This window comes from Pseudomonas sp. Q11 (assembly GCF_024494355.1).
GTDB lineage: Bacteria > Pseudomonadota > Gammaproteobacteria > Pseudomonadales > Pseudomonadaceae > Aquipseudomonas > Aquipseudomonas hefeiensis.
Window position 1 is genome coordinate 329,304 of the sequence record NZ_JAKNQY010000002.1, and the last position, 40,651, is coordinate 369,954.

General features: G+C 59.7%; 38 protein-coding genes and 1 pseudogene. 20 read left to right on the top strand and 19 right to left on the bottom strand.

Translation table 11 applies throughout. The features are described 5' to 3' along the window. Positions 1 to 449 precede the first annotated feature (449 nt). Complete coding sequence (locus tag MA884_RS03660) at positions 450 to 1,517, bottom strand: nitronate monooxygenase family protein (protein WP_256229081.1); 1,068 nt, start codon at positions 1,515 to 1,517, stop codon at positions 450 to 452. Positions 1,518 to 1,665: 148 nt separating this feature from the next. On the opposite strand from MA884_RS03660, the gene MA884_RS03665 reads away from it, so the two are divergent. Continuing rightward, positions 1,666 to 2,154, top strand: a complete 489-nt coding sequence (locus tag MA884_RS03665) for a GyrI-like domain-containing protein (RefSeq protein ID WP_256229082.1) — start codon at positions 1,666 to 1,668, stop codon at positions 2,152 to 2,154. On the opposite strand, the gene ada is transcribed toward MA884_RS03665, so the two are convergent. From ada to MA884_RS03690, 5 genes are all read right to left on the bottom strand, one after another. Further along, entirely contained in the window at positions 2,118 to 3,191 is a 1,074-nt protein-coding gene (gene ada, locus MA884_RS03670) for a bifunctional DNA-binding transcriptional regulator/O6-methylguanine-DNA methyltransferase Ada (protein WP_256229083.1), read from the bottom strand. The two genes, MA884_RS03665 and ada, sit on opposite strands and share 37 nt — an antisense overlap. Before the next feature lie 88 nt (positions 3,192 to 3,279). Next, entirely contained in the window at positions 3,280 to 3,960 is a 681-nt protein-coding gene (alkB, locus tag MA884_RS03675) for a DNA oxidative demethylase AlkB (RefSeq protein WP_371134723.1), read from the bottom strand. Next, a complete protein-coding gene (locus tag MA884_RS03680) occupies positions 3,947 to 4,675 on the bottom strand; it encodes a 2OG-Fe(II) oxygenase (RefSeq protein WP_256229084.1) in 729 nt (242 codons plus the stop codon). Before MA884_RS03680 ends, alkB begins: the two co-directional genes overlap by 14 nt. A 234-nt stretch (positions 4,676 to 4,909) precedes the next feature. Next, complete coding sequence (locus MA884_RS03685) at positions 4,910 to 5,080, bottom strand: hypothetical protein (protein ID WP_171061392.1); 171 nt, start codon at positions 5,078 to 5,080, stop codon at positions 4,910 to 4,912. A 28-nt stretch (positions 5,081 to 5,108) separates the two neighbouring features. Continuing rightward, positions 5,109 to 5,411, bottom strand: coding sequence for a DUF1883 domain-containing protein (locus MA884_RS03690; RefSeq protein WP_003182962.1), 303 nt, complete (start codon positions 5,409 to 5,411; stop codon positions 5,109 to 5,111). A 201-nt stretch (positions 5,412 to 5,612) separates the two neighbouring features. Here MA884_RS03690 and MA884_RS03695 point away from each other — a divergent pair, with 201 nt between their 5' ends. Together MA884_RS03695 and MA884_RS03700 are read left to right on the top strand one after the other, a co-directional pair. Beyond that, complete coding sequence (locus MA884_RS03695; protein WP_139050581.1) at positions 5,613 to 5,963, top strand: hypothetical protein; 351 nt, start codon at positions 5,613 to 5,615, stop codon at positions 5,961 to 5,963. 108 nt (positions 5,964 to 6,071) lie between these two features. Further along, on the top strand, positions 6,072 to 6,302 hold the full coding sequence (locus tag MA884_RS03700) for a hypothetical protein (RefSeq protein ID WP_256229085.1): 231 nt from the start codon (positions 6,072 to 6,074) through the stop codon (positions 6,300 to 6,302). 16 nt (positions 6,303 to 6,318) lie between these two features. On the opposite strand, the gene MA884_RS03705 is transcribed toward MA884_RS03700, so the two are convergent. Both MA884_RS03705 and MA884_RS03710 read right to left on the bottom strand, forming a co-directional pair. Continuing rightward, positions 6,319 to 6,600, bottom strand: a complete 282-nt coding sequence (locus MA884_RS03705) for a hypothetical protein (RefSeq protein ID WP_256229086.1) — start codon at positions 6,598 to 6,600, stop codon at positions 6,319 to 6,321. A gap of 116 nt (positions 6,601 to 6,716) precedes the next feature. Further along, entirely contained in the window at positions 6,717 to 6,932 is a 216-nt protein-coding gene (locus tag MA884_RS03710) for a hypothetical protein (protein ID WP_256229087.1), read from the bottom strand. 233 nt (positions 6,933 to 7,165) lie between these two features. Here MA884_RS03710 and galU point away from each other — a divergent pair, with 233 nt between their 5' ends. From galU to ahpF, 4 genes are all read left to right on the top strand, one after another. Beyond that, positions 7,166 to 8,005 (top strand): UTP--glucose-1-phosphate uridylyltransferase GalU, encoded by an 840-nt coding sequence (gene galU, locus MA884_RS03715; RefSeq protein WP_047227638.1) that lies wholly within the window; start codon positions 7,166 to 7,168, stop codon positions 8,003 to 8,005. A gap of 286 nt (positions 8,006 to 8,291) precedes the next feature. Beyond that, positions 8,292 to 9,647 carry a glutathione-disulfide reductase gene (gene gorA / locus MA884_RS03720; RefSeq protein WP_256229088.1) on the top strand — a complete coding sequence of 452 codons (1,356 nt, stop codon included), beginning with the start codon at positions 8,292 to 8,294 and terminating at the stop codon, positions 9,645 to 9,647. A 299-nt stretch (positions 9,648 to 9,946) separates the two neighbouring features. Further along, positions 9,947 to 10,510 (top strand): alkyl hydroperoxide reductase subunit C, encoded by a 564-nt coding sequence (ahpC, locus tag MA884_RS03725; RefSeq protein ID WP_047227636.1) that lies wholly within the window; start codon positions 9,947 to 9,949, stop codon positions 10,508 to 10,510. Positions 10,511 to 10,634: 124 nt separating this feature from the next. Continuing rightward, entirely contained in the window at positions 10,635 to 12,197 is a 1,563-nt protein-coding gene (gene ahpF / locus MA884_RS03730; protein ID WP_256229089.1) for an alkyl hydroperoxide reductase subunit F, read from the top strand. A gap of 220 nt (positions 12,198 to 12,417) precedes the next feature. Here the strand turns inward: ahpF and gloA are convergent, their stop codons facing one another. Next, positions 12,418 to 12,939: a lactoylglutathione lyase gene (gloA, locus tag MA884_RS03735; protein WP_256229090.1), complete on the bottom strand. Its 522-nt coding sequence runs from the start codon at positions 12,937 to 12,939 to the stop codon at positions 12,418 to 12,420. A 191-nt stretch (positions 12,940 to 13,130) separates the two neighbouring features. Between gloA and MA884_RS03740 the strand changes: the two genes are divergently transcribed. Continuing rightward, the gene (locus tag MA884_RS03740) at positions 13,131 to 13,667 is read left to right on the top strand and encodes a DUF4946 domain-containing protein (protein WP_256229091.1); all 537 of its coding nucleotides are present in this window, start codon (positions 13,131 to 13,133) and stop codon (positions 13,665 to 13,667) included. Positions 13,668 to 13,754: 87 nt separating this feature from the next. Here MA884_RS03740 and MA884_RS03745 read toward each other — a convergent pair whose 3' ends face one another. The 3 genes from MA884_RS03745 to MA884_RS03755 all read right to left on the bottom strand — a co-directional run bounded on the left by MA884_RS03745 (position 13,755) and on the right by MA884_RS03755 (position 16,810). After that, positions 13,755 to 14,120, bottom strand: a complete 366-nt coding sequence (locus MA884_RS03745) for a histone-like nucleoid-structuring protein, MvaT/MvaU family (RefSeq protein ID WP_256229092.1) — start codon at positions 14,118 to 14,120, stop codon at positions 13,755 to 13,757. A 187-nt stretch (positions 14,121 to 14,307) separates the two neighbouring features. Beyond that, complete coding sequence (locus tag MA884_RS03750; RefSeq protein WP_256229093.1) at positions 14,308 to 15,885, bottom strand: EAL domain-containing protein; 1,578 nt, start codon at positions 15,883 to 15,885, stop codon at positions 14,308 to 14,310. A 58-nt stretch (positions 15,886 to 15,943) separates the two neighbouring features. Further along, complete coding sequence (locus MA884_RS03755; protein ID WP_256229094.1) at positions 15,944 to 16,810, bottom strand: LysR family transcriptional regulator; 867 nt, start codon at positions 16,808 to 16,810, stop codon at positions 15,944 to 15,946. Between the two features lie 189 nt (positions 16,811 to 16,999). Between MA884_RS03755 and MA884_RS03760 the strand changes: the two genes are divergently transcribed. Both MA884_RS03760 and hppD read left to right on the top strand, forming a co-directional pair. Continuing rightward, positions 17,000 to 17,944: a DMT family transporter gene (locus MA884_RS03760; RefSeq protein ID WP_256229095.1), complete on the top strand. Its 945-nt coding sequence runs from the start codon at positions 17,000 to 17,002 to the stop codon at positions 17,942 to 17,944. Positions 17,945 to 18,193: 249 nt separating this feature from the next. Further along, positions 18,194 to 19,270 carry a 4-hydroxyphenylpyruvate dioxygenase gene (gene hppD / locus MA884_RS03765; RefSeq protein ID WP_256229096.1) on the top strand — a complete coding sequence of 359 codons (1,077 nt, stop codon included), beginning with the start codon at positions 18,194 to 18,196 and terminating at the stop codon, positions 19,268 to 19,270. A gap of 176 nt (positions 19,271 to 19,446) precedes the next feature. On the opposite strand, the gene rarD is transcribed toward hppD, so the two are convergent. Both rarD and MA884_RS03775 read right to left on the bottom strand, forming a co-directional pair. Then, positions 19,447 to 20,331 carry an EamA family transporter RarD gene (rarD, locus tag MA884_RS03770; protein WP_256229097.1) on the bottom strand — a complete coding sequence of 295 codons (885 nt, stop codon included), beginning with the start codon at positions 20,329 to 20,331 and terminating at the stop codon, positions 19,447 to 19,449. A gap of 205 nt (positions 20,332 to 20,536) precedes the next feature. Further along, positions 20,537 to 21,547 carry an aldo/keto reductase gene (locus tag MA884_RS03775; protein WP_256229098.1) on the bottom strand — a complete coding sequence of 337 codons (1,011 nt, stop codon included), beginning with the start codon at positions 21,545 to 21,547 and terminating at the stop codon, positions 20,537 to 20,539. A gap of 338 nt (positions 21,548 to 21,885) precedes the next feature. Here MA884_RS03775 and MA884_RS03780 point away from each other — a divergent pair, with 338 nt between their 5' ends. The 6 genes from MA884_RS03780 (at position 21,886) to MA884_RS03805 (ending at position 32,382) form a co-directional block, all read left to right on the top strand. Beyond that, positions 21,886 to 23,022, top strand: coding sequence for a glycerate kinase (locus MA884_RS03780; RefSeq protein WP_256229099.1), 1,137 nt, complete (start codon positions 21,886 to 21,888; stop codon positions 23,020 to 23,022). A 146-nt stretch (positions 23,023 to 23,168) separates the two neighbouring features. Next, positions 23,169 to 24,356, top strand: coding sequence for a pyridoxal phosphate-dependent aminotransferase (locus MA884_RS03785; protein ID WP_256229100.1), 1,188 nt, complete (start codon positions 23,169 to 23,171; stop codon positions 24,354 to 24,356). A 261-nt stretch (positions 24,357 to 24,617) separates the two neighbouring features. After that, a complete protein-coding gene (locus MA884_RS03790) occupies positions 24,618 to 27,443 on the top strand; it encodes a hypothetical protein (RefSeq protein WP_256229101.1) in 2,826 nt (941 codons plus the stop codon). Between the two features lie 221 nt (positions 27,444 to 27,664). Further along, positions 27,665 to 30,196 (top strand): autotransporter outer membrane beta-barrel domain-containing protein, encoded by a 2,532-nt coding sequence (locus tag MA884_RS03795; RefSeq protein WP_371134724.1) that lies wholly within the window; start codon positions 27,665 to 27,667, stop codon positions 30,194 to 30,196. Positions 30,197 to 30,374: 178 nt separating this feature from the next. Next, positions 30,375 to 31,076, top strand: coding sequence for a response regulator transcription factor (locus MA884_RS03800; RefSeq protein ID WP_256229102.1), 702 nt, complete (start codon positions 30,375 to 30,377; stop codon positions 31,074 to 31,076). Positions 31,077 to 31,080: 4 nt separating this feature from the next. Continuing rightward, positions 31,081 to 32,382 carry an ATP-binding protein gene (locus MA884_RS03805; RefSeq protein WP_256229103.1) on the top strand — a complete coding sequence of 434 codons (1,302 nt, stop codon included), beginning with the start codon at positions 31,081 to 31,083 and terminating at the stop codon, positions 32,380 to 32,382. Between the two features lie 34 nt (positions 32,383 to 32,416). Here MA884_RS03805 and pncA read toward each other — a convergent pair. Continuing rightward, positions 32,417 to 33,034: pseudogene (pncA, locus tag MA884_RS03810) on the bottom strand (bifunctional nicotinamidase/pyrazinamidase); the annotation flags it as partial. 187 nt (positions 33,035 to 33,221) lie between these two features. Between pncA and MA884_RS03815 the strand changes: the two are divergent. Further along, the gene (locus MA884_RS03815) at positions 33,222 to 35,300 is read left to right on the top strand and encodes a bifunctional diguanylate cyclase/phosphodiesterase (RefSeq protein ID WP_256229104.1); all 2,079 of its coding nucleotides are present in this window, start codon (positions 33,222 to 33,224) and stop codon (positions 35,298 to 35,300) included. 8 nt (positions 35,301 to 35,308) lie between these two features. On the opposite strand, the gene MA884_RS03820 is transcribed toward MA884_RS03815, so the two are convergent. Both MA884_RS03820 and MA884_RS03825 read right to left on the bottom strand, forming a co-directional pair. Next, the gene (locus tag MA884_RS03820) at positions 35,309 to 36,409 is read right to left on the bottom strand and encodes a DNA alkylation repair protein (RefSeq protein ID WP_256229105.1); all 1,101 of its coding nucleotides are present in this window, start codon (positions 36,407 to 36,409) and stop codon (positions 35,309 to 35,311) included. Positions 36,410 to 36,642: 233 nt separating this feature from the next. Further along, complete coding sequence (locus MA884_RS03825) at positions 36,643 to 37,266, bottom strand: DJ-1/PfpI family protein (RefSeq protein WP_256229106.1); 624 nt, start codon at positions 37,264 to 37,266, stop codon at positions 36,643 to 36,645. A 162-nt stretch (positions 37,267 to 37,428) separates the two neighbouring features. On the opposite strand from MA884_RS03825, the gene MA884_RS03830 reads away from it, so the two are divergent. Next, on the top strand, positions 37,429 to 37,737 hold the full coding sequence (locus MA884_RS03830; RefSeq protein ID WP_256229107.1) for an RcnB family protein: 309 nt from the start codon (positions 37,429 to 37,431) through the stop codon (positions 37,735 to 37,737). A 4-nt stretch (positions 37,738 to 37,741) separates the two neighbouring features. On the opposite strand, the gene MA884_RS03835 is transcribed toward MA884_RS03830, so the two are convergent. Together MA884_RS03835 and MA884_RS03840 are read right to left on the bottom strand one after the other, a co-directional pair. Beyond that, positions 37,742 to 38,065 (bottom strand): protealysin inhibitor emfourin, encoded by a 324-nt coding sequence (locus MA884_RS03835; protein ID WP_256229108.1) that lies wholly within the window; start codon positions 38,063 to 38,065, stop codon positions 37,742 to 37,744. After that, the gene (locus MA884_RS03840; RefSeq protein WP_256229109.1) at positions 38,065 to 39,126 is read right to left on the bottom strand and encodes a M4 family metallopeptidase; all 1,062 of its coding nucleotides are present in this window, start codon (positions 39,124 to 39,126) and stop codon (positions 38,065 to 38,067) included. Before MA884_RS03840 ends, MA884_RS03835 begins: the two co-directional genes overlap by 1 nt. 146 nt (positions 39,127 to 39,272) lie before the next feature. On the opposite strand from MA884_RS03840, the gene MA884_RS03845 reads away from it, so the two are divergent. Together MA884_RS03845 and MA884_RS03850 are read left to right on the top strand one after the other, a co-directional pair. Then, entirely contained in the window at positions 39,273 to 39,614 is a 342-nt protein-coding gene (locus tag MA884_RS03845) for an FKBP-type peptidyl-prolyl cis-trans isomerase (RefSeq protein WP_256229110.1), read from the top strand. 55 nt (positions 39,615 to 39,669) lie between these two features. Further along, positions 39,670 to 40,425 carry a helix-turn-helix transcriptional regulator gene (locus MA884_RS03850; protein WP_256229111.1) on the top strand — a complete coding sequence of 252 codons (756 nt, stop codon included), beginning with the start codon at positions 39,670 to 39,672 and terminating at the stop codon, positions 40,423 to 40,425. Positions 40,426 to 40,651: the final 226 nt, after the last annotated feature.

The window sequence follows — 40,651 nt, forward strand, 5'->3', positions numbered from 1 at the left end:
GCTTGCTCGCGAAGACAGCGGTACATTCAACATGTCTATTGGCTGACCCACCGCCATCGCGAGCAAGCTTTGCTCCCACAGGGATCTGTGGCGAACACATATCTTGCTGCCACACCAGAACCCATGTGGGAGCGAGCTTGCTCGCGAAGACAGCGGTACATTCAACATGTCTATTGGCTGACCCACCGCCATCGCGAGCAAGCTTTGCTCCCACAGGGGGTCTGTGGCGAACACACATCTTGCTGCCACACCAGAACCCATGTGGGAGCGGGCTTGCTCGCGAAGACGGCGGTACATTCAACATGTCTATTGGCTGACCCACCGCCATCGCGAGCAAGCCCGCTCCCACAGGTCCAGCGGTGTGCCCAGATGTTGTGTTCGCCACAGATCCCCTGTGGGAGCGAGCCTGCTCGCGATGGCGTTCCAACAGACCATGATCACCTTCAGGATCAACCGCGGCTGTTGAGTCGGGCCAGTGCCTCTTCGGCCAAGCGCCGGGTCAGCTCGGCGGTCGACAGCTCGCGGCCCAAGGGAAACCCCTGGCCGGCCCAGAGGTTGCTGAAGTCCGCTTCATCCTTGGCCCGCAACGGCATCAACGCGCCGCCAGCCAGGGGGAATGCCGGCGCCATCGGACTCATCGGCCCGATCTCGCGCATCACCCGGTTGACGATGCCCCGGGCCGGGCGGCCACTGAACAGGTTGGTGACGGCAGTTTGACTTTCCTTGGCTGTGCGCAGCGCCCGGTGATGGGACGCGCTGATCTTGGCCTCGGGCGTGAACAGATAAGCGCTGCCCAGTTGCACCGCCGATGCGCCCAGAGCAAACGCCGCGACGATGCCCCGCGCATCGCCAATACCGCCCGCAGCGATCACCGGCACGCTCACCGCATCCACCACCTGTGGCAGCAAGGCAAACAGGCCGACCTGGGTGTTGAGGTCGTCGCTGAGGAACATCCCGCGATGGCCGCCGGCTTCATAGCCCATGGCGATGATCGCGTCGCACCCGTGCTGTTCCAGCCAGATGGCTTCTTCAACAGTGGTGGCTGACGACAGAATTTTAGCGCCGGTGGCTTTCACCCGATCCAGCAGGGACTTTTCCGGCAGGCCAAAATGGAAGCTGACCACTTCAGGACGCATCTGCTCCAGCACCCGGCAGGCCGCATCATCGAACGGCATGCGGTTGGACACCGGCGTCGGCGCGTCGAAGTCGGCGCCCAGTTCCTCGTAGTAGGGCTTGAGGTGTTGCTTCCAGGCCTCGGCGCGTTGTTCATCGAACACAGGTGGCTGGTGACAGAAAAAATTCACGTTGAACGGCTTGTCGGTCTGCTCGCTGATCGTCGTCAGCGCCTGGCGCAATTGCTCGACATCCAGCATCGCCGCCGGCATCGAACCCAGTCCACCGGCATTGCAGGCGGCGATCACCATGGCCGGCCCCGTCACTCCGGCCATCGGCCCCTGGATGATGGGCAGCTCGATGCCGAGCAGGTCAAGAATTCGAGTGTCTGGCCACTGGCTCATGTGCGGGTCTCCGACGGCAGAAGAAAACAGGGGTTTTAGCAGGTGTGACCCGGCCAGGGCCAGTCGAGTTTTTCAATCGGATGCGGCAACTTGATCCCGACAGCAAGCGGGTTACCATGCGGGCTTCATTCATCAAGGAGCCTGACCCATGGACGTCAAACTCAAGGCAGTCGAACCCTTCACCGTGGCCGGCCTGCAGGTACACACGCGCAACGCTGACGAACAGCAGCCTGACACGGCACGGATCGGCCCGATGTGGCAGCAGTTCTTCACCGAAGGGGAGTTCGACAAGATTCCCGCCAGACTGTCGGAATCGTTCGTCTACGGGGTCTATTCCAACTATGAATCCGACGCCACCGGGTACTTTGAGGTGACGGCCGGGGTACAGGTGGATGCGACCAGTGCAGGCTACGCCGCCGTGGACATCGAAGGCGGGGATTACCTGGTGTTTTCGGCCAAGGGGCCGATGCCCGATTGCGTGATCCAGACCTGGGGCCTGATCTGGGCATATTTCGCGGATAACCCGCAAACCCTGCGCCGGTTCGCCACCGATTTCGAGGTCTACAGCGGCCCCGATTCGGTGGCGATCTACATCGGCGTTCAGTCCGCGGACGAGCGTTCCAGCGCCAGCAACTGACGTTTACGCTCCACGCCCCAGCGATAACCCGACAGGTTACCGTCGCTGCGCACCACCCGGTGGCAGGGGATCGCCACCGCCAGGCTGTTGGCGCCGCAGGCCTGGGCCACGGCGCGCACGGCCTTGGGCATGCCGATGCGCTGGGCGATCTCGGCGTAGCTGGCGGTGCTGCCCGGCGGAATATCCCGCAGGGCCTGCCAGACCCGTTCCTGGAACGCCGTGCCTTGCAGATCCAGCGGCAGGTCCAGGCCCAGGGCCGGTGCTTCGATAAAGCCCACCACCTGGGCGATCAACTGCTCGAATTCGCGGTCGGCTCCGATCAGGTTGGCGCGGCGAAACTTGTCTTGCAGGTCTCGCACCAGCGCGTTCGGATCGTCCCCGAGCAGAATCGCGCACACACCGCGTTCGCTTTGCGCCACCAGAATCGCCCCCAGGGAACATTGGCCCACGGCGAAGCGGATATCGGTGTTCTGCCCGGCGGCGCGGTAATCGGCGGGTTTCATGCCCAGCACCTTGTCGGCGGCTTCATAGAAGCGACTGTTGGAATTGAAGCCGGCGTCGTACAGCGCTTCGGTGATCGATCCACCCTCGCTCAGGCGTTCGCGCACCTTGCGCGAGCGGTGGGCGGCGGCATAACCCTTGGGCGTCAGGCCGGTGACGGCCTTGAACACCCGGTGGAAATGGAAGGGGCTCAAGCCTGCGCTTTGTGCCAGTTCATTGAGTCCAGGCAGTTCTTCGGCGGCCTCGATCTGCCGGCAGGCGGCTGCGACCCGGGCCGCTTGTTGGGTGGCGATCTGGGTCTGGTCCCTGGCCACCCGCTTGCTGGGACGATACCCCGCCGCCTGGGCCTGTTCCGGCGTGTCGAAAAATTCCACGTTACGCGGGTTGGGCAGGCGCGACAGGCTGCTGGGGTGGCAATAGATGCCGGTGGTCTTCACGCCATAGACGAATTGCCCGTCGGCGCTTGGATCCCGGGCGAGCACGGCGGCCCAGCGAGGATCCAGTTCAGCGGTAAGGGTGTTCGAAGTGCTGTTCATGGTCGTTATGTCCATTGGCCCGTTTTGGCTAAGGTAGCGAGCCTGTGAGATGGCAACACTCCGGGTCTTGCGGTTGAATTCTGCACCTTCATCCGGCGGTGCGAAATGTCAGGTTGATCCGCTGGGCGCCCAGCTTCGGATGCTGGCCTTCCTTGAGCGCCAGCACGCCGTGAAAACGCATTCGGTCCACGCCGCCCCAGACCACGATATCGCCGTGAAACAACGGAACACGAAGGCTTTTGTCACTGCGCTCGAACCCGCCGAACTGAAACACCGCCGGCAAGCCCAGGGACATCGAGACGATGGGGGCGCTGAGGCAACGTTCGTTCTTGTCCTGGTGCAGCGACATCCGCGCGCCGGGCACGTAACGGTTGATCAGGCAGGCGTCGGGCTCGAAGTGTTTGAAGTGTGCCTGCCGGGCGGCGGCCTGGGCCAGTTCGCGGAACACCGCTGGCATGTCGGGCCAGGGCAGGCCGGTCTGTGGGTCGTGAGTCGTGTAGCGATAGCCGCTGCGGTCGGTGGTCCAGCCCAGAGCGCCGCAACTGCTCAAGGCCACCGACATGGTAAAACCGCCAGGCGTGACCATCTGCCGGAATGGCGCGGCCAGCAACACCGCTTCCAGGGCCGGCAGCAACCGTTCGAGCCAGGGCAGGGCGAAACCGCGCAACACAAACGCCTGCTCGCCGATCTGTTCGGTCAGGCCGGGTGTCGTCGGCGTCTGGTCGGCGAACAGATCCAGCGTGATGGGGGTGTCGTCACTGCGCATCATGAAAAATGATTCCAAGTGTATGCCGGCTGCCGCTGTGCACGCGGCTGACGCCATGGCGCATGTTCACCCGATAATAACCGCGAACGCCTTTGACCGGCCGTTGATGCACGGTAAACACCAGCGCATCGCCCTGTTTCAGATCGATAACCTGCGCACGTGACTGCATGCGCGGGCGCTGCTCAGTGAGAACGAACTCGCCGCCGCTAAAGTCCTGGTCCGGTTCCGACAGCAGAATCGCCACCTGCAACGGGAACACGTGCTCGCCGTACAGATCCTGATGCAGGCAGTTGTAGTCCTGCGGGCCGTATTGCAGCAACAACGGCGTAGGACGCCGTTGCCCTGCCGCGTGACAGCGTTGAACGAAAGCCGGGTGTTCGTTGGGATATCGCACCTCAATTCCCAGGCATTCATTCCAGCGATTGGCCAGGGGCGCCAGCGCCGGGTACAACGACTGACGCAGGTGCTGGACCACATCGGGCAGCGGATAGCGAAAATACTGATATTCGCCGCGCCCGAATCCATGGCGGGCCATGATCACCTTCGAACGGAAAAGGCTGGGTTCAGCGTATAGGCCACTGAGCATTGTGCATTGCTCGGCCGTAAGCAGGTTGCGGATGATTGCGCTGCCGTCCTGCTCGAGGTTTTGTTCCAGGGACGGCCGATCAAGGCCGTCTATGTGTTGTGTCAGCGAGGGGGCTTGCAGGATAGCGGACATGCGCACAAACCTTGGTGGGAAAGGTTGGCCAGTCTGGGGGAGTATCCAGGCGGTTGACACTCCGGAGCTTGCGATCAATGTCTGCCGAAGGGGCTGGCGGTGATCCGTGCTGGCCGGGCACAGCCCTGTGGCGAGGGAGCTTGCTCCCGCTCGGTTGCGCAGCGACCGCCCCAGGGGCCTGCTGCGCAGTCCAGCGGGAGCAAGCTCCCTCGCCACCGAGGTCCAACGAGATTTTTACAGCGCTTTGCTGACTTTGACGTCGCTGATCACATCATCGGTTTGGCCATGCATCGCCTGCAGCGCTGCCATGGCTTCGTCCACTGTACCGGTTTCAAGTTGTGCAAATTCGAAGCGGCGTTCGCCGTTAAGTTTGTAATTGATGACGTATTTGGTTGTCTGGGCCACGGTTTTGCCTGTCTTGAAGGGGCGATGCTCAGCTCAGTTTCGAGCTGGAACGCCGGATGATTTTGATCTTGTGGGTCAGGGTCGGCTTGCGCGTGACACTGATGGCACGGCGGTTGACGGTGTCGATGGTGATGTTCCAGAAACCGGTACTTGGTGCGGTGATCCTGGCCGGGAACGTATCGAACGCGCCGCCGTGATAAGTATGCCGGCCACCGTTCTTGAAACTGCGGAAGTTGGCATCGTTCATCAAGCGGATGTTGCACATTTGAGAGCATTCGATGACGACGATATCGTCTTCGTTGAGGTGCTCGCGCTGGTGTATGAATTTCATGGGCGCCTCCGGAAGGGCTTTTTCTACCAAATCAAAACGATAGCAAGGGGCAATGGTGCGCAGTTTATCAGCACCGAGTGCTAATATCCGGCCCGCGCCTCACGCTTTGTTCATTTATCGCAGGATGCGCAAAAAAAAGACGCAGGACGCCGGAGAAAAGCAGCGTTTGCACTGTCGGAGGATCTTTATCGGAGGAATCATATGAAGCGCAGCGTGTGGGTGTTGGCATTGGCCATGAGTGGATGTGCATCGGTATCGGACATCAACCAGACGCCGCCCACCATGAATGTCATCTCCGGAAAGAAACCTCAGGAATATGCCAAGTGCGTCGCTGACAAGCTGGCCAGCACCCGTGGTCCGCTGCAAATGGAACCTCACAAAAATGGCGTTCGCTTGATCGTCCCCGGCAAATTGTCGACGCTGCCGGCGGCGGTGTTCGACATTGACGAGCGCTCCAGCGGCAGCAGCATCAAGCTGCACGAAAGCCTGTCCAATGTGCCTGTGCGCCCGGGTGATGTGCAGGACGCGGCCAACGCCTGCATTTCCGGTTGAGCCAGGGCTTGGCCTGACGAGCAGGCCGGGCATCGGATAAACTGCCGCCCTCGACAAAAATGCCGCCACGGCCGACGTTGGCGGCATGGTCATTTATGGAGTCAGTCGATGAAGCGCGAGCAGGTGCGTGTGCGCCATGCAGAAGGTCTTATCTGTGCCACCCATGTGATTCAGAACCCGGCGAACCCGGGGGAGTGGATCGTCTTTTTCAAGAAAAGCGCAGGGCGCAGCTTTTTTCTGGTGGATGACCAGGATGAAGTTGAATCCTTCAGCCGTCTCGACGACCTGATCGAGATCATCCGCGGCCTGGGGATCAAGTTCGCCGAGATCCACATCTGAGTGTCAGGACACTCGTCTATTTACACACCACCAGCACGCTGCGGCTGGTGAAGTTGCCGACATCGACCCCCAGGGTCTTTTCGCTTTCCTTGGCTCGCGGCGTGCCATCGGTGCCCACGATGCGGTAACCGGTGCCGGCACAGGAGGCGTCAGCCTTTTCATAGCAGGTGGCCCAGGAGTTCGCTTCGCCCGAGCAATCGATGGTCAGGCCTTGTTCGCCGCTGTTCAGGTAGGTTTTTTCGGCCGTGGCACAGCCCGCCAGGGCCAGGACTGCAAACAGCGCCAGAAGTTTTTTCATGGAATCGTCATCGAGAAGGAAGGGGCTGGCGCGAGATTATAGCGAATGGCCATTTCGGTACAGATAAACAAAGCCTCGTTCCATGTTCAAACGACATTTACTTGAGGCTTGTCCAGTTATTTTTTACGACGGGGGCTGCGCGCTGGAGCCGTTTCACGCTCTTTTGCTGCCGGGGCAGAACGCTCGTCCTGGAACACCCCGGCCACTTCCACCGCCATCGCTTTGCTGGGCAAGGGGCCAGCGACCTGTTCACCGTGGTAGTTGATAATCCACCACTGACCGTCTTTGTCTTGGCTGACCGAATAACCGTTTGCGTTTTTTGTTGCCGACATCTAGCTGCCTCATTGGCGGGATCAAGGGCGCCATGATACGTCAAATGCTCGCAAACAGCGCCTATGAGCGTACAGTGAGACCGCTGGGCTATCGCAACGAAAGGCGATTGAACTATCCGCTATTTTTTATTTCTCTATGATGGCACCGGTTGGCCAGCCCGGGCATTGTAAGGTGCCTGCAGCCTGATTAGACTGCGCCGAAACTCGTACACACCGCCTTTTCAAGGACTTATATGATCAAGAAATGCTTGTTCCCAGCAGCCGGTTACGGTACTCGCTTCCTGCCAGCGACTAAAGCCATGCCCAAAGAAATGCTGCCGGTGGTGAACAAGCCACTGATCCAGTACGGCGTCGAAGAGGCCCTTGCTGCGGGCCTGACGGAAATCTCCATCGTCACCGGTCGCGGCAAGCGCGCCCTGGAAGACCATTTCGACATCAGCTACGAGCTGGAAAACCAGATCAAGGGTACCGACAAAGAGAAGTACCTGGTCGGCATCCGCAAACTGCTGGACGAATGTTCGTTCTCCTACACCCGCCAGACCGAAATGAAAGGCCTGGGCCACGCGATCCTGACCGGTCGCCCGCTGATCGGTGATGAACCTTTCGCCGTGGTCCTGGCGGACGACCTGTGCGTCAACCTCGAAGGCGATGGCGTGTTGACCCAGATGGTCAAGCTGTACAAACAGTTCCGCTGCTCCATCGTGGCGATCCAGGAAGTCGATCCGCAGGAAACCAACAAGTACGGTGTGATCGCCGGCGAAATGATCCGCGACGACATCTACCGCGTCCACAGCATGGTTGAAAAACCAAAGCCTGAAGATGCCCCGTCGAACCTGGCGATCATCGGCCGCTACATCCTGACCCCGGACATCTTCGATCTGATCGAGCAGACCGAGCCAGGCAAGGGCGGTGAAATCCAGATCACCGACGCGCTGATGAAGCAGGCCCAGAACGGCTGCGTCATGGCCTACAAATTCAAAGGCAAGCGCTTCGACTGCGGTGGCGCCGAAGGCTACATCGACGCGACCAACTTCTGCTTCGAGAATTTCTACAAGACGGGTAAGGCGTACTGATCGCCTGCGCCGCACCTTGAAAAACGCCCCGACTGGTTCGGGGCGTTTTTTTGCACGGGGAAAGGCAACACACACGCCCTTGTGGCGAGGGAGCTTGCTCCCGCTGGGCTGCGCAGCGGCCCCTTTTTGTGAGTGCTGCGCACTCAAGCGGGAGCAAGCTCCCTCGCCACAGAGGCAGTCTGGCAAATTCCGCCTGGCTTTATCATTTTTCGTCCCCATAACCATTGCAACGCTGCCTCGCGTGAAAACAGCAGGTATGCTGATGGTCTGCCGAAGGAGATAGAAAATGGCCTACGATTTTGACTTGTATGTGATTGGCGCCGGTTCCGGCGGTGTGCGGGCTGCGCGGTTCGCGGCCGGTTTCGGGGCCAAGGTGGCCGTGGCTGAGAGCCGCTACCTGGGCGGTACCTGCGTGAACGTGGGGTGTGTACCGAAGAAACTGCTGGTCTACGGTGCGCATTATGCCGAGGACCTTGAGCAAGCGTCGGCCTATGGCTGGACGGCGGGAGAGGCGAGTTTCGACTGGGCTACGCTGATCGCCAACAAGGATCGGGAAATCAATCGCCTTAACGGGATATACCGCAACCTGCTGGTCAACAGCGGCGTGGTGTTGCACGAAGGCCATGCCAGGCTCACCGGGCCCCATGAGGTCGAGATCAACGGCCAGCGCTACACCGCCGAACACATCATGATCGCCACGGGCGGCTGGCCGGTGATACCGGACATTCCGGGCCGTGAGCACGCCATCAGCTCCAACGAGGCGTTTTTCCTCAAGGAACTGCCCAAGCGCGTCATCGTGGTGGGCGGTGGTTACATTGCCGTGGAATTCGCCGGAATCTTCCACGGCATGGGTGCGCAGACGTCGTTGCTGTATCGCGGTGAGCTATTCCTGCGCGGCTTTGATGGCGCGGTACGCAAGCATCTGGCCGAAGAGTTGACCCGTCGTGGCCTTGACCTGCAATTCAACGCTGACATCAAACGCATCGAAAAACTGGACGATGGCAGCCTGAAGGTAGAGCTCAAGGATGGTCGCATACTGGCCACCGATTGCGTCTTCTACGCCACCGGCCGGCGGCCGATGCTCGACAATCTTGGTCTTGAACACACCGGTGTCACGCTGGATGAGAAGGGCTTCGTCAAGGTCAACGAAAAGTACGAGACCGCCGAACCGTCGATCCTGGCCATCGGCGATGTCATCGGTCGCGTACAACTCACGCCCGTTGCCCTGGCTGAAGGCATGACCGTGGCGCGGCGCCTGTTCAAGCCCGAGCAATATCGCCTGGTGGATTACCGAATGATCCCCACGGCTGTGTTCAGCCTGCCGAATATCGGCACGGTCGGCCTGACTGAAGAACAAGCCAGGGAGGAGGGGCATGAGGTGCAGGTGTTCGAAAGCCGTTTCCGCCCGATGAAACTGACCCTCACCGACTGCCAGGAGCGCACGCTGATGAAGCTGGTGGTGGATGCCCGTACGGACAAAGTGCTGGGCTGCCACATGGTCGGGCCGGATGCCGGGGAAATCGTCCAGGGCCTGGCCATCGCACTCAAGGCTGGCGCCACCAAGCGTGATTTCGACGAGACCATTGGCGTGCATCCGACTGCCGCTGAGGAATTCGTCACGATGCGAACCCCCGCCGCCTGACGACGCCCTGACCCCATCTGCCCCATCTGTAGGAGCTGTCGAGTGCAACGAGACTGCGATCTTTTCCGGGCCCATTGAGTCCTGAGCAAATCAGGGTCAAGAGATCGCAGGCTTCGCCAGCTCCTACAGGGGCAGTTTCCGCATGTGGGCTTGATGCCTGGTCACAGATTTTTTCTATCTATATAGCTTCCTGATAGCCAAAACCAATCATTCACATGAGGTTTGCCAATGAGCCTGCCGGGGGACGAGTGGTTAAGATTCACGCCATCAACTTCTCAACCCCTGACGGAGAGTCATCGATGCCTATCATCAACAGCCAAGTTAAACCGTTCAACGCTACCGCTTTCAAAAACGGCGAATTCGTCCAGGTTTCGGATGCCGACTTGAAAGGCAAGTGGTCCGTGGTGTTTTTCTACCCGGCCGACTTCACCTTCGTTTGCCCAACCGAGCTGGAAGACCTGGCCGACAACTACGCCGAATTCAAGAAACTGGGTGTCGAGATCTACAGCGTCTCTACCGACACTCACTTTGCTCACGCTGCCTGGCACAACACCTCGCCAGCCATTGGCAAAATCCAATACACCATGATTGGCGACCCGACCCACGTCATCTCCCGCAACTTCGACGTGCTGATCGAAGAAGTTGGCCTGGCTGACCGCGGTACTTTCGTGATCAACCCTGAAGGTCAAATCAAGATCGTTGAAATCAACGATGGCGGTGTAGGCCGTGACGCTTCCGAGCTGCTGCGCAAGGTCAAGGCTGCTCAGTACGTTGCCGCTCACCCGGGCGAAGTCTGCCCAGCCAAGTGGAAAGAAGGCGAGGCCACCCTGGCTCCGTCCCTGGACCTGGTCGGCAAGATCTAAGTCTGTGAGTCATCCGAGGGCGATCCGCTCTTAACCAAGTAAGCTGCTTCGCCCCAAAAAACGCCCGGGCGAGATTCGCTCGGGCGTTGTTTTTTCTGACATTCAAAAAATGGAAATCGCCCGTATGTTGGACGCCAATCTTAAAGCTCAGTTGAAGTCATACCTGGAACGGGTCACCCAGCCGATCGAGATCGTCGCCTCCCTCGATGACGGTGCGAAATCCCAGGAAATGCTCGCGTTACTCAAAGATGTTGCCAGTCTTTGTGACCAGATTACCTTGCTCGACAACGGCACCGATGCGCGCAAGCCTTCGTTTTCGTTGAATCGCCCGGGCGCCGATATCAGCCTGCGTTTTGCCGGTATCCCCATGGGCCACGAATTCACTTCGCTGGTGTTGGCCTTGCTGCAAGTTGGCGGTCATCCTTCCAAGGCCAGTGTTGAAGTGATCGAACAGATTCGCTCCCTTGAAGGCGAGTTCAACTTCGAGACCTATTTCTCGCTGTCCTGCCAGAACTGCCCGGACGTGGTCCAGGCACTGAACCTGATGGCGGTGCTGAACCCGAACATCCGCCACGTCGCCATCGACGGCGCGCTGTTCCAGGCCGAGGTCGACGAACGCCAGATCATGGCTGTGCCAAGTGTTTACCTCAACGGCGTGAACTTCGGCCAAGGTCGCATGGGCCTGGAAGAAATCCTCGCCAAGATCGACACCAGTGGTATTGAGCGCCAGGCCGAGAAGATCAGCGCCAAGGATGCTTTTGATGTGCTGGTGGTGGGCGGTGGCCCAGCCGGCGCTTCGGCGGCGATTTACGCGGCCCGCAAGGGTATCCGCACCGGTGTCGCGGCTGAGCGTTTTGGCGGCCAGGTGCTCGATACCATGGCCATCGAGAACTTTATCTCGGTGCAGGAAACCGAAGGCCCGAAACTGGCCGTCGCCCTGGAAGAGCACGTCAAGCAGTACGACGTGGACATCATGAACCTGCAACGCGCCGATGCATTGGTGCCAGGCAAGGATGGCGCGCTGCACGAAATCAAATTCGCCAGCGGTGCGAGCCTCAAGGCCAAGACCGTGATCCTGGCGACCGGTGCCCGCTGGCGCGAAATGAACGTGCCGGGCGAGCAGCAGTACCGCAACAAGGGCGTGGCGTACTGCCCGCACTGCGACGGTCCGCTGTTCAAAGGCAAGCGTGTCGCGGTGATTGGCGGCGGTAACTCCGGCGTAGAAGCGGCCATTGACCTGGCCGGTATCGTGGCCCACGTCACGTTGTTGGAGTTCGACGTGCAATTGCGTGCCGACGCAGTATTGCAACGCAAGCTGCACAGCCTGCCGAACGTAACCGTGATGACAAACGCCCAGACCACCGAAGTGACGGGCGATGGCCAGAAGGTCAACGGCTTGCGCTACAAAGACCGCCCGAGCGGTGAAGTGCGGGACGTGACACTGGAAGGGATCTTCGTGCAGATCGGTCTGTTGCCTAACACCGATTGGCTCAAAGGCACCGTCGAGCTGTCGCCACGGGGCGAGATCATTGTCGATGCCCGTGGTGAAACCTCAATTCCTGGTGTGTTCGCCGCGGGTGACGTGACGACTGTTCCGTACAAACAGATCGTGATCGCCGTGGGCGAAGGGGCCAAGGCTTCGCTGAGCGCCTTTGACCACCTGATCCGCACCTCCGCGCCGGCCTGAATCAATAGCCGGCAACGGGAAAAACAAAACCCCATGAGCCCAGTGCTCATGGGGTTTTGTTTTTTTGATCACGCATTACCCTGTGGGAGCGAGCCTGCTCGCGATAGCGATCTGTCTGCCACATCAATGTTGAATGTGCTGCCGCTATCGCGAGCAGGCTCGCTCCCACAGGGGGGGTGGGGTTGTAGGATTATTATTTCCCACAAACCTACGGTGGCGCTTACAAAGGCGCGGGCTGGATGATTTCGACCCAGTAACCATCCGGGTCCTTGATGAACGCCAGGCTTTTCATGCGACCGTCGCTCAGGCGCTTCTGGAAGTCGCAGCCCAGCGCTTCGAAGCGCTCGCAAGCGGTCACGACGTTCGGGACCGAAATGCAGATGTGGCCGAACCCGCGCGGGTCAGTGTTGCCGTTGTGGTAGGCGAACGCCGGGTCGCTTTCGGTGCCGTGGTTGTGGGTCAGTTCCAGGATGCCGGGGATGGATTTCATCCATTCGGTACGCTGTGCAGCGTCGGCTGGAATCTGGCTTTTGTCCACCAAGGCGAGGAAGTACAGACTGAATTCGGCTTCCGGGAAGTCGCGTTTTTCCACCAGGGAAAAACCCAACACTCGGGTGTAGAAATCCAGAGACTGGGTGATGTCCTTGACCCGCAGCATGGTGTGGTTGAAGACAAATTTGGCCGTGGCGGTATCGGGTTGGGCGGTGACGCCAGGGACAGTGTTGAGTTCGTGCAGGCTCATGGGCCCTCCGGAAAATAAGTGAGGCAAACGGTATCGCAACCTGGCTGCGACGGTCCTGGGCTTGCGCTAAACGGCTTCCTTGCAGGTGCGTCCATGATACGCGGGGGGCGCGGCATCGCCAAACGCCTCTGGCTATTGCTTGCCTGGGCGGTGGGCTTCAGACTTTACGAATCGTCCTTGAGTGCAATGCAATGATTCGACCGTTCCTTTCGCTGTTTTTCCTGCTGCTGGTCGCGATGGCAAGTGTCGGTGTCCAGGCGGCCGAACCGCAAGTCACCTGGCCCCCAGGCTGGGTCATCGAACCGTTGTCCTCTGAGGCGGGTACCTCGCCGGCGGTGCCGGGGACGACCCGGCAACGGGCGACAAAGAGTGATTCAGCGGGCGATGCGTTGATGGTCATGGAGCTGACCACGACGCCCATCGAGCCGGGTCATCAAGTCAACTTGCAAGGCGTGTTACTGGAAATGCGCAAGTCAGTTCAGAAGGACTTTTACCAGGGTGGTTATCAAAGTGTGTGTAATAAAATTCATGCTTCGATGTTGGGCGACGTCGCCGCGCTGGAGACCACTTGCACGATCACGCAAAACGGACGGCATGTGTTATCTCAGACACTCGTGGCTGCACTAAAGGAGGGCAGGGCTAATGTGCTGTCCTATGCAGGGCAGGCGCAGGAGTTTTTAAAAAACCAGGATGAAATACAGTCGGTACGAAACAGTCTGAAACTATAAAGCCCTCCGCATGAGAACCACTTAGCTCATAAATTTTTCCCATAAAAAACCCTGAGCAGAACTCAGGGTTTTTTCATTCGGTCAGCTTCAGCTGCGCAACCAGGAGTCAACGGTTTTTGCACCGTACTGTTCTTTCCAGGCTTTCAGGCCTCGATGGTTGCCGCCTTTGGTTTCAATCAGTTCACCCGTGTGCGGGTTCTGGTACACCTTGACCACTCGCGCGCGGCGGGTTTTGACAGGTTTGGTCGATGACAGGCCGCCCTTGGCCGGGTTCGGGTCGAGAATCGCGATGACGTCGCGCAGGCTCTTGCCGTAGGTTTTCATCAGTCCCTGGAGCTTCTCTTCGAATTCGATTTCTTTCTTGAGCCCGGCGTCGTTCTTCAGCTTTTCCAGCTGCTTGAGCTGCTCTTGAAGGTCTTGTTCTGCTCTACGAAATTCAGCGAGTCTGGACAATATCGTTACTCCAATCAGAATATTTGGCTGATACCAACCGCAAACAAAGCTATAAGCCAAGTGCCTTGAAGCGACTCGGTGATAATGACGCTCCTGTTATCGGGTACCGCTGGAAAAAATTGTAGTAGTGAATCGGAAAGGTGTAAATCGTAACTTTTTCGTTATGTAACAATAGCCAAGTCTTTTATCACTTTGACTGTGCCCCAAGAAGCGGTGCAGGACGATGGTTTTCAAGGGTGGTCACGGTCGTAACGAAGTCTGGCGCACTCAGGGGGCGACCAAATAGATAACCCTGTAGAAAGTTCACCCCGTGGGCGGCCAGATAGTCGCTTTGTTCAACCGTTTCGACCCCTTCGGCAACAATGCCCAGGTCCAGCTTGCCCGACAGTTCGATGATGCTGTCAAGGATGTGGCGCGACAGGGCATCGGCGCCGATCATCGCAACGAAGCTCTGGTCGATTTTCAGGAAGTCCACGTTGAACTGGCGCAAGTACCCCAGGCTGGAATGACCGGTGCCGAAGTCGTCGATTGCAATCTTGACCCCCAGTTCGCGCAATTGCAGGAATAGCTGGTGAGTGGTGGGCGTCGGTTCGATCAGCTCGCGTTCGGTCAGTTCCAGTACCAAGGTAATGACCCCCGGTGGGAAGGCCTCAAGAAACTCGCGGCAATCTTGCACCAGTTCCAGATCCTGACAGTGGCGAGCGGTGATGTTGATGCCGACGTGAAAGGGACTTTCCAGCTGCGAGACCAAGGGCGACAGCAGGCGCATCGTTTGCTGCATCAATGCCCGGGTCATCGGCACGATCAAGCCGCTGTGTTCAGCAAAGGGAATGAACAGATCCGGCCGCACCAGGCCTTCCTTGGGATGGTTCCAGCGCATCAGCACTTCGACTCCGGCCCAGCGTTTGCTGTCGCCATGCACGACCGGTTGCAGGTACGGCACGAACTCCCCGGCCTCAAGCGCGCGTTGCAGCTCATGGCTGGGGGACGAGGCGCGCTTCTGCAGCCAGTGCCCAAGCGTTCCGGCGATGACACCGAAGAAGATCAGCAGGCTGAACAGAGGCGGATACTCACGGGTCATGTAGCGCCAGACTTCACCCTCATCGAAGCCGGCTTCGACATTGAAGGCATAGCGCGATGAGGCCAGGTTGCTGCGGGCGACCGGCAGCGCGGGCAGGGGCGTTTGCCGGACCTTCCCGTCCGCCGTCAGCCAGTTTGGCCCGACTTGCAGCAATAACCGGGTTTCGCCGCCGATCAGACGCAAGACATTGGCCAGGTGATACCCGTCCAGCGTTGCCAATGCCCCTTGTTGCCCTTCATTGAGCCGGTAAATCAGCAGCGCGGTGTCGGGGGTGATCGGGTTGCCGTTCATGAGCCACAACGTGCCCTGATGGTAGGCGTTCGGATCAACCGTCTCCTCGAAGGCGCCAAACAGCGAACTGCAATAGAGGATGTTGTCCCACACCAAGTTGGTCGAACGGACGAATGGACGACGCGTCACCTGTTCGCGCAAGGCCAGTTGCACCGCTTCGCAGGGCTGACCGGCAAGAGGCAGCAGTTCGCGGGCCGCCAACGCGGTGTTGTCGAGCATCAGTTCAATCTGCCCGATCAACTCTTCGCTCGTCTGTCGGCTCTGTTGCTCCAGTGTCCGTTCGGCCTGCATGTACAGAATGCCCAGCCCTGACAGCATCGGCAGCACGCCGCAGAGCAGCGTGATCAGGTTGCGACGGGGCCGCTTGCGCAAACGAGTGGCGGTCAATGGCATCTGCATAACCTGTGAGGGCTTGAGGAACAGCTTCGATAGTGTATCCGGTTGCGGGTGATCAGACTGACTGCCTCGCCAGCTCGATAAACGCCAGGGTGGCGGGCGAGGCCTGTCGGCTGTCCAGTACCGCCAGGCCTATTTGGCGCGGAACCTGCGGCGACAATGGCCGCGTGACGAACCGTGGGTTGTCGCCGCCCGGCAGCGAACCTTCGGACACCAGGGTCACGGCCTCACCGCGGCTGACGACATCCAGGGTACTGAGCAGCTGCGAACAACGATAGCGCACGTTCGGTGTAAGCCGAGCCGCGTTGAACAGGCGCGAAACCAGCTCAGAAGAGCCGGCCTCGGTGAGCACGAACGGGTCGTTGCACAGGTCCTTGAGACTCAGGCTGGCTTGGGCGGCGAGGGGATGGGCGGCGGGCAGCACGGCGACCATCTGGTCTTGCATCAGCGCGAACGTGTCGAAACGGTCCTCGGGCAACACCACGAAACCGACGTCGATCCGCCGCTCATCCAGCCACTGGATGACTTGTCGGTCCGGTCCTTCGTCGATGTGTACTTCGATCCCCGGATGCAGGGCCCGGTAACGTTGCAGGATGGCGGGCAACAACTTCATCGACGAAGTTGGACCGAACGAGCCGATGCGCAGGGTGCCTCGGCGCATGCCCCGCGCGTCGGCGGCCTCCTGGCGTAACGTGTTGGCCAGCCCGAGCATGGCCCGGGCCCGCAGCAGCAGTTGCCGGCCAATGTCGCTGGGCTCGATGAGGGCCTGATGACGTCTGAACAACTCCACGCCCAGTTCCTGCTCCAGGGATTTGATGGCGTGGGACACCGCTGACTGGCTGATGCCCAGCCGCGTCGCCGCAGCGGTAAAACCGCGCAGCTCAGCGACCTGGGAGAAGATTTCGAGTTGGGTGAGGGTCATGAGGGAATGCTCATTTTACGATGATCTAACATGAGGCGAACAATAGAGTATCTCAAGCGCACTTTCCTGTGGCGAGGGAGCTTGCTCCCGCTTGAGTGCGAAGCGCTCATAGAAAAGGGCCGCTTCGCAGCCCAGCGGGAGCAAGCTCCCTCGCCACGGGTGGTCGTTTTATTTCAATGTGGTGAAACCATGAAAACCCTCGAACAATCCGTTCCAACCCCTTCGGACCTGCCGGTGTACCTGAAACTGGCCATGGTCACCATGATTTGGGGCGGCACCTTCGTTGCCGGCAGGATCCTTTCCGATGCCCTGGCACCGCTGCTCGCCGCCAGCCTGCGGTTCCTGCTGGCCAGTCTCGCGCTGTTGCTGTTTCTCGGTCTGGCCGGGATCCCGCTGGCCAGGCCCAGCCTGAAACAAGGGCTGCAATTGGCGGCGCTGGGATTCTTCGGGATCTTTTTCTACAACCTGTGTTTCTTCTACGGCTTGCAGTACATCAATGCGTCGCGGGCCTCGTTGATCGTGGCCTTGAATCCGGCGGTGATCGGGCTGGCGTCCTGGTGGCTGTTCAAGGAACGGCTAAGCCGGGCGAAAGTCGCGGGCATCGTGCTGTGTATCGGCGGGGCGGGGCTGGTGATCGTCAGTCGCGATCCTTCCTTGATGCAGAGTGCAGGGCAGGGCTGGCTGGGCGATCTGCTGATTTTCGGCTGTGTGCTGGGCTGGGGCATCTATTCCTTGTTTTCCAAAAACCTGAATGAAAGCCTCGGGCCCTTGCAAACCGTGACCTGGTCGATTCTGCTGGGCACGTTGATGTTGTGGGGAGCTTGCGTGACCGCAGGCGAAGTTCGCGTCGAAGCATTGCGCGGGTTGGACATTCGGCAGTGGTTGAGCCTGTTGTACCTCGGCGTGCTGGGATCGGCGTTGGCCTACATTGCCTGGTACGACGGCATCCGTCGGATTGGCGCGACCCGTTCCGGCGTGTTCATCGCACTCAACCCGTTGACCGCAGTGCTGTTCGGGGCGCTGCTGTTGGACGAGCGGCTCACCGTCTTGATGGGCGCAGGCGCGGGGCTGATCCTGACGGGGATTTTCCTGTGCAACAAACCCCTTGCGCGGTCGCCGGAAAAGACGATTTGATAAGGAAGGCGGACAAACAAGGTTACGCTGTGTAGAATCGAGTTACGCATATAAGAATAAACGTCTTCTGGCAGCAGAAGCCTCGCCCGCAAGAGCCTTGGGTCGACAATGAAGATATTCGGGTTTCAACTGATCTACGGCGATTTCCTCGCCCGCACCGTTCGCGGCATTTCCTGCGCGCCACCGCGTGCCCTCAGCATGGCCGGCAACTAACGCTCCGTTAATTGATAAGCATGATGAGGCGCCAACATGGCAGATCTATACGAAAATCCGATGGGCCTGATGGGCTTTGAATTCATCGAATTCGCATCCCCGACCCCCAACACCCTGGAGCCGATCTTCGAGATCATGGGCTTCACCAAAGTGGCCAGCCACCGCTCCAAGGACGTGCACCTGTATCGTCAGGGCGCGATCAACCTGATCCTCAACAACGAGCCCCACAGCGTGGCCTCGTACTTCGCCGCCGAACACGGGCCGTCGGTGTGCGGCATGGCATTTCGCGTCAAGGACTCGCAACAGGCCTACAAGCGCGCCCTGGAACTCGGTGCCCAGCCGATCCACATCGAGACCGGCCCGATGGAGCTGAACCTGCCGGCCATCAAGGGCATCGGCGGTGCGCCGCTGTACCTGATCGACCGTTTTGGCGAAGGCAGCTCCATCTACGATATCGACTTCGTGTTCCTCGAAGGCGTTGACCGCAACCCGATGGGCGCGGGTCTGAAAATCATCGACCACCTGACCCACAACGTTTATCGCGGGCGCATGGCCTATTGGGCCGGCTTCTACGAGAAGCTGTTCAACTTCCGTGAGATCCGTTACTTCGACATCAAGGGCGAATACACCGGCCTGACCTCCAAGGCCATGACCGCCCCGGACGGCATGATCCGCATCCCGCTGAACGAGGAATCGTCCAAGGGCGCCGGGCAGATCGAAGAGTTCCTGATGCAGTTCAACGGTGAAGGCATCCAGCACGTGGCCTTCCTCACCGATGACCTGATCAAGACCTGGGACCGGCTCAAAAGCATCGGTATGCGCTTCATGACCGCGCCGCCGGACACCTACTACGAAATGCTCGAAGGCCGCCTGCCGAACCACGGCGAGCCGGTGGATGAACTGCAAGCGCGGGGCATTTTGCTGGACGGCTCTTCCGAACAGGGCGACAAGCGTCTGCTGTTGCAGATTTTCTCGGAAACCCTGATGGGGCCGGTGTTCTTCGAATTCATTCAGCGCAAGGGCGACGATGGCTTCGGCGAAGGCAACTTCAAGGCGTTGTTCGAGTCCATCGAGCGTGACCAGGTGCGGCGTGGTGTGCTGGCTACCGAGTGACGGTAGAGGCAACCGACAACCCGTGCGGCGTTACTGCCGGACGGGTTTTTTATTGGCTTGCACTGATCCCAATGTGGGAGCGAGCCTGCTCGCGATAGCGACCTGTCAGATACATCAATGTTGAATGTGCCGCCGATATCGCGAGCAGGCTCGCTCCCACAAGGGCCTTGTAAGTTTCAGGCCCGGCGTCGCTGGCGCATCAGGTGCTTGAACCCTTCGAACACCAGCACTGCCACGGCCAGCCAGATCGGAATGTAGGTCAGCCATTCACTGGCCTGGATGCTTTCTCCCAGCAGCAGCGCAACACCCAGCAGCAACACCGGTTCGACATAGCTCAACAGCCCGAACAGGCTGAACGGCAGCAACCGGCTGGCAATGATGTAGGCCACCAGTGCCGAGGCACTGATCACCCCGAGCAACGGGATCAGCAGCGACAGCCACGGGTACTGGTCGAAAACGGCGAAACCCTGTTCACCGCTTTGCACGAACCAGAGCGCCAGCGGCAGCATCAGGGTCATGTCCAGCCACAACCCGCCCAGGTTGTCAGTCCCCAGGCGTTTGCGCAGGATGAAGTAGAGGGGATAGCCCACTACCACCAACAGGGTCGCCCAGGAAAAACCGCCCACCTGGTATAACTCGTTGACCACGCCGAGGCTGGCGAAGAACACGGCGATTTTCTGCAGGTAGGACAGGCGCTCGGCATAGACGAGGCGCCCGGTCAGAACCATCGACAGCGGCAACAGAAAATACCCCAGCGACACGTCCAGGCTGTAGCCGTTGAGGGGCGCCCACATGAACAGCCACAACTGCGCCCCCAGCAACGCCGAAGACGCCATGGCACCGATCAACAGACGCGGCGCGGCGATCAGGCGCCGGCCGAGCGCCGTCACCAGGTTCCACTCCTTTGCCACCAGCATGAACACCGTCATGCAGGGCATCGTCAGCAGCATGCGCCAGCCGAAAATTTCCACGCCGGTCAGTGGCGAGAGCAGGGAGGTGTAGTAATACATGACGGCGAACAGCGCAGAGGCCGAGACCGATAGAACGATGCCTTTGGACACGGTGATTCTCTTGAGGGTGATCATCGGCACCCGGGTTTGTGACTGGGAAACCTATCTGTGGAGCATGGCCAGTGGGAGCAAGGCTTGCCCGCGATGAACGATAATGCGGTTCAGCTGTTGAACCGCAGCGCAGCCATCGCGGGCAAGCCATGCTCCCACAGGTAAATCCTCATGCCAAAGGGGGGTGTAGGAGTCGACGAAGTTATTAAGTACGCGCCACCCGCCCCGGCACGAAGTGGCCCACGTCATTGAAGCCTGGTGTCGAGGCATGCCCCGGTGTCACCAGCGAATCGATGAAGGCTTCATCTTCCGCCGTGATCGTCACCGACTGCGCCTTGGTGTAGCCATCCCATTGTTCCTCGGTGCGCGGGCCGACGATGGCCGAGGTCACGGCGCGGTTGTTCAGCACCCAGGCAATGGCGAACTCGACAATGCCCACGCCCCGGCCCTGGGTGTATTGCTGGATCTGTTGGGCGATGCGCAGGGACTCGACCCGCCATTCGGTTTCCAGGATGCGTTTGTCCTGGCGACCGGCGCGGCTGTTGGCGTCCGGTGCCACGTCCGGTGCGTACTTGCCACTGAGCACCCCTCGGGCCAGGGGGCTGAAGGGCACCACCCCAAGGCCATAGTTCTGCGCCGCGGTGATCTGCTCGGTTTCCGCCTGGCGGTTGACGATGTTGTACAGCGGTTGGCTGATCACCGGCCGGTCGATGCCCAGGCTGTCGGCGATTCGAATCACCTCGGCGATGCGCCAGCCACGGTAGTTCGACAGGCCCCAGTAGCGGATCTTGCCCTGGCGAATCAAGGCACCGATGGCCGACACCGTGACCTCAAGCGGCGTGTTGTGGTCTTCGCGGTGCAGGTAGTAGATGTCCAGGTAATCGGTGCCCAGGCGCGTCAGGCTGGCCTCGATACCATTGAACAGATGCTTGCGGCTCAGGCCGCTGCGGTTGGGGACACCATCCGGCGGACCGAAGCCGACCTTGGTGGCCAGCACCCATTCATGACGGTGGCGGGCAATCGCCTCGCCGACGATTTCCTCGGAGCGACCGTTGGTGTAGACGTCCGCCGTGTCGATGAAATTGATGCCCTGGTCCCAGGCCTTGTCGATGATCCGCAGCGAATCCTCGGTGCTGGTCTGTTCGCCGAACATCATCGTGCCCAGGGTCAATGTCGAGACTTGCAACCCGGAATGGCCTAGCGTGCGGTAGCTCATGACAAGGTCCTTTTATCGGTGGGAAAGGTCCAATCAAACCCTAGAACAACCGGGTGTGGCAAACGAAAAGATCGCAGGCCGCGCTCGACCCCTTACACTCCCGACAACAACCCACGCACGCGATAGGGATTTGACAGGCAGACCGCTATCGCGAGCAGGCTCGCTCCCACACTGTTCTGCCTGGGCCATAGGTTTCAGCTAGCTGGGATCCCAGTGAGAGCGAGCCTGCTCGCGATGAGGCCATCAGCCTCGACAACGAGGTTGATGGCAACCCGATTGCGTGAACTTGAACAACTGCGCTCAACTGGCATGCCGTGCACTGGAACCGGAGAATAAATATGAAAATAGTCATCGCCCCCGACTCGTTCAAGGACAGCCTGAGCGCCCAGGGCGTGGCGGATGCCGTCGCTCAGGGCCTGGCCCAGGTCTGGCCGGATGCACAGTTGATCAAGTGCCCGATGGCCGACGGCGGGGAGGGCACGGTGGAGTCGGTGCTGGCGGCCTGCAACGGCCAGTGGCGTCACACCCGGGTCCGTGGTCCCCTGGGTGTCGCCGTCGAGGCGCGCTGGGGCTGGTTGGCCGAAAGCCGCACCGCGATTATCGAGATGGCCGAGGCCAGTGGCTTGCAGCTGGTACCACCGGGGCAACGCGATGCCTGCTCAAGCAGCACCTACGGCACCGGCGAACTGATTCGCGCTGCCCTGGACGAAGGCGCCGGGCGCGTGATCCTGGCAATCGGCGGCAGCGCCACCAACGACGGCGGTGCCGGCGCGATGCAGGCCCTGGGCTTGGCGCTGCTGGATCAATACAACCGACCACTCCCACCCGGCGGCCTGGCCCTGGCGGAGCTGGCGCGTATCGACTTGAGCAAGATGGACCCACGCCTGGCTCAGGTAAATTTCGAGATTGCCGCCGATGTCGATAACCCGCTGTGCGGCCCTCATGGCGCTTCCGCGATTTTCGGCCCGCAGAAAGGGGCATCCCCTGAGCAGGTACAGCAACTGGACCAGGCCCTGGGGCATTTCGCCGGACACTGCGCCCAGGCGTTGGACAAGGATGTACGTGACGAACCGGGCAGCGGCGCCGCCGGGGGGCTGGGGTTCGCCGCCAAGGCGTTCCTGGGCGCGCAATTTCGCACCGGCGTGGACGTCGTCGCCCAGTTGACAGGGTTGGCCGAAGCGATCAACGGCGCCGACCTGGTGATCACCGGCGAAGGCCGTTTCGACGCCCAGACCTTGCGCGGCAAGACGCCCTTTGGCGTGGCTCGCATCGCCCGCCAGCATAGCGTACCCGTGGTGGTCATCGCCGGCACGCTGGGGGAGGGTTATCAGGCGCTGTATGAGCACGGCATCGAAGCAGCCTTTGCCCTGGTCAACGGGCCGATGACCCTGCAAGAGGCCTGTGCCGACGCGCCACGCCTGCTGAGTGAACGAGCCCGGGACATCGCCCGGCTTTGGCGAGTGGCAGCGCGGTAAATCCTGTAGGAGCAAGGCTTGCCCGCGATACAAGCGCTGCGGTCCCCCAGGAATCGAGTCGCCAATATCGCGAGCAAGCTTTGCTCCCACACGGTTGAATTTGAGATAGGGTTGAGGCTGGACTTCGCGCAAAACAGGAGTGATACATGCGCTTTTCAGACTTGACCCGCCGCATCACCGGCGACGGCGCCGCCGCGTGGCAGATCCACGACCGGGCGCTGGCCATGCGCGAGCAGGGCATGGATGTGTTGTTGCTGTCAGTGGGCGACCCGGATTTCGACACGCCACCCGCCATCGTCGAGGCCGCCGTCGCCAGCCTGCGGGCCGGCGACACTCATTACTCGGATACTCGTGGCCTGCAATCCCTGCGGGCCAGCATTGCCCGGCACCATCAAGCACGTTGCGGCCAACCGGTGGGCGCCGGGCACGTCACGGTGCTGCCCGGTGCCCAATGTGCCGTCTACGCGGTCGCGCAGTGCCTGCTCGACCCTGGCGACGAAGTGATCGTCGCCGAACCGATGTACGTCACCTACGAAGCGGTGTTCGGTGCCTGCGGGGCGAAAGTTGTGCCGGTGCCGGTGAGCCCGGAAAACGCTTTTCGGGTTGACCCGGCCGACGTCGCCCGGCTGATCACCCCGCGCACCCGCGCCATGCTGCTCAACAGCCCCAACAATCCCTCCGGCGCCAGCCTGCCGCTGCCGACCTGGCAAGCACTGGCGCACCTGTGCATCGACGATGATCTGTGGTTGATCAGCGACGAGGTCTACAGCGACCTGCTCTACGAAGGCGAACACATCAGCCCGGCCAGCCTGCCGGGCATGGCCGAGCGCACCGCGACGATCAACAGCTTGTCCAAATCTCACGCCATGACTGGTTGGCGCGTCGGCTGGGCTATTTGCCCCGAACCGCTTGCCGAACACTTGGCGAACCTGTCGCTGTGCATGCTGTTCGGCCTGCCGGACTTCGTCCAGCGTGCCGCCGAGGTCGCGCTGGAGCGGGATTTGCCTGAAGTGGCGCAGATGCGTGAGGAATATCGTCTACGCCGAGACTTGGTATGCGCGGCGCTTGCTAACTGCCCGGGCCTCAAACCGGTACGGCCCAATGGCGGTATGTTCGTGATGGTGGACATACGTGAAACCGGCCTGGGTGCCCAAGCGTTTGCCGAGCGGTTGCTGGATGGGTATGGCGTGTCGGTGCTGGCGGGGGAGGCGTTTGGGCCGAGTGCGGCGGGGCATATTCGGATTGGGTTGGTGGTGGGGCGGACGGCATTGAGTAACGCTTGTCGGAACATTGCTTTGTGTGCAGTTGAGCTTTACAAAATAGGCTCAAATTAAACAAAGATTATAGTGGCTCGTGTAGGCGCGTATTTAATCGGCAATACGCATTCTTTCGTCACACTGCTATTCGCAGTACGAGGTAAAGCGGTCAATTTACGTAGGATCTTATTGCAGCATCTCGCCGATGCTCGGGGGCGCCGAATCCAGCCGACAGACGGTCATGAAACCTGTCAGATCTGACAGTAGCCAGATATCTTTGGCCGGAGTTTAATTATTTTCAGCAGAATAATTTGGCTCCCGCTTAAGGTGTGACAGAACATGGAAGAACTTCGATCCATTGTTTCCACTGCACGTACACCAGAAGTGTTGGCAGCGCCCTTGTCTGTGGAAGGGGTGGCTGATAATGACTCTGAAGGCTATGTGCCCCTTGATATATTGAACTCTGGCACGCGGATAGTTATTCCTCTGTGGGCTGATCCGGGACCTAATGATCAACTTTGGGTGCTTTGGCTACAAAACGGAGTGGAAACCAAAATAGTCGACCGGCCTTTTCCGACGACCGTTGTGGAACCCTTTATCTATGAACCTTTGACACCTGCTCAGATGTCATTGGATGGCGTGGCATTTATTTCCTACCGCGTCTGGAAGCGCGGAGGCGGTAATTCTGACGATTCGCCATTACGAAAGTTAACCATCGATCACTCTCCGTTGTTAGTACTGGAAGAGCCCCGCTTTCCTCATGTCACGTTATGGGGGTACTTGAATAATCAGACAGTGCCACCTTTGACTGATGGCGTCACCGTAACGCTACCTCCCGCCGTGGGTGTTGCATTACCGGGTGATCGTCATGAGGTTTATTGGACAGGGTACCGTACATTAAATGGCAGCGGCGACCCTGTGCAAGGAACGCAGGGTACATGGTCGAAAATATTGGCAGCGGATGATATTAATAATGGATATACATTGGTCGTACCATTTGAAGTTTATGTTCGTCCTCTCATTGATAATGATTCGGCAATTGTCTTTAGTCGCCTTTACAGAGGCGCGCGGTTGATTGCTCAGTCAAAAAAAGGATTGGTGAAGATAGACAGGGTCACACCTGGGGAAAGCAGACCAACCGGTCTGAATGCGCAATCAGTGAATGAAGGAGTCACGGAAATGAGAGCAAAACTTCAACCTCCGAAAATACGTCCGAACGTAACAAGATCAGGTGTCGTAACTGTTGATGCTGGAATTAACGATAAGCTGGCTGATGATTCGATTCCTATTAGTGTTCTTGATGCAGGAACGTTAGTTTTTTACGCTACAAATCTCGCCGATCCTATGGATAATGATGAGCTGGAAGTTTCTTACACCGTGGTGGGTGGCACGGAACAGACGATCCCTGGGCTTTTTAGGATGGGGCCAGTCGTAGGGCGTGAAGACCCGTTCGAAATGGAGGTGGACGCGAGTCTATTTCCAGAGGCCCAGATGCCTGCCGAGCCCACGCGTTACGAAGTTCGTTATAAGTTGTATAAGGGCGGTGGCGGTAACAGTGACGATTCGACGATTGTGGAATTCGCCATTGACCGTACCGCACCGTTCGAGGTTAAAGTTCCTGCGCGACAGAAAAGAAAACCGTCACCTGATGTCACGATGACCAATCGGCCAGCCAGCCCTGACTTCATTGTTAATGAAGCCTGGATCACGGCAAATCCGAAAATGCTTTGCACCGTGCCCGTGAATTATCCGCTGCGCCGACTTGATGATGTTTTAAGGTATTATTTGTACTCGGGTGACATCGTACTAAAGGTTTTTGAGGCCACCGTGGATGCCACTGGCACATTTGAAGTTGACAGCGCGGAGCTCCGTAATTTACCTAACCTGACGCGGATCTCTCACGCCTATGAGTGGATAGATTTGCCCGGTAACCTGAGCGCGCGCACGGATCCTAAGCCTTTGTTTGATCTACGGTTGGCACAAGATCCAGACTTACTCGAGCCCAAAGTTCCAAAAACCGACCCGAACCGAACGGTTCCCTTATATCTCGACGACTTCGTGACGGGCTCTGCAGCTGTGCTTGCTGTTGTCGAACAGCCGCTGCACGGTATCGACACGGATGACATTGAGTTGTTTATTGAGGATGCTTCCGATCCACTGGTTTTCGAGAGTTTTGGTAAAAAACCTCTAGGTACAGCGAATGTTGAGTTCACCCTTGATTACGTCAAGTTGGCGAGGCTTTTCGACAATTCGACAAGTCCCAAGGAGGTAAAAGTCTGGTACGAGCACACCCGCCCGGGATCTGCTGCGATTGATAGTCCGGTGATTTACATATTTTTGGATTTTGTGCATGCGGGCCCCGATTACCCCGAGTTGCCCGATCTGACCAACCCCAGCCTGCCGCTAGTTACAGTGACAGGGGATTCTAATACACCTAATGTCATTACTCCTAGCGATAGGAATAGCGCCGGTACCATCAGTGTTCCAGTCTGGTTTGGTTTGCCTGATGTCGTTGGGGGTGAGCAAGTCGATTTCTATATTGATGGCACACTGGTTGACACGTTTCTACCCTTTGGTGGAGAGACCACGTTTGCGGGGAACGTTACGGCCGCGTTCATCAAGGCATTGCCAACGGCTACGGTTAAAGCTTATTGGACGATTAGATACGTTGGTAGTAATAACAATATTATTAAGTCGCTTGAACAGGATGTGATAGTTAATGCTCAACAAGTTGACCTGCCGCCACCCACTATCAGAGTGCGCAGCCGTGACGAAATTTCTTGCTTTGCAATGGACAACGCTACAACGGCTTGGACAATGGCCATGGGTATCCCTAAAGATACGCATTTGCCACCAGGGAAAAATATTACGGTTCATTTTGTGGGGGTCACGGATATAACGGGCGCAACCGAAGTACCGGGCACGGCAGATTCACAGCCCTACGTGATCAAGGCGCCGGAACAGGTAGATATTGCGCAGGTCGGCACCGCTGATAAATTCAAATTGAACCAGCCTTTCAGGGGGGCAATTGCCTTCGGGAAATATTGGTATGAAACCGATATAAACGGTACTCAGTCATCCGAGGTGGTCATTAAGCCGTTCGATATCATCAACACCAGTTTTGAGTATTGTGATCGGATGGATGCGCCTGCGCCGACGCCATAATATTGTTGTTTGAGCAGAGAGTCAGGCCAGGGGTGTGAACGCCTGGCATGATTCACTGCGGTGGTACTCTTGACTTTTTGTTTCGGAAAAATCTGAGCTCTCTGGAGGATTATTCCTACATTCGTTGTGCTCAGTAATCTTTATTCTGCCGGGCTCTTTCGGGAGATGGTTTTTTCCAGGAGAAATCATTTAACGGTTATGTCTATTGTCAGGAAAATACAATGTCTCGCATATCAGGTTCAAAGGGTGGAAGGGCAGGCCGCTATTTGCTCGGCTCAATTTTCTTTGTTTCCTCCCAATCTTTCGCGGCTATTCTCCTGCCGGGGCAGGATGGCACTGTCGACAACACATCCCCTCTTGAAAACTGGGGTGTGTCGGGGGGGGGGACGCTCACAATCGATAACGGTACAGCACTGACCATTAGTGCCCAAGATGCCAATGTGGTTTTCAACGGCGGCCAGAGTCAGCGCATTGATGCCACCGCTTCTAACGTGAGCCTCTCGGGCGCAACGGTTAATAGTGCGGCGGGCAGAGGCGGTCTTCAGCTGATAGACAGCTCCGCCACCATTGATGCCAGCGCTATTACCAGCACCAACAGCATGGGGCTGTTGTTGGGGCGTAATATCAACACCCCAGCCGCCTCCAGCGCCACAGTCACTGGCGGAAGCACCATTACCGGTCTCGTCGGCGGCGCAAACGCCACCGGTTTCAGCGTCCTGACGGTCAACGATTCGACCTTGCGTGGCACCGGCGCGACCAGTTACGGCGTTCAACTGGAAGGGGCAACGCTTTCGGCGACCGGAAGCACGATCTCCGGTGGGCAGGACGGCCTGCGAATCGGCGCGGACAATACCGGCGTGATTGCCAGCACGGTGACCTTGGATAATACAGTCGTAACGGGGGATACCGGCTCGGCGATCGTTGTTGGTTCCTTTGGTGCTGCTGGCGCCGTGGCAACCATCAATGTACTTAATGGCTCGCAACTGAACGGTGGTAACGGAACATTATTGCAAGCCACCAACAGCTCCACAGCCAACGTCAACGTCGATGCCAGCGCGCTACGCGGCGATGTCATTGGCGAGACCGGCAGCACAGTCTCGTGGTTGATGCAGAACGCCTCCTCGCTCGAAGGCAATTTGCAAAATGTCACCAGCGTCAACCTCAACACCAACAGCACGTTGAACGGTAACGTATTGGCCGTTGCGGGTACGGGGGCAGCGGTCAATCTGAATAACGGTTCTGCGATCAACGGCAACGTGGAGAACGTATTCGACCTTAAGCTGGACAACAACAGCCAGATGACCGGCGACGTCCTCTCGGATGCCAACGGCAGCGTATTGCTCAATAATGGCTCTGTACTGACCGGACAAATCACCAATTCGGGCAACCTGAACATCAACAATGCCGCGCAGTGGGTGATGACAGGCGACAGTACCGTGCAACGCCTCGGGATGAGCAGCGGCGTGGTGCGCATGGGGACGAACGAGCAGTTTCAACAGTTGAACATCGGTGAGCTGTCCGGTAGCGGTACCTTTGTCATGGGCACCGACCTGGGTAATGGTGATACGGACTTCCTGAATGTTACCGGTACTGCCAGCGGGCAACATCAGTTGCTGGTCTCCGCGACCGGGACCACGCCAACCAGTGCCGAAGCCGTCAAAATCGGCAACATTGCCGCTGGTGATGCGAGTTTCTCGCTGGGTGGTCGGGAAACGGTCGATGCCGGTACCTTCGTCTACCGCTTGAAGAAGGATGGGGAGGGTTTGTACCTTAATCCCGACCGAGACACCGTCAGCCCGTCCACCAATACCGCATTGGCTTTGGCCGGCAGTGCTCGCAGCGTATTGAACGCAGAGATGAACATGCTCAACGATCAGATCGGTGATCGGGGATTAAGCGCACGGCCCGATGCGTCAATGCGTTCGGCCAGCGATAACGACATTAAGTTGAGCAACAGCGTCTGGGTACGTACTTACGGTAATCAATACAGCGTCGACAACGCCTATGGCGATGGCTACTCGCAGAACCAGAATGGGATCACCGGCGGTGCCGATACATTGGTGGATATCGGCAATCGCGCATGGGTACTCGGTGGCTTCGTAGGCACCAGCCACACCAACATGGATCTGCGGTACGGTTCCAGCGCAACGGTCGACAGCGTAAACCTCGGTGTCTACGGCAGTACCTATGACGTCCAGAGCGGTGTATTCGTCAACGTCATGGCCAAGGTCAACCAGTTCAACAATAAAGCCAAGGTCACCATGAGCGACGGTACACGCTCCAAGGGTGATTACAAGGCATTGGGCGCAAGCGGTTCGGTCGCGGTGGGCAAGCATATTCGCTTGCAAGATAACTATTTCATCGAGCCACAGGTGCGAGTCTCGACGGGCGTGACCCAGAGCGATAGCTATCGCCTGGACAACGGCCTTGAAGTCAAAGCCGACACTATGCGTTCTCTGCAGGGGAACGTGGGCCTTAGGGGCGGACGCGTGATCAGTCTCGAAAATGGCGGCCTGTTGGAGCCGAGTTTGTCGGCGGGCATTAATCATGAGTTCATCAAGACCAACGAGGTCAGGATCAACGACGACAGCTTTGATGACGACCGCGCGAGCACAGCGCTTGAGTACGGTGCGGGCCTTAAGTGGACGCCGGCCCAACGTAACTGGCAGGTCTCGGGTCAGGTTGGAGGCAGCAAAGGGACAACTGTCAGTCAGGATTGGAATGGTAGCTTGCGGTTGAGTTATTTCTTCTGATTGATGAGTTCTGCCTTGAGCGCTGTGATGCCCCGACAATGTCGGGGCATTTTTGTATTCGGGGTAAAAATTCGTAGAGGTTGTGTGAAATTATGTAAGGGTTTTGCTCAGCGGCAGATGAGGGCGTATATCCTTGGCCGCTTGACGTTTTCTGCGCCTTGCCCTTTTGGATGCACCCATGCCCAACATCCTCCTTGTCGAAGACGACACTGCCCTCTCCGAACTGATCGCCAGCTACCTGGAACGCAACGGCTATCAGGTCAGCGTGCTCAGCCGTGGCGATCATGTGCGGGAACGGGCGCGGGTCGATCCGCCGGACCTGGTGATCCTCGACCTGATGCTGCCGGGGCTGGACGGCTTGCAGGTCTGCCGCTTGCTGCGGGCCGATTCGGCCACCTTGCCGATCCTGATGCTCACCGCCCGGGACGACAGCCACGATCAGGTCCTGGGCTTGGAGATGGGCGCCGACGACTACGTCAGCAAACCCTGTGAACCCCGGGTCTTGCTGGCGCGGGTGCGGACCTTGTTGCGCCGCAGTAGCCTTACCGAGCCGCAGACGGTCAACGACCGTATTCTCATGGGCAACCTGTGCATCGACCTGTCCGAGCGCACCGTGACCTGGCGCGGGCAAGCGGTGGAGCTGTCCAGCGGCGAATACAACCTGTTGGTGGTGCTGGCCTGGCATTGCGGTGAGGTATTGAGCCGCGACCAGATCCTGCAGCGCCTGCGCGGCATCGAATTCAACGGCACCGACCGCTCGGTGGACGTGGCGATTTCCAAGCTGCGGCGCAAGTTCGACGACAACGCCGGCGAAGCCCGCAAGATCAAGACGGTGTGGGGCAAGGGTTATCTGTTCAGCCGCTCCGAGTGGGAATGTTGAGTCGATGTGGAAGCTGCTGATTCGCCTTTACCTGGTCACCATCGTGTCCTACAGCGCCGCGATCTACCTGATGCCGGAACTGGTGGTCCGGCTGTTTCATGAGCGTTTCCTGAGCTACAACCTCGATTACTCCCGTGGCCTGCAAACCTTGATGGTCAGGCAGTTCCATAACGTGCCCAGCGAACAGTGGCCGGCACTGGCGGCACAGATGGACAAGGAGTTCGAGCCGCTACGCATCGAACTGGCGGCCATCGATGATGAGGGTTTCAGCGCCGACGAGCAGGCGCGTCTCAAGCGCGGCGAGAACGTGGTGCGCCTGGGCGAATGGGCCTGGCGAACCCTGGCGGCCGCGCCGCTGGATGAGCGCACGGCGGTCAAGATGATCGTGCCCCCGGACCCGACCGAGGTCAGTTGGCTGTACTGGAGCATCAACGTGTTGATTGGCGCGACGATGCTGGCCTGCCTGCTGCTTTGGTTGCGGCCGCATTGGCGCGATCTGGAACGACTCAAACGCACCGCTGAACGCTTCGGCAAAGGCCATTTGAGCGAACGTACGCAGATTGGCTCCAGCTCGAACATCGGCAGCCTGGCTCACGTGTTCGATACGATGGCCGGCGACATCGAGCGCTTGCTCAACCAGCAGCGCGATCTGCTCAATGCGGTGTCCCATGAATTACGCACGCCATTGACCCGCCTCGATTTTGGCCTGGCCCTGGCGCTGTCCGATGACCTGCCGCCGGCCAGTCGCGAGCGGCTGCAAGGGTTGGTGGCGCACATCCGCGAGCTGGATGAGCTGGTGCTGGAGTTGCTGTCTTACAGCCGTCTGCAGAACCCCGAGCATCTGCCCGAACGAGTGGAGGTGGCGCTGGACGAGTTCATCGACAGTATCCTGGGCAGTGTCGACGAGGACCTGGCGGCGCCGGACGTGGTGATTGATGTGCTGCTGCACGGTGCGCTGGAGCGTTTCGTGCTGGACCCGCGCTTGACGGCCCGGGCGTTGCAGAACTTGTTGCGCAATGCCATGCGCTATTGCGAAAAGCGCATCCAGGTCGGCGTGCTGGTCGGCGTCGAGGGCTGTGAGATCTGGGTCGACGACGACGGTATCGGTATTCCCGACAGCGAGCGCGAGCGGGTGTTCGAGCCGTTCTACCGTTTGGACCGCAGCCGCGACCGCGCCACGGGCGGCTTTGGCCTGGGCCTGGCCATCAGCCGTCGAGCCCTGCAAGCCCAGGGCGGCGCGCTGACGGTCGAGGCTTCGCCGCTGGGCGGTGCGCGGTTGCGCTTGTGGTTGCCAACAGCGGGCTGATGCGGTTTGAGGCCGGGGCGAGGGGGCAGACGTCTAGCGCGCTCGATTCAATCAGCGCCACACCCGCTTGCTGCATCCGCCGGATTGCCGCCTCCATCGAACCGTCGATATCAATGCCCCGACAGGCGTCGAGCACCACAAGTGCATTGAACCCCGCCGCCCGGGCATCCAGCGCCGAGAACATCACGCAGAAATCCAGCGCAAGCCCCACCATGTACACCGTGTCGATGCCGCGCTCCTTGAGGTAGCCCGTCAACCCGGTGGGTGTCTGGCGGTCGGCTTCCATGAAGGCCGAATAGCTGTCGATGTCCGGGTTGCAGCCCTTGCGAATGATCAGTTGCGCGTGGGGCAGGTCCAGGGCCGGGTGCAGCGCGGCGCCTGGGGTGCCCTGTATGCAGTGGTCGGGCCACAGTTTCTGTTCGCCATAGGGCAGTTGAATAAGGTCGAACGGTTTTTTGTCCGGATGGCTGGAGGCAAACGAAGCATGCCCGGCCGGGTGCCAGTCCTGGGCGAGGATGACGTGCCTGAATGAACGGCCCAGGCGGTTGATCAATGGCACGATTTCGTCACCTCCCGGTACGGCCAGTTGGCCTCCCGGAATGAAGTCGTTCTGAACGTCTATTACCACTAACGCGGTGGTTGGGGCGGTCATGGATGGGGCTCCTGAAAAAAGACCCTCACAGCTTAGCCGAACGGAAGAAGATGTCTTTCGTCGCAAATATTCAAGGACTGATGGCTTTTTGATATTTGGTCGGTACGCCCGTACCACAATTGAGTACAATCGCCGACTTTCAACCGGGCATGGAAGCAGTTCGGCTTTCCAGTCACGAGAAAAACCCATGCTCATCGGCAGTTACTCCCCGGCCCTTGTTTCAATTTCTTTATTTGTTGCAGTACTGGCTTCCTACACCGCGCTGGACATGACCGGACGCATAGCGACCACCCAGGGGCGCGCGGCGCATTGGTGGATGGCCGGCGGTTCCCTGGCCATGGGCATCGGGGTCTGGTCCATGCATTTTATCGGGATGCTGGCGTTCACCTTGCCGGTGGAGCTTGGCTACGATGTGTCGATCACCGCCTTGTCGCTGCTGACTGCCATCCTGTCCTGCGGCTTTGCCCTTTGGTTGGTCAGTCAACCGCAATTGCCGGCGTGGCAACTGGCTTTCGGCGCGTTGATCATGGGCGCCGGCATCAGTGCGATGCATTACACCGGCATGGCGGCGCTGCGAATGCAGCCGGGTATTGATTATGACCCCTCGTTGTTCGGGGCTTCGCTGGTGATTGCAGTCGGCGCTTCGGCGGCCGCGTTGTGGATCGCCTTTCGCCTGCGCCAGAACATCCCTCATGTACGCCTGGCCCGCGCCGGCGCCGCCGTCGTAATGGGCCTGGCCATTGTCGGCATGCATTACACCGGCATGGCCGCAGCGCGGTTCAGCGACGGCAGTTTTTGCGGGGCCCTGGACGGCTTGAGCGGCAAGGGCCTGGACAATCTGGTGCTGATCACCACGCTGGCGGTACTGGCCATCGCCTTGCTTACGTCGATTCTCGATGCGCGCCTGGAAGCCCGGACCGCAGAGCTGGCCCAATCGTTGACCCTGGCTAACCGCGAGCTGACGCAACTGGCCCTGCACGACCCGCTCACCGAACTGCCCAACCGCGTGCTGCTGGCCGATCGTATCGATCAGGCCATGCATCGGGTACATGAGCAAGGCGGCTGTTTCGCCTTGATGTTCATCGACCTGGACGGTTTCAAACCGGTCAACGATGCTTTCGGCCATCACATGGGTGATCTGTTGCTGCGCGACGTGGCCCTGCGCCTGCGGGAAGACTTGCGCAGCCAGGACACCCTGGCGCGGATCGGCGGTGATGAGTTCGTGCTGCTGGTACAACTGGCCGAGCCTGACGATGCGTTACGACTGGCGGCCCGCCAGGTCGGGCTGATCGGTCGCACATTCCGGGTGGCCGATCATGACCTGCAGATCTCCGCCAGTGTCGGCATCGCGCTTTATCCGGGCAACGGCCAAAGTGCCGAGGAGCTGCTGATGAATGCCGACGCAGCGATGTATCACGCCAAGGGCGCCGGCAAGAACGGCTACAGCTTTTTCGATGCCTCGATGAACAGCAACGCCCGCAAGCAACTGCAATTGCTGCAAGACCTGCGCATCGCTGTCGAACAGCGCCAGTTCAGCCTCCATTACCAGCCCAAGTTCGATGCCGCCAACGGCCGTCCGGTCGGTGCCGAAGCCTTGTTGCGCTGGACGCATCCAACCCAGGGCCTGCTGATGCCCGATACCTTCATCGACCTTGCGGAAAAGACCGGGCTGATCATTCCCATCGGTGAATGGGTGTTGAACGAGGCCTGCCGCCAGATGCGCGAATGGTACGTGCTCGGCTACACCGACTGGCGCATCGCGGTGAACCTGTCGGCCTTGCAGTTCTGTCACGTGGGCCTGGTGCAGAGCGTCGCCACGGCGCTGGAGACTCATCATCTGCCGGCCAACAGCCTGACCCTGGAAATCACCGAGACCACGGCGATGAGCGATGCCGATGCGAGCATGACGGTGCTGCAGCAGCTCTCGGACATGGGCGTGGATTTGTCCATCGACGACTTTGGCACCGGTTATTCGAGCCTGATGTACCTCAAGCGTTTGCCGGCCAACGAGCTGAAGATCGATCGTGGTTTCGTGCGTGACCTGGAGCACGACAGTGATGACGCGGCGATCGTCTCGGCCATCGTCGCCCTCGGCCAGGCGCTGGGGCTGCGGATCGTTGCCGAAGGGGTGGAGACCGACGTGCAGCAGGATTTCCTGACCCAATTGGGTTGCGATTCGCTGCAGGGTTACCTGTTGGGGCACCCGCTGCCGGCCGAGCGCTTCTTGCACGACATTCGTAAGGCACAACGGCTGGCGCTGGCCTGAGCGGCCGCTCAGGGAACGATGTCGAACGCCGTGCTGCCCAGTTGCTCGCCATTGACCAGCAGATGCACCGCATGCCGGCCCGCGTAATGGCGGCGGGTGGTCAGCTCGCGAATGTGCTGGGAGCGGCTGAGGCTGACGCACTCCAGGGCGGGCAGGTCGAAAGTCTTGAGCTTGAAGACTTTGGCCGAGGTGCCGCCCGAGGCTTTCACGTAGTCGATGGCATAGTCGATCACCAGGCGCTGGCTCTGTTCGAGGGTTGATTGCACCTGGAACGACAAGGTGATTGGCTCGCCGAGACGAATCACCGCAGGCGTGACCTTAAAGTCCAGCACTTGGATGTGCGCCTTGCCGCCGACCCCGATAACCGCCAGCGCCCGCGAATTGCCTTGTTTGATCAGGCTGCGCAAAGCATGGCGGGCGATCCATGCGGTATGGCGATCTTGCAGGGGCCAGCCTTCGATCCGGTCCAGCACCCAGTCAGGGTGCTGCTTGGTGATGTCGTTGAGATGATTGGCCACGGACTTGCGTACATACAGGCTAGTGTCGGCCTTGAGGGCCTCAAGGATCGCGGCGGCGAGGTCGGGATTGGCCTGGATCGGTTCCAGATGGAACGACCAGGGCAAGCGTGGTCGACTGCCTTCGCTGGCCAGGCGGCGGACGTGTTCGTTGGGGTCGTGCGCCCAGTCGTGCATGACCTTGAGGGTGCGCCCCAGGTCATCACGCAGGAAATGCCGCACGGCGAACTCCGAGGAGCCGAACCGGGTGAAGTATTTGAGCGCATCCAGGGACAGGTCGAAGCTGTGCCGGCCGTAGGACGCCACGTAGTGGGGCAGGAACATGCTGACAAACATGCTGTTGAGTCGGGGCGCCAGGTCCCGCAGCACGTCCAGCGACGCCTCGTACTCCAGGGGCAGTACCGCATGCAGGCACTCACTGACTCGCGCCATGCGTTGCATCACCGACAACTCGCTCAGCCCGTCATTGGCCATGTCCAGGAACGCCCGGCTATCGAATGCCGGATACACCGCGCTCATTTCACTGGCGATGTGCTCAAGGCGCGGCTTGTTGAAGATTTCCTTCAGGGCCGGGGATGACGTTGTGGTGCTCATGATGGGATCCGTGCGGAAGGTGCTGTAGTCCAAGGCTCGTTACTATGCCATGCCAGGCACAAGCCGTGGCGAGGGGGCTTGCTCCCGCTCGGCCTCGCTCGGCCTGTGGGAGCTGTCGAGCGAAGCGAGGCTGCGATCTTTCCCCTGCCAATTGAGTCGGGAGTGAGAAATCAAGATCAAAAGATCGCAGCCTTCGGCAGCTCCTACAAGTGCAGTCCTGGAGTTGCTTGAGGTCAGACGACCTCATCCACATCCACATACTGGCGAATATGCCCCAGCCCGCGTTCCACATACGCATCTTTCTCGCCCACCGGGGCAAAATAATGCAGCACTTCCCGCGCGGTCTCCAGGCCCTTGAGCCGGGCCAGCACCCAGGCCGACAGGTACTGGGCGGAGAAACAGCCACCGGCGGTGGCGATGTTGCCATTGGCGTGGAACGCCTGGTTGACTACGTTGACACCCGCCGCCACGACCCAGGGTTTACTGGTGGTGTCGGTGCAGGCCGGTGCCTGGCCGAGCAGCCCCAGGCGTGCCAGCAGAAAGGTGCCGGAGCATTGGGAACCGAGCAACTGGCGCGTCGGGTCCAGGCGCAGCCGGCTCATGATGGCCGGGTCGTCGGCCACTTCCCGGGTCTTCATGCCGCTGCCGAACAACACCGCGTCGGCCTTGCAGGCCTGCTCCAGATCGATCTGGGCGTCGATGGTCAAGCCATTCATGGACGTGACGCGCGGGGAGGGTGAAGCGATGCTCACGCGCCAATCCTTGTCCCCGATCAGGGCAATGCGGCTGAGCATGCCGTAGGCAATCAGTGAGTCCAGTTCGTTGAAACCGTCGAAGGTCAGAATGGCGATGTGCATGGCGAGCCCCGGTTTTTTCAATGGCTTTTTTGCCAGCCTACGCCGGTTGTCGGCATCGCCGCCCCGTACAGTCGGCGACAGATTCGTCGCTACAGTAAAAAGGAATGATTCGCCGCGGTTGAAGTCGGAGATTTCAGTATTCTCGATATCACTGGAGTTTTTATGCGCAACCCAACCCTGATCGCCAGCCTGGTCCTGATCGCCGGCCTCGGAGCCTTTGGCCCTGTGGCGCAAGCGGTCGAGGCCACCGGAGATGCGGTGGAACATTCGCCCAATAATGGTCGCCGGCTGGTGGAGGCCGACCGGACGCCGGCTGAATATCAGCGCTCGGACAAAGCCATTAAGAACTGGAAGGAGAAGGGGCTCGAAGCGCCCGAGGAAGGCGCGCAATGGGTGCAGATCCATGACAAATACGTGATGGTGGTGATTGCCTCCGGCCGCATTCTGAAAATCACCCCCGCCACGCGTTAATCCATCAGCGCACTTCGCCTTTGTCCCACAGGCGAACCAACTCGCCGGGTGCCTGGTCTTCAGGCACCTGCAGCACCATTTCGTCGTCCTGGTCGTTGGCGCGATAGCGGACCTCGATCCGGAAAAACCGCTGGTCGCCACGCCCCGGTGCCGCCGAGTCCAGCGGCAGGCAACCTTCCAGTACCGAGCAGATACGCGTGCGCTGGTCGAGATCGCACTGGGCGAACTCGATTTCCCGAGGGCGAGTCAAGGCGGGAATCGCCGCCACGCCGCCCTGGCGGGACAGCCGCACCACGGCGTGATCGTCGAGGTCTGGAAGGGGTTTCATCAGTGCTCCTCGGTTAAGTCGACGCCAACCTGGGCCCAGCCGTTCTGCACCGCCTGCACTTCCCGGACGCCGAAGCGCTGGCGGGCATGCTCGACGGTCAAACGGGCGAAGGCGCTGAAGGACGCGTCGTTGGCCAGTCTTCTGTCGCACAAGGTTTCATACCAGATCCGGCCGGCCTTTTCCCAGGCAAATCCGCCCAGCGTGGTGGCCGCCAGATAGAAGGCGCGGTTGGGAATGCCGGAGTTGATGTGTACGCCGCCGTTGTCCTCACGGGTGATGACGAATTCACGCATGTGCGCCGGTTGCGGGTCCTTGCCCAGCAGCGGGTCATCGTAGGCGGTGCCGGGGTTGGACATGCTGCGCAGGCCGTCACCGTTGATCTTGTCAGTGAGCAGGTCGGCGCCGATCAGCCAGTCGGCCTGGTCGGCGGTCTGTTCGAGGACGAACTGCTTGACCAGTACGCCGAATACATCGGACATGGACTCGTTCAACGCGCCAGACTGGTTGGCGTAGATCAATCCGGCTTCGCTTTCGGTCACGCCATGGGCCAGCTCGTGGGCCACCACATCGAGGGAGCGGGTGAAGCGCTGGAAAATTTCGCCATCGCCGTCGCCGAACACCATCTGCGCGCCGTTCCAGAAGGCGTTTTCGTAGTCCTGGCCGTAATGCACGCTGCCCACCAGGGCGAAGCCTTTGTTGTCGATGGAGTCGCGCCCCAGCACTTTCCAGAAAAAATCGTAGGTAGCGCCGAGGGCATCGTAGGCCTCATCCACGGCCGGGTCGCCAGTGGCCGCCTGGCCTTCGAGGCGTACCGGCTGGCCGGGCAGCTCCATGGTATTTTGTGCGTCATGCACGCTGCGCTGGGGTTGACCGGGCTTGCCGGGCCTGGGCAGCGCAGCGGCGGCGGGCGGGGTATGCGGCGGGCCGGGGTTATGCCGTAGGTTGCGTACGTGGGTCAGGGTGCCGAGGGCGCTGGAGCGTTGATGTTCGGAGCCGTGGGCGATGATTCGGTTGAGGATATAGGGGGGAATGAAACCATGGAGCGGGCGAGAGTCGATCATCAGAACATCCTTATCTGAAATGCAGGGTCGATACCCATGTGAACCGAAGCGACCGCTGCGGTTCCCTTGTGCAGGCAATACACAAAAGTTTGCCAGCCACGCGGATTTCTGCGAAAACCCGCGCCTGAACCACACGGGAGTGCCCCATGAACGAAGAGCTGCAAATCATCGACCTGGAACAGGGCGACGGCAAAAGCGTAGTCAAAGGCGCGCTGATCACCACCCAATACCGTGGCACGCTGGAAGACGGCACTGAATTCGATTCGTCCTTCAGTCGAGGCAAACCTTTCCAGTGCGTGATTGGTACTAGTCGAGTTATCAAGGGCTGGGACGTCGGCCTGATGGGCATGAAGGTCGGCGGCAAGCGCAAGCTGTGGGTGCCAGCGAATCTGGCCTACGGCGAACGGTCCATGGGGGCCCACATCAAGCCGGGCGCCAATCTGATTTTCGAAATCGAGCTGCTGGAAGTGCTGACCCGCGACGATTGAACGTGTTGCTATTCTCTCCAGTGGTGCCATGGCGCGATTCGTCAGGGAGCGAAATATGAATGCAGAGCAACATGATCTAGGGGTGTCCCAGGTCGCCGCGGCCATTGCCGAACCGGCCCGCACCCGAATGCTGTGCGCGTTGATGGACGGCCATGCCCGAACCAGCACGGAGTTGGCGAGCATCGCCGATGTCAGCGCCTCTACCGCCAGCACCCATTTGGCGAAGCTCAAGGCGCTGGCGTTGGTGCGCGTGTACGTCCAGGGCCGACATCGCTACTACAGCCTGGCGGATAAACGCGTTGCCCAGGCCCTTGAAGCGTTGATGGTGATCGGCCAGAACGCCGCCCCGAGCTTCTCCCCGCGCACGCCGGATCGCCTGCAATTCGCCCGCACCTGCTACGACCACATGGCCGGCACGCTGGCGGTGCGCTTGCATGATCGGATGCTTGAAGCCGGCTGGTTGGTGGATGTGGAAGGCAAAGGGTATCGCCTGAGCGAGTCCGGCGAGGCGCTGTTCCAAGGGCTGGGTATTGATGTCCAGGCGCTTGCCGTTCAGCGACGCCGATTTGCCTGTCCCTGCCTGGACTGGAGCATGCGCCGTCCACACTTGGGGGGCGCCTTGGGCGCGGCACTGCTGCAAACGGCGATCAAGCGCAAATGGGTGGTCCAGGACCTGGACAGTCGGGCGCTGGGCTTGACGGCCAGTGGCCGCAAGGAAATGGCGGCGCGATTGGGTGTCGATGTCGCGATGGATGTCGGACCTGCTGACGCCATCGCGAGCAGGCTCGCTCCCACAATGGAACTGCGTTGAACACAAAGCTTATGAACACCCCAACCTCCTGTGGGATCGAGCCTGCTCGCGATGGCGGTGGGTCAGTCAGCATTGATGTTGGATGTGACGGCCTCTTCGCGAGCAAGCCCGCTCCCACAGTGGAACTGCGCTGAACACAAAGCTTATGAACACCCCAACCTCCTGTGGGATCGAGCCTGCTCGCGATGGCGGTGGGTCAGTCAGCATTGATGTTGGATGTGACGGC

What these genes read in the sequence shown, in the direction of transcription:
- MA884_RS03700 (WP_256229085.1), top strand. Translation starts at nt 6,072, where the DNA reads ATGAAGCGCGAGCAGGTGCGTGTGCGCCATGCAGAAGGTCTTATCTGT.
- MA884_RS03750 (WP_256229093.1), bottom strand. Translation starts at nt 15,885, where the DNA reads ATGCCATTGACCGCCACTCGTTTGCGCAAGCGGCCCCGTCGCAACCTG.
- MA884_RS03835 (WP_256229108.1), bottom strand. Translation starts at nt 38,065, where the DNA reads ATGAAACCCCTTCCAGACCTCGACGATCACGCCGTGGTGCGGCTGTCC.
- MA884_RS03845 (WP_256229110.1), top strand. Translation starts at nt 39,273, where the DNA reads ATGAACGAAGAGCTGCAAATCATCGACCTGGAACAGGGCGACGGCAAA.
- MA884_RS03710 (WP_256229087.1), bottom strand. Translation starts at nt 6,932, where the DNA reads ATGTCGGCAACAAAAAACGCAAACGGTTATTCGGTCAGCCAAGACAAA.
- MA884_RS03775 (WP_256229098.1), bottom strand. Translation starts at nt 21,547, where the DNA reads ATGAGCTACCGCACGCTAGGCCATTCCGGGTTGCAAGTCTCGACATTG.
- MA884_RS03705 (WP_256229086.1), bottom strand. Translation starts at nt 6,600, where the DNA reads ATGAAAAAACTTCTGGCGCTGTTTGCAGTCCTGGCCCTGGCGGGCTGT.
- MA884_RS03680 (WP_256229084.1), bottom strand. Translation starts at nt 4,675, where the DNA reads ATGTCCGCTATCCTGCAAGCCCCCTCGCTGACACAACACATAGACGGC.
- ahpC (WP_047227636.1), top strand. Translation starts at nt 9,947, where the DNA reads ATGCCTATCATCAACAGCCAAGTTAAACCGTTCAACGCTACCGCTTTC.
- hppD (WP_256229096.1), top strand. Translation starts at nt 18,194, where the DNA reads ATGGCAGATCTATACGAAAATCCGATGGGCCTGATGGGCTTTGAATTC.
- MA884_RS03780 (WP_256229099.1), top strand. Translation starts at nt 21,886, where the DNA reads ATGAAAATAGTCATCGCCCCCGACTCGTTCAAGGACAGCCTGAGCGCC.
- alkB (WP_371134723.1), bottom strand. Translation starts at nt 3,960, where the DNA reads ATGATGCGCAGTGACGACACCCCCATCACGCTGGATCTGTTCGCCGAC.
- MA884_RS03755 (WP_256229094.1), bottom strand. Translation starts at nt 16,810, where the DNA reads ATGACCCTCACCCAACTCGAAATCTTCTCCCAGGTCGCTGAGCTGCGC.
- MA884_RS03825 (WP_256229106.1), bottom strand. Translation starts at nt 37,266, where the DNA reads ATGCACATCGCCATTCTGACCTTCGACGGTTTCAACGAACTGGACTCA.
- MA884_RS03760 (WP_256229095.1), top strand. Translation starts at nt 17,000, where the DNA reads ATGAAAACCCTCGAACAATCCGTTCCAACCCCTTCGGACCTGCCGGTG.
- MA884_RS03790 (WP_256229101.1), top strand. Translation starts at nt 24,618, where the DNA reads ATGGAAGAACTTCGATCCATTGTTTCCACTGCACGTACACCAGAAGTG.
- MA884_RS03820 (WP_256229105.1), bottom strand. Translation starts at nt 36,409, where the DNA reads ATGAGCACCACAACGTCATCCCCGGCCCTGAAGGAAATCTTCAACAAG.
- MA884_RS03830 (WP_256229107.1), top strand. Translation starts at nt 37,429, where the DNA reads ATGCGCAACCCAACCCTGATCGCCAGCCTGGTCCTGATCGCCGGCCTC.
- ada (WP_256229083.1), bottom strand. Translation starts at nt 3,191, where the DNA reads ATGAACAGCACTTCGAACACCCTTACCGCTGAACTGGATCCTCGCTGG.
- MA884_RS03800 (WP_256229102.1), top strand. Translation starts at nt 30,375, where the DNA reads ATGCCCAACATCCTCCTTGTCGAAGACGACACTGCCCTCTCCGAACTG.
- MA884_RS03840 (WP_256229109.1), bottom strand. Translation starts at nt 39,126, where the DNA reads ATGATCGACTCTCGCCCGCTCCATGGTTTCATTCCCCCCTATATCCTC.
- MA884_RS03660 (WP_256229081.1), bottom strand. Translation starts at nt 1,517, where the DNA reads ATGAGCCAGTGGCCAGACACTCGAATTCTTGACCTGCTCGGCATCGAG.
- MA884_RS03695 (WP_139050581.1), top strand. Translation starts at nt 5,613, where the DNA reads ATGAAGCGCAGCGTGTGGGTGTTGGCATTGGCCATGAGTGGATGTGCA.
- MA884_RS03785 (WP_256229100.1), top strand. Translation starts at nt 23,169, where the DNA reads ATGCGCTTTTCAGACTTGACCCGCCGCATCACCGGCGACGGCGCCGCC.
- galU (WP_047227638.1), top strand. Translation starts at nt 7,166, where the DNA reads ATGATCAAGAAATGCTTGTTCCCAGCAGCCGGTTACGGTACTCGCTTC.
- MA884_RS03850 (WP_256229111.1), top strand. Translation starts at nt 39,670, where the DNA reads ATGAATGCAGAGCAACATGATCTAGGGGTGTCCCAGGTCGCCGCGGCC.
- MA884_RS03815 (WP_256229104.1), top strand. Translation starts at nt 33,222, where the DNA reads ATGCTCATCGGCAGTTACTCCCCGGCCCTTGTTTCAATTTCTTTATTT.
- MA884_RS03795 (WP_371134724.1), top strand. Translation starts at nt 27,665, where the DNA reads ATGTCTCGCATATCAGGTTCAAAGGGTGGAAGGGCAGGCCGCTATTTG.
- gloA (WP_256229090.1), bottom strand. Translation starts at nt 12,939, where the DNA reads ATGAGCCTGCACGAACTCAACACTGTCCCTGGCGTCACCGCCCAACCC.
- MA884_RS03690 (WP_003182962.1), bottom strand. Translation starts at nt 5,411, where the DNA reads ATGAAATTCATACACCAGCGCGAGCACCTCAACGAAGACGATATCGTC.
- MA884_RS03740 (WP_256229091.1), top strand. Translation starts at nt 13,131, where the DNA reads ATGATTCGACCGTTCCTTTCGCTGTTTTTCCTGCTGCTGGTCGCGATG.
- gorA (WP_256229088.1), top strand. Translation starts at nt 8,292, where the DNA reads ATGGCCTACGATTTTGACTTGTATGTGATTGGCGCCGGTTCCGGCGGT.
- ahpF (WP_256229089.1), top strand. Translation starts at nt 10,635, where the DNA reads ATGTTGGACGCCAATCTTAAAGCTCAGTTGAAGTCATACCTGGAACGG.
- MA884_RS03665 (WP_256229082.1), top strand. Translation starts at nt 1,666, where the DNA reads ATGGACGTCAAACTCAAGGCAGTCGAACCCTTCACCGTGGCCGGCCTG.
- MA884_RS03805 (WP_256229103.1), top strand. Translation starts at nt 31,081, where the DNA reads ATGTGGAAGCTGCTGATTCGCCTTTACCTGGTCACCATCGTGTCCTAC.